Annotated in this window: 53 protein-coding genes, 6 tRNA genes, 1 other RNA gene and 2 pseudogenes (2 of these 62 only partly in view); 39 read left to right on the top strand and 23 right to left on the bottom strand. The window is 48.3% G+C overall.

From position 1 onward, the window contains the following. On the top strand, nt 1–1,963 hold the 3' portion of the coding sequence (locus C2M29_RS16260; RefSeq protein ID WP_105190783.1) for a cation:proton antiporter domain-containing protein. The gene continues 5 nt to the left of window position 1, outside the view; only the last 1,963 of its 1,968 coding nucleotides appear in the window; its start codon lies beyond the left edge, outside the window; the stop codon is at nt 1,961–1,963. 9 nt (nt 1,964–1,972) lie between these two features. On the opposite strand, the gene C2M29_RS16255 is transcribed toward C2M29_RS16260, so the two are convergent. Then, nucleotides 1,973–3,112 carry a patatin-like phospholipase family protein gene (locus C2M29_RS16255; protein ID WP_105190839.1) on the bottom strand — a complete coding sequence of 380 codons (1,140 nt, stop codon included), beginning with the start codon at nt 3,110–3,112 and terminating at the stop codon, nt 1,973–1,975. 147 nt (nt 3,113–3,259) lie between these two features. On the opposite strand from C2M29_RS16255, the gene C2M29_RS16250 reads away from it, so the two are divergent. From C2M29_RS16250 to C2M29_RS16235, 4 genes are all read left to right on the top strand, one after another. Beyond that, nucleotides 3,260–4,105 carry a DUF3014 domain-containing protein gene (locus C2M29_RS16250; protein WP_105190782.1) on the top strand — a complete coding sequence of 282 codons (846 nt, stop codon included), beginning with the start codon at nt 3,260–3,262 and terminating at the stop codon, nt 4,103–4,105. Nucleotides 4,106–4,336: 231 nt separating this feature from the next. Beyond that, nucleotides 4,337–4,433, top strand: an RNA gene (gene ffs, locus C2M29_RS16245) — signal recognition particle sRNA small type. 498 nt (nt 4,434–4,931) lie between these two features. Further along, a complete protein-coding gene (locus C2M29_RS16240) occupies nt 4,932–6,776 on the top strand; it encodes a hypothetical protein (RefSeq protein WP_105190781.1) in 1,845 nt (614 codons plus the stop codon). A gap of 425 nt (nt 6,777–7,201) precedes the next feature. Beyond that, entirely contained in the window at nt 7,202–7,780 is a 579-nt protein-coding gene (locus tag C2M29_RS16235) for a GNAT family N-acetyltransferase (protein ID WP_105190780.1), read from the top strand. A 289-nt stretch (nt 7,781–8,069) separates the two neighbouring features. On the opposite strand, the gene C2M29_RS16230 is transcribed toward C2M29_RS16235, so the two are convergent. From C2M29_RS16230 to C2M29_RS16215, 4 genes are read right to left on the bottom strand one after another with little or no spacing between them, the layout of a single operon-like run. Next, a complete protein-coding gene (locus C2M29_RS16230) occupies nt 8,070–8,627 on the bottom strand; it encodes a carboxymuconolactone decarboxylase family protein (RefSeq protein WP_105190779.1) in 558 nt (185 codons plus the stop codon). A 55-nt stretch (nt 8,628–8,682) separates the two neighbouring features. Then, on the bottom strand, nt 8,683–9,051 hold the full coding sequence (locus C2M29_RS16225; protein WP_105190778.1) for a hypothetical protein: 369 nt from the start codon (nt 9,049–9,051) through the stop codon (nt 8,683–8,685). An 11-nt stretch (nt 9,052–9,062) separates the two neighbouring features. Next, nucleotides 9,063–9,611, bottom strand: coding sequence for a peroxiredoxin family protein (locus C2M29_RS16220; RefSeq protein ID WP_105190777.1), 549 nt, complete (start codon nt 9,609–9,611; stop codon nt 9,063–9,065). A 9-nt stretch (nt 9,612–9,620) separates the two neighbouring features. Next, complete coding sequence (locus C2M29_RS16215; RefSeq protein ID WP_105190776.1) at nt 9,621–10,202, bottom strand: NAD(P)H-dependent oxidoreductase; 582 nt, start codon at nt 10,200–10,202, stop codon at nt 9,621–9,623. Between the two features lie 128 nt (nt 10,203–10,330). On the opposite strand from C2M29_RS16215, the gene C2M29_RS16210 reads away from it, so the two are divergent. The 4 genes from C2M29_RS16210 to C2M29_RS16195 all read left to right on the top strand — a co-directional run bounded on the left by C2M29_RS16210 (nt 10,331) and on the right by C2M29_RS16195 (nt 12,957). Beyond that, nucleotides 10,331–10,693 (top strand): winged helix-turn-helix transcriptional regulator, encoded by a 363-nt coding sequence (locus C2M29_RS16210; RefSeq protein ID WP_105190775.1) that lies wholly within the window; start codon nt 10,331–10,333, stop codon nt 10,691–10,693. Between the two features lie 287 nt (nt 10,694–10,980). After that, on the top strand, nt 10,981–11,664 hold the full coding sequence (locus tag C2M29_RS16205; RefSeq protein ID WP_105190774.1) for an energy transducer TonB: 684 nt from the start codon (nt 10,981–10,983) through the stop codon (nt 11,662–11,664). Nucleotides 11,665–11,722: 58 nt separating this feature from the next. Then, complete coding sequence (locus tag C2M29_RS16200) at nt 11,723–12,343, top strand: RNA polymerase sigma factor (protein WP_105190773.1); 621 nt, start codon at nt 11,723–11,725, stop codon at nt 12,341–12,343. Then, nucleotides 12,343–12,957 (top strand): hypothetical protein, encoded by a 615-nt coding sequence (locus tag C2M29_RS16195; protein ID WP_105190772.1) that lies wholly within the window; start codon nt 12,343–12,345, stop codon nt 12,955–12,957. The genes C2M29_RS16200 and C2M29_RS16195 overlap by 1 nt, the downstream gene beginning before the upstream one ends. 50 nt (nt 12,958–13,007) lie before the next feature. Here the strand turns inward: C2M29_RS16195 and C2M29_RS16190 are convergent, their stop codons facing one another. The 5 genes and pseudogenes from C2M29_RS16190 to cmoA all read right to left on the bottom strand — a co-directional run bounded on the left by C2M29_RS16190 (nt 13,008) and on the right by cmoA (nt 17,535). Then, nucleotides 13,008–13,808 carry a DUF3108 domain-containing protein gene (locus C2M29_RS16190; protein ID WP_105190771.1) on the bottom strand — a complete coding sequence of 267 codons (801 nt, stop codon included), beginning with the start codon at nt 13,806–13,808 and terminating at the stop codon, nt 13,008–13,010. Further along, the gene (purN, locus tag C2M29_RS16185) at nt 13,741–14,412 is read right to left on the bottom strand and encodes a phosphoribosylglycinamide formyltransferase (protein WP_105190770.1); all 672 of its coding nucleotides are present in this window, start codon (nt 14,410–14,412) and stop codon (nt 13,741–13,743) included. The genes C2M29_RS16190 and purN overlap by 68 nt, the downstream gene beginning before the upstream one ends. After that, nucleotides 14,412–15,464: a phosphoribosylformylglycinamidine cyclo-ligase gene (gene purM / locus C2M29_RS16180; protein WP_105190769.1), complete on the bottom strand. Its 1,053-nt coding sequence runs from the start codon at nt 15,462–15,464 to the stop codon at nt 14,412–14,414. The genes purN and purM overlap by 1 nt, the downstream gene beginning before the upstream one ends. A gap of 366 nt (nt 15,465–15,830) precedes the next feature. Next, nucleotides 15,831–16,798 (bottom strand): annotated as a pseudogene (gene cmoB, locus C2M29_RS16175) (tRNA 5-methoxyuridine(34)/uridine 5-oxyacetic acid(34) synthase CmoB). Between the two features lie 11 nt (nt 16,799–16,809). Further along, the gene (cmoA, locus tag C2M29_RS16170) at nt 16,810–17,535 is read right to left on the bottom strand and encodes a carboxy-S-adenosyl-L-methionine synthase CmoA (protein WP_105190768.1); all 726 of its coding nucleotides are present in this window, start codon (nt 17,533–17,535) and stop codon (nt 16,810–16,812) included. A gap of 227 nt (nt 17,536–17,762) precedes the next feature. On the opposite strand from cmoA, the gene C2M29_RS16165 reads away from it, so the two are divergent. Beyond that, a complete protein-coding gene (locus C2M29_RS16165; RefSeq protein WP_105190767.1) occupies nt 17,763–18,446 on the top strand; it encodes a DUF3334 family protein in 684 nt (227 codons plus the stop codon). A gap of 17 nt (nt 18,447–18,463) precedes the next feature. Here the strand turns inward: C2M29_RS16165 and C2M29_RS16160 are convergent, their stop codons facing one another. Beyond that, complete coding sequence (locus C2M29_RS16160) at nt 18,464–19,321, bottom strand: DUF72 domain-containing protein (protein ID WP_105190766.1); 858 nt, start codon at nt 19,319–19,321, stop codon at nt 18,464–18,466. A gap of 193 nt (nt 19,322–19,514) precedes the next feature. Here C2M29_RS16160 and aspS point away from each other — a divergent pair, with 193 nt between their 5' ends. From aspS to C2M29_RS16075, 17 genes are all read left to right on the top strand, one after another. Beyond that, nucleotides 19,515–21,296 carry an aspartate--tRNA ligase gene (aspS, locus tag C2M29_RS16155; protein ID WP_105190765.1) on the top strand — a complete coding sequence of 594 codons (1,782 nt, stop codon included), beginning with the start codon at nt 19,515–19,517 and terminating at the stop codon, nt 21,294–21,296. A 132-nt stretch (nt 21,297–21,428) separates the two neighbouring features. After that, nucleotides 21,429–21,950: a crossover junction endodeoxyribonuclease RuvC gene (gene ruvC / locus C2M29_RS16150; RefSeq protein WP_105190764.1), complete on the top strand. Its 522-nt coding sequence runs from the start codon at nt 21,429–21,431 to the stop codon at nt 21,948–21,950. A gap of 2 nt (nt 21,951–21,952) precedes the next feature. Next, the gene (ruvA, locus tag C2M29_RS16145) at nt 21,953–22,573 is read left to right on the top strand and encodes a Holliday junction branch migration protein RuvA (RefSeq protein ID WP_105190763.1); all 621 of its coding nucleotides are present in this window, start codon (nt 21,953–21,955) and stop codon (nt 22,571–22,573) included. 13 nt (nt 22,574–22,586) lie between these two features. Further along, nucleotides 22,587–23,591 carry a Holliday junction branch migration DNA helicase RuvB gene (gene ruvB, locus C2M29_RS16140; protein WP_105190762.1) on the top strand — a complete coding sequence of 335 codons (1,005 nt, stop codon included), beginning with the start codon at nt 22,587–22,589 and terminating at the stop codon, nt 23,589–23,591. Nucleotides 23,592–24,441: 850 nt separating this feature from the next. Beyond that, nucleotides 24,442–25,143 carry a protein TolQ gene (tolQ, locus tag C2M29_RS16135; protein WP_105190761.1) on the top strand — a complete coding sequence of 234 codons (702 nt, stop codon included), beginning with the start codon at nt 24,442–24,444 and terminating at the stop codon, nt 25,141–25,143. Next, the gene (gene tolR / locus C2M29_RS16130; protein ID WP_105190760.1) at nt 25,130–25,555 is read left to right on the top strand and encodes a protein TolR; all 426 of its coding nucleotides are present in this window, start codon (nt 25,130–25,132) and stop codon (nt 25,553–25,555) included. Before tolQ ends, tolR begins: the two co-directional genes overlap by 14 nt. A gap of 1 nt (nt 25,556) precedes the next feature. Further along, complete coding sequence (tolA, locus tag C2M29_RS16125) at nt 25,557–26,489, top strand: cell envelope integrity protein TolA (protein ID WP_105190759.1); 933 nt, start codon at nt 25,557–25,559, stop codon at nt 26,487–26,489. A 9-nt stretch (nt 26,490–26,498) separates the two neighbouring features. After that, nucleotides 26,499–27,854: a Tol-Pal system beta propeller repeat protein TolB gene (gene tolB, locus C2M29_RS16120; RefSeq protein WP_105190758.1), complete on the top strand. Its 1,356-nt coding sequence runs from the start codon at nt 26,499–26,501 to the stop codon at nt 27,852–27,854. A 123-nt stretch (nt 27,855–27,977) separates the two neighbouring features. Beyond that, nucleotides 27,978–28,511, top strand: a complete 534-nt coding sequence (gene pal, locus C2M29_RS16115; RefSeq protein ID WP_105190757.1) for a peptidoglycan-associated lipoprotein Pal — start codon at nt 27,978–27,980, stop codon at nt 28,509–28,511. A gap of 16 nt (nt 28,512–28,527) precedes the next feature. After that, complete coding sequence (gene ybgF / locus C2M29_RS16110) at nt 28,528–29,295, top strand: tol-pal system protein YbgF (RefSeq protein ID WP_105190756.1); 768 nt, start codon at nt 28,528–28,530, stop codon at nt 29,293–29,295. A 186-nt stretch (nt 29,296–29,481) separates the two neighbouring features. After that, nucleotides 29,482–29,557 (top strand) — tRNA-Lys (locus C2M29_RS16105). A gap of 26 nt (nt 29,558–29,583) precedes the next feature. Then, nucleotides 29,584–29,659 (top strand) — tRNA-Lys (locus C2M29_RS16100). 23 nt (nt 29,660–29,682) lie between these two features. Continuing rightward, nucleotides 29,683–29,758: transfer RNA gene (locus tag C2M29_RS16095), tRNA-Lys, on the top strand. A gap of 67 nt (nt 29,759–29,825) precedes the next feature. Further along, nucleotides 29,826–29,901, top strand: a tRNA-Lys gene (locus C2M29_RS16090). Nucleotides 29,902–29,971: 70 nt separating this feature from the next. Beyond that, a tRNA-Lys gene (locus tag C2M29_RS16085) sits at nt 29,972–30,047 on the top strand. Nucleotides 30,048–30,177: 130 nt separating this feature from the next. After that, nucleotides 30,178–31,221, top strand: coding sequence for a quinolinate synthase NadA (gene nadA, locus C2M29_RS16080; RefSeq protein WP_105190755.1), 1,044 nt, complete (start codon nt 30,178–30,180; stop codon nt 31,219–31,221). A gap of 106 nt (nt 31,222–31,327) precedes the next feature. After that, nucleotides 31,328–31,418: transfer RNA gene (locus C2M29_RS16075), tRNA-Ser, on the top strand. 442 nt (nt 31,419–31,860) lie between these two features. Here C2M29_RS16075 and C2M29_RS16070 read toward each other — a convergent pair. Together C2M29_RS16070 and C2M29_RS16065 are read right to left on the bottom strand one after the other, a co-directional pair. Continuing rightward, nucleotides 31,861–32,787, bottom strand: a complete 927-nt coding sequence (locus tag C2M29_RS16070; RefSeq protein WP_105190754.1) for a DNA-processing protein DprA — start codon at nt 32,785–32,787, stop codon at nt 31,861–31,863. A gap of 2 nt (nt 32,788–32,789) precedes the next feature. Continuing rightward, nucleotides 32,790–33,353 (bottom strand): ComF family protein, encoded by a 564-nt coding sequence (locus C2M29_RS16065; protein ID WP_158684750.1) that lies wholly within the window; start codon nt 33,351–33,353, stop codon nt 32,790–32,792. Between the two features lie 527 nt (nt 33,354–33,880). On the opposite strand from C2M29_RS16065, the gene C2M29_RS16060 reads away from it, so the two are divergent. After that, nucleotides 33,881–34,450 (top strand): recombinase family protein, encoded by a 570-nt coding sequence (locus C2M29_RS16060; protein ID WP_105190752.1) that lies wholly within the window; start codon nt 33,881–33,883, stop codon nt 34,448–34,450. Between the two features lie 118 nt (nt 34,451–34,568). On the opposite strand, the gene C2M29_RS16055 is transcribed toward C2M29_RS16060, so the two are convergent. The 8 genes from C2M29_RS16055 to C2M29_RS16020 form a co-directional block, all read right to left on the bottom strand. Beyond that, on the bottom strand, nt 34,569–35,015 hold the full coding sequence (locus C2M29_RS16055) for a hypothetical protein (RefSeq protein WP_105190751.1): 447 nt from the start codon (nt 35,013–35,015) through the stop codon (nt 34,569–34,571). Nucleotide 35,016: 1 nt separating this feature from the next. Further along, nucleotides 35,017–35,523, bottom strand: a complete 507-nt coding sequence (locus tag C2M29_RS16050) for a hypothetical protein (protein ID WP_105190750.1) — start codon at nt 35,521–35,523, stop codon at nt 35,017–35,019. A 1,249-nt stretch (nt 35,524–36,772) separates the two neighbouring features. After that, on the bottom strand, nt 36,773–38,122 hold the full coding sequence (locus tag C2M29_RS16045; protein WP_105190749.1) for a site-specific integrase: 1,350 nt from the start codon (nt 38,120–38,122) through the stop codon (nt 36,773–36,775). Nucleotides 38,123–38,711: 589 nt separating this feature from the next. Continuing rightward, nucleotides 38,712–39,650, bottom strand: a complete 939-nt coding sequence (locus C2M29_RS16040) for a LysR family transcriptional regulator (RefSeq protein ID WP_105190748.1) — start codon at nt 39,648–39,650, stop codon at nt 38,712–38,714. Between the two features lie 61 nt (nt 39,651–39,711). Beyond that, nucleotides 39,712–41,406: a bifunctional isocitrate dehydrogenase kinase/phosphatase gene (aceK, locus tag C2M29_RS16035; protein WP_105190747.1), complete on the bottom strand. Its 1,695-nt coding sequence runs from the start codon at nt 41,404–41,406 to the stop codon at nt 39,712–39,714. A 67-nt stretch (nt 41,407–41,473) separates the two neighbouring features. Continuing rightward, nucleotides 41,474–41,959: a DUF4124 domain-containing protein gene (locus C2M29_RS16030; protein ID WP_158684749.1), complete on the bottom strand. Its 486-nt coding sequence runs from the start codon at nt 41,957–41,959 to the stop codon at nt 41,474–41,476. 130 nt (nt 41,960–42,089) lie between these two features. Then, nucleotides 42,090–43,580: a DUF3413 domain-containing protein gene (locus C2M29_RS16025; RefSeq protein ID WP_105190745.1), complete on the bottom strand. Its 1,491-nt coding sequence runs from the start codon at nt 43,578–43,580 to the stop codon at nt 42,090–42,092. A gap of 4 nt (nt 43,581–43,584) precedes the next feature. Continuing rightward, the gene (locus C2M29_RS16020) at nt 43,585–43,797 is read right to left on the bottom strand and encodes a DUF1414 domain-containing protein (protein ID WP_105190744.1); all 213 of its coding nucleotides are present in this window, start codon (nt 43,795–43,797) and stop codon (nt 43,585–43,587) included. 64 nt (nt 43,798–43,861) lie between these two features. On the opposite strand from C2M29_RS16020, the gene yejK reads away from it, so the two are divergent. Next, nucleotides 43,862–44,869 carry a nucleoid-associated protein YejK gene (yejK, locus tag C2M29_RS16015; protein ID WP_105190743.1) on the top strand — a complete coding sequence of 336 codons (1,008 nt, stop codon included), beginning with the start codon at nt 43,862–43,864 and terminating at the stop codon, nt 44,867–44,869. A 109-nt stretch (nt 44,870–44,978) separates the two neighbouring features. Here the strand turns inward: yejK and rne are convergent, their stop codons facing one another. After that, nucleotides 44,979–48,242 carry a ribonuclease E gene (gene rne / locus C2M29_RS16010; RefSeq protein WP_105190742.1) on the bottom strand — a complete coding sequence of 1,088 codons (3,264 nt, stop codon included), beginning with the start codon at nt 48,240–48,242 and terminating at the stop codon, nt 44,979–44,981. A 634-nt stretch (nt 48,243–48,876) separates the two neighbouring features. Between rne and rluC the strand changes: the two are divergent. Then, nucleotides 48,877–49,838: pseudogene (gene rluC, locus C2M29_RS16000) on the top strand (23S rRNA pseudouridine(955/2504/2580) synthase RluC). Next, the gene (locus C2M29_RS15995; protein ID WP_325050612.1) at nt 49,822–50,472 is read left to right on the top strand and encodes an HAD-IA family hydrolase; all 651 of its coding nucleotides are present in this window, start codon (nt 49,822–49,824) and stop codon (nt 50,470–50,472) included. Before rluC ends, C2M29_RS15995 begins: the two are co-directional and overlap by 17 nt. Before the next feature lie 15 nt (nt 50,473–50,487). Here the strand turns inward: C2M29_RS15995 and C2M29_RS15990 are convergent, their stop codons facing one another. After that, nucleotides 50,488–51,075, bottom strand: a complete 588-nt coding sequence (locus C2M29_RS15990; protein ID WP_105190740.1) for a Maf family protein — start codon at nt 51,073–51,075, stop codon at nt 50,488–50,490. A gap of 120 nt (nt 51,076–51,195) precedes the next feature. Between C2M29_RS15990 and yceD the strand changes: the two genes are divergently transcribed. The 8 genes from yceD to pabC form a co-directional block, all read left to right on the top strand. Beyond that, a complete protein-coding gene (yceD, locus tag C2M29_RS15985; RefSeq protein ID WP_105190739.1) occupies nt 51,196–51,720 on the top strand; it encodes a 23S rRNA accumulation protein YceD in 525 nt (174 codons plus the stop codon). Between the two features lie 10 nt (nt 51,721–51,730). Then, the gene (rpmF, locus tag C2M29_RS15980) at nt 51,731–51,901 is read left to right on the top strand and encodes a 50S ribosomal protein L32 (protein WP_105190738.1); all 171 of its coding nucleotides are present in this window, start codon (nt 51,731–51,733) and stop codon (nt 51,899–51,901) included. A gap of 11 nt (nt 51,902–51,912) precedes the next feature. Then, nucleotides 51,913–52,959: a phosphate acyltransferase PlsX gene (plsX, locus tag C2M29_RS15975; RefSeq protein WP_105190737.1), complete on the top strand. Its 1,047-nt coding sequence runs from the start codon at nt 51,913–51,915 to the stop codon at nt 52,957–52,959. A gap of 67 nt (nt 52,960–53,026) precedes the next feature. Then, entirely contained in the window at nt 53,027–53,953 is a 927-nt protein-coding gene (fabD, locus tag C2M29_RS15970; RefSeq protein WP_105190736.1) for an ACP S-malonyltransferase, read from the top strand. 12 nt (nt 53,954–53,965) lie between these two features. Then, entirely contained in the window at nt 53,966–54,712 is a 747-nt protein-coding gene (gene fabG / locus C2M29_RS15965; RefSeq protein WP_105190735.1) for a 3-oxoacyl-ACP reductase FabG, read from the top strand. Nucleotides 54,713–54,955: 243 nt separating this feature from the next. Next, nucleotides 54,956–55,192 (top strand): acyl carrier protein, encoded by a 237-nt coding sequence (gene acpP, locus C2M29_RS15960; protein ID WP_010374019.1) that lies wholly within the window; start codon nt 54,956–54,958, stop codon nt 55,190–55,192. Nucleotides 55,193–55,276: 84 nt separating this feature from the next. Then, the gene (gene fabF / locus C2M29_RS15955; RefSeq protein ID WP_105190734.1) at nt 55,277–56,515 is read left to right on the top strand and encodes a beta-ketoacyl-ACP synthase II; all 1,239 of its coding nucleotides are present in this window, start codon (nt 55,277–55,279) and stop codon (nt 56,513–56,515) included. An 82-nt stretch (nt 56,516–56,597) separates the two neighbouring features. Continuing rightward, a protein-coding gene (pabC, locus tag C2M29_RS15950; RefSeq protein ID WP_105190733.1) for an aminodeoxychorismate lyase crosses the window boundary here: on the top strand, nt 56,598–57,001 show its beginning. Its footprint extends 409 nt past the window's final position; 404 of the gene's 813 nt are visible here — the first part of the coding sequence; the start codon lies at nt 56,598–56,600; its stop codon lies off the right edge, out of view.

The raw sequence follows: 57,001 nt of genomic DNA, 5'->3' as shown, positions 1-57,001 counted from the left end.
GCAGCTGTTTATAGAAGTCTTTGGCTTGTTAGTCAGTGCGGTGGCGCTGGTCTGGTTGTTTAAGCGTCTGGGTTTGCCGGTGATACTGGCCTACCTGGTTACCGGAGTCATGGCTGGGCCCCACGGCTTCGACTGGCTCGCCAATGGCTCGCAGATGCATGGCATTGCCGAGCTTGGTATCGTTTTTCTGCTCTTCAGTTTAGGTCTAGAGTTCTCTTTCCCCCGTCTGCTGGCAATGCGCAATATCGTATTTGGTGTTGGCTTACTGCAGGTATTGGTGACTTCGGTCGTCTTCTTCTGTTGTTTGTGGCTATTTTCTTTCGATTCCTTGAGCGCGTTTGCGATAGCAACCTTGGTGGCGCTGTCATCCACTGCCGTGGTGGTTAAATGCCTCAAAGACAGTGGCCAGTTACAAAAGCGCCGCGGGCAACTGGCGGTGGGAGTCTTGTTATTCCAGGACCTGGCCGTGGTGCCCTTGCTGATCGCCATTCCCTTGCTGGCCGGTGATACCGAGCATTCGTTAATCTATAGCCTGGCCTTTGCGCTCGGCAAGGGCGCTTTGGTGTGCGCCTTGTTATGGGCCATAGGCAAGTGGTTGTTACCGCTGATCTTTAACGAAGTTGCGCGGATGCGCAATGAAGAGCTCTTTGTTCTGACTACCTTGCTGGTGACCCTGTTTGCCGGTGGTTTGACCTACTGGTTTGGTTTGTCTATGGCCCTGGGGGCGTTTTTGGCGGGCATGATGCTCGGCGAGAGCCAGTACCGCCACCAACTGGAAAGCGATATTCGCCCGTTTCGCGATATTTTGATGGGTTTATTCTTTGTCACCGTGGGGATGCAACTCAGTCTGGTTTATGTGTTTTCTCATGTCCATATCGTGCTTGCGGTGCTGGTGGCCATGATGCTGATGAAATGGCTGATTTTGGCGTTTATTGCCCAGCTGTTAGGGGAGCGTAAAACCGATGCCTTCAGCGCCGCTATCATGCTCTGCCAAATGGGAGAGTTTGGCTTTGTGCTGGTGGCTTTGGCGAAAACCTATGGTCTGCTTGATACCGAATTGGCCTCTTTGCTTATCGCCGTGGGCGTGTTATCCATGGCGATCACGCCTTATTTGATTGACTGCGCACCGCGATGGGTGCATCGCATGTTTACCGCCACGGCAGAGCCCGATCAGATCAATTGTGTCGATGAGCGCCAGAGCGAACATGTGATCATTTGCGGTTATGGGCGTGTCGGTCAAAATATCAGTCGTTTTCTAAGCACCGAGGCGTTGCCATTTGTGGCCATAGATTTAGACCCCTACCTGGTTCAGCAAGGGCGTTTGGCCAATGCCCCTTTGATGTTTGGTGATGTAACACAAAAGGGGATTTTACAGCGAGCAGGCACCGCCAATGCGCGCCTGGTGGTGATCACCTTCACCGATCTAGCTAAGGTCAAATTAGTGACCGAAGTGATTAAAGAAGTTGCTCCTGAGGTTAAAATTTTAGCGCGCATGCCGGACGATGCTCACCTTGAAGAGCTCAAAGAATGTGGCGTCTCGGAAGTGGTGCCCGAGTCCCTTGAGGCGAGCTTAATGCTCTCGTCTCATGTTCTATTTATGAGTGGTGTGCCGATGAAGCGGATTTTACGTCGCGTTAGTCAGGAGCGGGAGAATCGGTATTCGCTATTGCACAGCTTTTACATCAGCGATGAGGCCCCGCACCGTGAGATCCAGAGCGACCGTCTGGAATACCTGCATGTGATGGCCTTGGCGGATAACGCCTATGCGGTGGGAAAGACCATTGCCGAGCTAAACCTGGGTCAGCGCCGTGTTAGCCTGGCGGCCATGCGCCGCCATGGTCAGGAAATTGACGACCCCTGCGCCGAAACCGTGCTGCAGGGGCAGGATGTGCTGGTACTGAAGGGCAAGCCGCGGCGGGTGGAGCTTGCTGAGCGCTTCCTGCTCAATGGCAGCGATACTTAACCTGGGGCATTAATCTAAACGCAAAAAGTGGCGTAATTCGGGCAGCTTATTAAGTCCGTCCTGATAGCCGAGGTCGATCAAATGTTGGGTATAACGTTTCTCAAACAGCAGGTAGCTGGGTAAGCTCGACTCGCTGTAGCGTTTCACACCAATGCCCCGCAACAGCATACGAATGGCAAGGGGCATATCGTCGTAATACTCGCTGCTTATGGTATTAAAGTTGTGCGAGGGGTTAATAACAAAGGTGTCGATATGTTTGAGCTCTTTGTGATCTTCACGGTCTTTTAGCAGGCTCAGGGTGCGGTTAATGCGTTCAACGCGTTCAAGATCGGCCTGCAGGGTATCGGCGAACACACTGTCGAGCAGGTGACCGGCAATATGCGAAATACCCGGATAGTGTGGGGCATACTTACGGTTTTCATCTTTTGGCGCCTCGACACCGATAACAAAAATGCGATCGGCTCCAAGGTGAATGGCACTCGAAAGCGGCGACATTTGGTGGATGGAACCATCACCATAATATTGCTGTCGAATTCTTACACTGGGGAACACCACGGGGATGGCACTGGAGGCCATCAGGTGTTCCATATGGATACGGGTTTTTAGTCCCTGGCGCCTCACCCGTTGCCAGGGTTCGGCGCTTTGGCTTTGAAAAAAGGTAATGGAATCGCCGTTACTGTAATTCGAGGCGGTGACCGCCAGGGCATCTATGATACCGCGGTGAATATTACGGTCGATGCGCTCCATGGGCAGTACCTCGGCCAACAGGCGCCGCAGTGGTGCGTTATTAAACAGGCTGCCCGGAGCATGGTTGGCATGGCCGGAGCGAAAACTGGTTAGTATGTTGCGAAGAAGATGGCCAAAAACATGGACGAAGTCACTGCGATACACGTGCGAGGTATGAAATTGGCCCCATACCGCATCCAGCTTGCGGCTGGCCAAATGGGCACAGGATGCCCAGCAGCCCAGTGCCACAGAGTTGATCGCCCCGGCAGAGGTGCCGGTGATAATACGAAACGGCAGCGGGGCGGTACGCGGTAGACTATGAGTGAGGGCCTTAAGCACCCCCACTTGGTAGGCCGCACGAGCGCCACCGCCGCTTAAAAAAAGTGCTGTGCCTTTTTGACCGCAATTAGTTTGCTTTCGCATATTATTTGCACTTAAATGGAGACCTAGCTTTAATGTAAAAGATTCTTCAGTAAAAAGAAACGTATAGGCAAGCGTGTTGCCAATGTTGGCACTGCCACTGATGGCCATCGCCCTTGCTGAAACCGTGGTTATGTTAACGGAGCACCTATGAAAGAGCAGCCCCCCGAACAAGACACGAAAACACCGAACAGAAATACCCTGTTATTTGCCGCCATTGTTGTTGTAGTACTGGTGATTGTAGTGGTTATCGCCCTAAGTAATCAGCAGGAGCAACCGACCGAGCCGGCTCCTGTTGCCCAACCTAAAGAGGTGGTTATTGAGCCGCAAGAGCCCGAACCCGAGTTAGAGCCGCAGCCAACCCCTGAGCCTGTTCAGCCCGAGCCCGTTCAGCCCGAGCCTGAGCCGGTGATGGAAGAGCCCTTACCCAGCCTGGATGACAGCGATGCAGAGGTCAGCGAGCGGGTAGAGCAATCTTTGGCCGCCAGCAGTGCCGAGCTATTGGTTAATGATGATCTAATCCGTCGCACCGTGGTATTTGTTAATAATCTCGCCGCCGGTCGCGTTGCCACCAATCACTCGCCGGTGACTAAATTGCAAGAACCATTCAGCGTTGTTGAAGGCGATGTACTGACCATGGACCCGCAAAGTTTTAAACGCTATGACCCTTATGTGGCCATTCTTACGGCCCTGGACAGCGAGCAACTTTTGGCGCTTTATAAACGCTTTGAGCCACTCTTTGTCGAAGCTTATGGTGAAGTGGGTGAGCCGGGTACCAGCTTTGAGCAGCGCCTGGTGCAGGCCATCGACCTGGTACTGGCAACGCCGGAGATGACCACACAAATTCCGCTGTTGCGCGATTCGGTTACCTATAAGTACGCCTATTCAGAATGGGAAAACCTGCCGCCGGCGCAAAAGCAATTGCTGCGCATGGGCCCGGAAAACGTGGCCAAGGTGAAAGGGGTGTTACGCGAGTTACGCGCCCAACTTGATTAAATGCCGGTAATAAGAGAGTCGGTGGCACTGCCTTCGATTCTTGATAGCACAGAGGTGGGCTGGCCATCAGGCTGGCCCAATATCCTAAACTCGCGCCCAAGACACAACCAACTGTTTGTTTACTAGGCAGTTAACTGGGTTTTATCGGACAATTCACGGATTTCCCTTGAATCTCACCCTTAAAGTCGGGATAATCCCTCCTGCGCCCAAAGAGGCCCACTATGGTGGCCTTATTGGTCCTCTCGCAACACTAGCATGTGAACCTGGTCAGGCCCGGAAGGGAGCAGCCACAGCGTGTGATGTGTGTGCCGAGATGTGGCTGGTAAGGCTACCACCCAATTCCCCATACTTTTCAGTAAAAACTAACCTTAAGTGTTAAACCTCTGCGATTTGCTTAGTCAATTTCTTCGCGCTTTTTAGTTAAGACCACTCTAAACCTGATTGTAGATTGCTTGCGTTTCTATATTCCTTGTATGTTAGCGAATACCTGCCTAGCCAATGAAGGATAATGTTACCTGGCTGAATATTAAAAAACTTAAATAGGATGTGGGTGAGCTAAAAATTAAAAAAGTGGGTTGGCTTTTTGAGCAAAAAGCCCTCCTTGTTTTAGGAGCAAGAGCACTAAACGTACACTTTTATAAAAGCCACATTGTTAGCCGAAAGGTTATTTCAATCGAATAAGATAATAGAGTGGATATTAGGGATAAGTCATCAAAGAGCACTAGTTGATGTTTTGAGTATCAATTACTTGTAACAACCTTAGATCGAGGTCTATGTTTAGTATCAGCTTTGCCAAGTAAAAGTGTATAAATAACAAGGATGTTCTATGAGACTCTCTAGCGTTTTATCTTTAGTAAACCAAGTTGAAAAATCAAAGTTCATTAACGCGATTGACCGAATCTGCGGTGATGCTGTTAGGCATGATAAAAAGATTGAAGCTCAGTTAAACAAGCTGGATGGACAAATTAAAAATGCTTCTAGTACCGATATAACCCAATTATTCAAAATTATCCTTCCTTACTTCGAGAAAGCTGTGAGAGAGCAGCTTGCTATGTTAGGAGCTCAAGCAACTCTCTTGACTAATATACTAAGTCGAGATGGAAACAGTATTGCCAGAGCAACATGGGTAGAGTCACTATATTCAAAAGAGTGGGATGTTATTAACCGCCGCGCGAAAGAGTTACAAGCAGAGATTGAGGAAGTTAGTGATGATGAGTCATTTGGTAATAGTAAGCGGTTAGGTATTTACTTCGCGTGCTTTAGTGAAGCGCACTCGAATGACCAAAGAATAAATCGAGAGGCGAAAATTACCGATGATGAGCGCGGTATTTTAAATGTTTTAGCGAAGCAGCTAGACGTAACTGCTGACGATCAAGCTGGAATTGAGCACCTGGTAGACAAAATCCCTAAGAATGGCGTGCAAGACGCCTTAAATGAGCTTAGAGAAATAGGCTTGGTATTTATCAGCAGGAAAAGGCAAACCGTATATGTTCCTGATGAAATTGTTAGCTTATTGCACCGCATACAAGGCAAAGAGCTTGCTGATAAACATCTTTTAAGAATTCTTCGAACGTTCAGCGATGCTGAGTTGTCGAACATCCTCAAGAACCACAGGAAGAAAATTCGCGGTGTGGAGCGAAAAGAAAAAGTCTCGAACATCATGAAACTGGGTGTCCCAGTGACTCAAATTTTACAGCGTGATTTATTCAACGATGAAGTGACAATCAACGAGCGCAAAGATAGGCTAAAAGGGCTTATTCAGGATTTAGAGTTAGACTTGGATAAGCTTGGAAGCACTCTCGAAGAAAGAACCGGAATTATATTAAACTCACTTAATAACTGCGCAGAGAGTGAGTTTAATGTGCTCAGCGCAACAGGGTTTAAGGAGCTTTTTTCAGCACTTCAAAACCATTTTCCGATGCTTTCAAAAGTACTCAAGCACGAGTTTGAGCTAGAAGAACAAGAAGAGTTAGACGTTGAAAAGCTAAGAGCGCTCAGCATCACACCTTATGACATTCTATATATGCTCACGAATGAAGAAGTAAAAAGCGTTGTCGACAGCATGGGAATCAAGAAGCGCGGCAATTTGCGCCTGAATATTTTAAATAGTTTTGCAGATGCTACAGACAAACTCATAGATAACTACGGTGCGCTAGCTCGCAGGGATTTAGCATCCTTAAAGAATAGTAATATTGACATCGCAGAATCAGAAATAGGAGTTAAGTTTGAAGAGGTGACCAAAGCCATCTTTGAGCAATTGGGGCTTGCAGTTGATGAAGATTTAAGAAGAGCCGTAAACACCTCAAAAGATAAAGCGGACGTTCTGATTTCGTTGAGTGAAGACGATGTCATCGTAGGTGAGGCTAAAACGTGTAAAAATGGAGACTTCGCCAAGTACTCAACAACTTCTAGACAAGTAAAGGCGTATGCAAATCGTTGTGAGTCAGCAGGAAAGCGCGTCGCACAGGTATTAATCGTTGCTCCAACATTCTCAGATGACTTTGTAGAAAGCGCAGAAATGGATACGGAAGTAAATATATCCCTTTTAGAGGCTGAGGGCCTGAAACGAATTTTAGATGCTTACAAGTCGAGAAGAAACCCTAAATTTTCAGCAAAACTCTTTACCAAAGGTGGCTTGTTGAAATCAGACTTGATTGCCAAGAACATTTAAATTACTAAGTTTCGTTCTATAAAGCTAAGCCCGCACTGAGCGGGCTTTTTAGTTGTCAGTCTTAAACCACCTCTTATGGAGGTAGTGAGCGTCCGAGTGGACTGTATGTAAACCTCCCCCTAAGAAGGCTCATGCTAGAAACGGGGCGTTTTTGTCTAGTGAGTCACTGACAACTTTAGTAACAGCTCAATGCTGGTCAGTGCTTGCTCAATCTGCTATCAATGATCAAAGAACAAAATGACAAGGGGGGTCACCGGCAAATAGCGGGTGCCAGTCATTAATTGAAAATTTAGAGTGACGGCTTCAGCATGTCTAACAAGCCGCTAACGCAACAAGGACTCGTTTAGGGCTTGCTCGACCTCCTTAGTCGCTTTTATTTAGCAAGCCTAAACTTGCCGTTTAGTACGGCGCTGTGAGTACTGCTTATGAGTATAGATTTCCGACCGCTGTCAAAATATGACCTCAACTATTCGAAGGTTATCGAGTTATATAAGGAGGCTTTCCCAGGAGTTCGACGCGTTCCTTCATGTATTCTTCGATACATAATGAGAAAAGGTAAGGCAGGTTTTTTCGTTCTATACCAGCATGAATCCTGGATTGGCCTTATTTATCTTACCGAATATAGAGACATTGTATTTGTTCATTTCTTTGCCATATCGCAAGCGCGCCGCTCAGGTGGTTATGGCAGTAAGGTTATGGAGTCATTGAAAGCAATGTATTCCCAAAAACGAATTGTACTGAATATTGAAGAACTTAACGAACAAGAAGAAAACTACCAGCAGAGGCTGAAACGAAAGGCCTTTTATGAAAGAAATGGATTTGTTTCCTCGGGGTATATTGTCAAAGAGCCTGGTGAACGACTGGAGATGATGATATTTGGTGGCAGTATTACTAAAGAAGAAGTTAAGGCAATGTACAAAAGTTTGTTTGGACGTATGCTTGGCTCCTTTATTCGACCAGACGTCATCGAAATAGATAAAAAATTGGCTGCAGACCGATGCTAAGTCAGGACCCAGGTTGAATAAGCGTCTTGAATTCACAACGCCCAATGCTATGGCCATCAGTATCAGTTAAAAGAAGAAAGGGAATTACCGTCGGCTTCTGCGTGCAACCTTACTCGGATTAGAACTAAGATTAATTACAAACACCTTTGTAAAAACCAATAAATGATGGGGCGCGAAAAAGGATATGAAGTGTCCAGAGTGTGATTAATTTGCGCCCCTATCGCCAAACTATTTATGTGGCATGGTGATTATTGGATTAAGAAAGGGTCGATAACATGAAGAAGACCTCCTACCGCAAGGACGGGTGTGTCCAGCTAAAGGGTTTCATCGGCTCATCAACCTCTGTGTGGGCCAGGGCGTTGGTAAAGTTGGAAATAAGCTTGGCCGCCAGCCCGGTTAGTACTTCCAGTGCCTGACGCTTGGTATATCCGGCGCTAAGGAACTGGGCCAACCTTTCATCGCCGATATGGCCGTTGCTATCCAAGAGCGCTTTGGTAAAATCGCGAAGGGCCTGTAACCTTGCATCGGGCAGGGGCGTTCCCTCTCTGAGCGCTTCTACCACATCATCAGGCATTTGGGCCGATTTCATCATCCAGGTATGGCCCGGTACGCAATAGTGGCAGTTATTCTCGAAGTTGGCGGTCATAAAGACCACCTGCTGCTCCAGCGGTGACAGGCTGCTTGCTTGCATAAACGATGAAAAAGTCTCGTTATAGGCCCTGTAAGTGATCGGCGCTTCCGCCAGCACCTTATGCAAATTAGGTAGCATACCGAAGCTGGCCAGGGATTCTTGCATCAGGGGCTTAGACTCTTCGGGAGCCGTATCCGGTTCGTAATAGGTAAACATCTTCTCTCCTCAATCAGTTGATATCGTCTTTAAGTAGTTTTTGGTCAGGGGCATATCATTTTCGCTCAACGATAATAGCCATGATGGTAGTCTCACCGAGATTAAATACTTGGTGCTCCCATTGGTCGTGCCACATGGTGTGGCCATCGGGAATCTCAAGCGCAAGCTGCTTGCCGTCCGCAGTTTTTATACGGGCTTTACCGCCGCGCTCGAAATACACCGTCTCGGCGTTGTGCTTGTGCCAAAGGTCGTGCTCACCCGGGCGTAAGGTCATGCGTAAAACCAGTACTTGGTCGTTGTCCAGCAAGACCTCGTACTTATCCGGCGAGGCGATGTGTGCGTGTTCTGCCTCTTTGCCAAGGGCGTACGATGAACACATCAAAGCGCTCACCAAGCCCAGCATAAGTAGTTTTCCTGTGTTCATAATTTTTCCTGTTATCTGTGCATGCCTCGGATTGGGTAGTTATTTTGCGGATCGCGGATCCATTTGAGCCCGCTTACCAGAGCCGATAGCTCGGGCCTGACAAAGGGGTTATTAGAAATATCCACCACCTGAATTTTTCCCTCTGCATTGATGACAAACAGCGCTGGCTCGGCAAACGAATGATCCGTCTCCTGCGGTGAACGGGGATCTGAAATATATACACCGAGTTCTTCCATCTGCTCTAGGGTCAGGCCATAGGCAAGGGGGAAAGAGACATCCAGCTGGACCAGGTGATCCTGTAATTGCGCTTTGCTGTCGCCGGATACGGCGATGATATCGACACCCGTATTGAGTAGCTCATCTTTAAACTGCTCCAGGTTATTCAGGTAGCGAGTACAAAGAGGGCAGTGGCGGCCGCGGTAAACAACCACCAGTTGCCAGTCGGCTTCGTTTGCCGGTTTGCCAAGAGTTACCTGTTTGCCGTCTAAAAGCGTAGCGGACATGGTTGGAAACCCGCTGCCAGGATGTAGTTTATTGGTATAGATAGATTCGCCAGACATAATGACTCCTTAAAAGTGGCTGTTCAGATGGTTTTCAAAGCGCGTGAAATCACTTTCGACATCGGCATTCTTCATTACATCGAAGCAGGCAAAGGTCGGCATCGGCGTCATACCGAAGAACTTGAAGTTCATGTGCATAGGGAAAAGCAGATCATCGATGCTTTTGCCGTCGAAAAACTCGCTAGTGTTATCAAAGGACTCTGCCGGGGCGTTGAAGGTTAACGACATCATGTACTTGGTATCGCTTAAGGTCCCCCCTCTGCCGTAGTTGGCCTTGGGGTTACTTTCGTGACGACCATCACCGTTACATAAGGCGCCGCCCATGCCCGCGGTGTAAATTTCATCCATATACTTTTTGAAAGACCAAGGGACACCCATCCAGTTGATTGGCGTTTGCAGCAAGATGAAATCTGCCCATTGGTGATGTTCCAGCTCTTTCTCTACGTCGAATTCTTGTTCCATGGTGACGACATGTGTTTGATAGCCTTTACCCTCAAGCTGAGTAATGGCCTTATCCACCAGGGCCGCGTTTAGCTTGCCTTCAGAAAAGGGGTAGTATTGGTGCGCGTTAATGATTAAGACATTTTTCATAGGTATCACTCCAGGAGTTGATTTGGACTAAGGTGTTCATATCAATGTGCGTGGTTTATAATAGTTACCTGTGAACTAGATTCAATTAGTATACTTTTGGTAACCACCTTGTAAGCAGAGGAATTATTTTGGAAAGTGTCGTAAAAACAGATAGTAAAGGACGAAAAAAAGTTTTAAATGCCTGTATGGAACCTTGCTCCATTGAAAAAGGGATGCGGCTGATCGGGGGCAAGTGGACGGGCTCGATTATTTATCATCTGAAGGATGAACCTGTACGATTCAATGATTTAACCCGGATGCTGGGCGGTGCCAGTAAGAAAATAATCGATCAGCGGCTCAAGGAGCTCGAAGTCCAGGGCATGGTATTACGCAAGGTTATCAGTACGCGTCCGATAGCGGTGACCTACGAGTTGACCGAGTTCGGCCGTTCAGCATTGCACATATTAGACGAGCTGCGCATCTGGTCAGAATCCAACGATATATCGGCTTAAATAGATTACGAGCAATTCTCTGAAAGGGAAAAAGTCATACGAGCGATGACACTTTTGACCACGGCTTAAAGCATATGAACTGTTTATCACTTTAAGCAGTTTTTGCTCTTCTTTGGCTAGCATCTTCTTCTGCTTGCAACTAGCTATACAAGAATGAAGTCTAGGGTGAGTTACCAGCATCTCTCCTAAAACATTCTTAAAAATATTTTCACCCCTTTTCATACCCCCATGCGTTTTCTTACTAAGCACCTTACTTGTCAGGGTGTCAGTTTTTAAGGGGAAAGAGCATGGAAAATACATTGAATATTACTCATGGCGCTCACCAGAGTGGCACATACGAACCGGGTTTTGAGCCCAGCCATAATCTGATTGCACCAGGTTTTAAGGCGGTTGCCTTTGCGTTAGCCGCTGCGGCGATCACCTTGGCGACCTTTAGCTTTATGGTGTCGCTATTGACCGCAGAGCAACGTGCGCCCGTTGAGGTGTTTGACGATGTCATTGTGGAAATCATGGAGCCGCCTAAGCACACCGAGGTGATCACAAAAACCAAGCCGGTGCCACCTAAGGTTGAGCCAAGACCGCAGGCAAGACCAAGCCTGGCTGCGGAACCTGGTGATGAGGTGCTGACGTTAGCGCCGACATTGCCGGATGTGGGCACCGAGATGTCGGACTTGGGGGAATTTTCATCCATGTCTCGCGATACCGCCATGCCCTTGGTGCGGGTACCGCCGCAATATCCAGCGACCGCCGCCCGTGAGGGGATCGAAGGTTATGTCATACTTAGCTATGATATTTCCCCAACCGGTCAGGTTATCAATGCTAAGGTAATTAGCGCCGAGCCCAAGCGGATTTTTGATCGTGAGGCCCTTAAGGCGCTGAGTAAATGGAAGTTTAGCCCTAAGGTTGTGGAGGGTGTGGCTAGGAGCCAGCCCAATCAACAGGTAAGATTAGACTTTAACTTGCAAAATTAGTCGCCTAGGTCGCCACCCTGGATTTGAGCCTAGGGTGTCGCCGATTTAAGGAGTGAAGATGCTAAAAGCGGTTGCCACACGGATATTTGCGCCCTTGTCGCCAAACTATAGCCACTATAGTGACGAGCAATTGGCGCAACTGGCCGCCGACAGCGCCAAGGCAAGGGATGTCTTGGTGCTCAGGCTAAGCGACGATGTACTGTATTTTTTGCAGGCCCAGTTAGTGTCCTTAAGTGAGGATAGTCACACGCGGCGGCAATTGGCGCTCGATTTATTGCATGAGGTGTGGTTGCGCTGGTTGGCCCAGCCACAACGCTTTAGTCCGCAACAGCAGGGCAGTTTTAAGGCCTGGTTATTTAGTCTGGCCCGCAATCAGGTGATTGATTATGCCCGCAGGCAAAAGCGTCATCTACCGGTAGAAGAATGTCTGCAAGAGCCTAATTTGCACCTCGACGCCCAGCATATAGAGGGATTGATCATGGCCGCCACCGAGCAGCAATTAACAGCGGCGATAGCAGACTTGCCGCACTTACAACGCGAGGCCTTAACCTTGCAACTCGAGGGTTTTAGTTTGCAGGAAATTGCCCAGATCACCGCCAGCGCCCAAGAGAGTGTAAAAACCCGATTGCGCTATGCACGCGCAAAAATCGCCGCCACCATGGTCAAAGGAGCACAGTAATGGCAAACCGCGGATCAGACAAACTGGCCCAATGGCAGCAACAGCAAAAACAACAAAGCGCCCTGCAGGCACAGGAGAAAAAAGCCTTGTTGTCGGCCCTCGATTCGAGCCCCCGTAATCGCCGTAGCTGGTGGCATCAGGGTCAGTGGCTGATGGCCTGTGTGGCCTTATTAACCCTGGTGTCGGTAACCTGGCAGGCGGCAAAGCAAGAGCATGCCCCCCTGTATAGCGTTGAGAGTTATACGCGCATGGAAATTTTTGACCTGGCCGGTGGTGAGCAGCGCATGCGCGTCAGCAACACAGTGCCGGCGCAACTGCGCAGCATAGATCAAGCAGAGCTGCAGCTGGCAAATCAGCTGCGGGTGCAGCATCAGGCCTATGCGCTTGGCCAAGAGCCTGAGCCGATACGCTTAGTGCGTTTAGTGCAAAGCGAAGGGGATTGGTTGTTGGCCGATTGCCGGCAACAGGTGTTGATCGCCTTGAGCTCGGAATTATTGAAACGGGTAGAGCACCCTGGAGTGAAATTGCAATCCGGCACCTTGTTGGCCTTGTCTTTTGACAGTAACGGGCAGCTGGTGGCAATACAGGGAGCGGGCAAGCATCAGCAGTGCTGAGGTAAGAGAGGTCAGGCGCCAGGAATAGCGCCTGGTTTTGTGTTCTCAGATCAGTGGGTAGCGGTACCCGGCGTGTACTTGGCCAATTCCACCTGGAATTGCTCTACGCCGTCTTTGCCCTTGTACATGCGCACCATCATATGGTCCATGCTCGGTGCAAACCAGGCAATGGCTTGGCGCTTATCGTTGTCGTACACCCGTTTCACCTTAATGGTTTCCACATTGCCTATGGGCAAGGTAATGGTTTCGTTGCCAACCACCTCGAATTGATACTCTCGGTCATTGCCTTTTTTATCCACTATGGGATAGCTGAACTTGGTTTCGCCTTTGCTCAGAGCCTGGCGCAGTGAGATCTGGTAGGAGAGTACATCTTGGAAGTTTTGGTTCCAGGTGCATTCGAGCGGGTATTTGGACTGGTTGCTAAATACCTGCTGCTGCTGGTGATCAAAGCTGATTTTATAGGTTTTATCCGGGCCGGTGCCGGTGCGCTCAAGCACATAGTCAATCGGTAATACGGTGCCGTCGACAAACTTAAAGCGGCTGCTTTCCTGACGCTCGTCTGAGAAAATCATCCACTCTATTTCGCTGTGATAGCTCAATTGATACAGGTTATCGTCGACTCGGGTGAGGCTTCGCTGCGCGGCACCATGGCGTTCACCCTGACGGGTCACTATGTACTCGGCGCTGTATTCGTTGAGGGTGGTTTGTGACGCGGGGTTAGCGTCTTGCGGCTCGGCATGAGCAAGATTGATACCGCAGCCAAGGACTGCGGCAATCAATAATTTAGCTGTCCAAGTACGCGCTGAGGTCGGCGCCTTGGCTTGGAAGGGTGTTGTTATCGAGCACTGCATAGTTATCTTCCATTTTCAGTCGTTGTTCGCTGAACCACTTAACCACCAACGGATAGATAATATGTTCTTGTGCATGAACCTTCTGCGCCAGGCTTTGTGCCGTGTCATCGCTTTCGATAGCGACCTGTGCCTGAACTATCACAGGTCCGCCGTCGAGCTCTTCGGTCACGAAGTGAACGCTAACGCCATGCACTTTATCGTTTGCATCTAATGCACGCTGGTGGGTATTCAGCCCTTGGTACTTAGGCAACAGGGAAGGGTGAATGTTCAACATTTTCCCTTTAAATTTTTGCACTAAGCCAGCTGTTAGAATACGCATAAATCCAGCTAATACAACACAGTCGGGTGAAAAACTATCAATCAGTTCACCCAGGGCCACGTCATATTCTTCGCGTGAGGCAAACGCTTTGTGGTCTAACACTTTTGCTTCGATACCAGCCTTTTTAGCTCGCTCTAGGCCGAACGCGTCGGCCTTATTGCTGATCACCGCGCAGATTTCAGCGGGAACTGTACCCGCTGCAACCGCATCAATGATGGCCTGTAGGTTAGAGCCACTGCCCGAAATAAGTACAACGAGTCGGGCGAGGTCCTGGCCTGGTGTCATTATTGCGCACCGCCAAGGATTTCAACTTGCTCTTCGCCAGCTGCTGCATCTTGGATTTCACCAATGTGCCAAGCGTTTTCGCCCGCATCTTTAAGAATGCTCAGGCTTTGCTCTAGCTTGTCGGCAGGAACCACAAGTACCATGCCTACACCACAGTTAAAGGTTCGGTACATTTCGTGCGTTTCAATGTTGCCGTTTTCTTGTAGCCAGTTGAATACCGCTGGCCACTGCCAGCTGTCGCCCTTGATCACGGCTTTAGCCGACTCAGGCAATACGCGTGGGATGTTTTCCCAGAAGCCGCCGCCTGTGATGTGTGAAAGCGCGTGTACGTCTACTTGCTTAAGTAGCTCAAGTACCGGCTTAACATAGATGCGTGTCGGTTCAAGCAGGTGCTCGCCTAGGGTCTTGCCTTCAAATTCGCTGTTAGTGTCGGCGCCAGATACTTCAAGAACCTTACGGATCAATGAGTAACCGTTTGAGTGAGGGCCGCTAGAGGCAAGGGCGATAAGCTGATCACCGGCAGCAACCTTAGTGCCGTCGATAATGCCTTCTTTTTCTACCACACCCACACAGAAACCAGCCATGTCGTAGTCGTCGCCTTCGTACATGCCAGGCATTTCAGCGGTTTCACCACCGATAAGGGCACAACCAGAAAGCTCACAACCTGCGCCGATACCGGTTACTACGTCGGCAGCCGTGTCTACGTCTAGTTTGCCGGTGGCATAGTAATCAAGGAAAAATAGTGGCTCGGCACCTTGAACGATAAGGTCGTTAACACACATGGCAACCAGGTCGATGCCTACGGTGTCGTGTTTTTTAAGGTCGATAGCAAGGCGCAATTTAGTGCCCACACCATCGGTACCGGCAACTAAAACAGGCTCTTTATAGCCAGTCGGTAGCTGACATAGCGCACCAAAGCCGCCGATGCCGCCCATCACTTCAGGACGTTTGGTCTTTTTCACAACGCCTTTAATGCGTTCTACTAGGGCGTTACCCGCATCGATATCAACGCCGGCATCTTTGTAGCTAAGAGACTGTTTTTGTTCGCTCACAGGGTTTCCTCAAAATTTAATTTAGGGGTGATCAGGGTCTGTTGACCTTTGTTGTTTGTTTCTGCAGCAGTTTGTAGCGCATTTGTACAAGGCGGCACATGTGTGGTGTAGTTATTCTACATGAACATGTAACGACACAGTAGAAATGCGCTACAAACGCTGCCCTGTGGGTTCATCTAAACGCCTCCTGCTCTGTGTTGCTTGCTATGTACATAGAATGACTATGCAGTATAACGAGCGTCGTGATCAGAATGCGTTTAGATTGAACATAAAGTAAACCACAAAGATAAACAGGCCCTCTAAACGCCGGGCATTTTACAGCAAATGCCGCGGCTTAGCTAGGAAAAGGAGGACCTTTGTCCTTGTTTATGCGGTGGCCACAATAACCGCTCTTAATGGTGCCGGATAGCCCTCAATGGTCTTGTTTGGATCATTAGGGTCCAGGAAATCCGCCAGGGATTCATTTTCCATCCACTCGGTGCGACGCTGCTCGTCGAGCGAGGTTTGGTCGGTGTCGACGACGCGAATATCCTTAAAGCCAACGCGACGCATCCACAGCATCAGGGCCTCGGTGCTGGGGATATACCAGACATTACGCATTTTTGCGTATCTGTCTTCGGGCACCAGCACGGTATTGATATCGCCCTCAATCACCAGGGTTTCCAGCACCAACTCACCGCCTTTACGCAACTGGGCTCGTAACTGAGCCAAGAAGTCGATAGGCGAACGACGGTGATACAATACGCCCATGGAAAAGACCGTATCAAAGGCTTTCAACTCGGGCAGTTGCTCTACGCCTAAAGGCAGCAGGTGCACCGCCGGGTCTTGGTTGTAATGCTTAATGGTCTGGAATTGGCACAGGAAGAGATCGCTTGGGTCGATGCCCACTACCAGCTCAGCTCCTTCGCCGCGCATACGCCACAGGTGATAGCGGAGCCACAGCCGATATCCAGCACCTTGCGGCCATGCAACGGGCTGATATGGGGCAGTACACGATCCCATTTCCAGTCACTGCGCCATTCGGTGTCGATGTCAATCCCAAACAGTGAAAAGGGGCCTTTGCGCCACGGCATAAAACGCTGCAATAAATGGATGAGCTGTTTGCGCTGGCCGTCGCTGATATCGTCATTGGTGCCTACTTGCACCTTGGTTTGGATATTAATTTCAGACGCTTTTAGCTCTGGCAGGTTATTCAGTACTTTTTGCCATTTCGGCATGTCGCCGTGACGGGCTTCGTCTTGCCAATGTTGCAGTTGCGCCGGCAGGGTATTAAGCCAATGGCTGAGCTCGGTGCAGGCAATATGGCGATAGAATTCGTTAAACCACTGATTCATAGTTGTTCCGTTTATTTAATTGCGACCATGGAGCAAAAGTTAAAGCACTGATACCACACCTGAGTTTGGTTAAAGCCAACCTCGTTAAGGCGCGTCAGGTGCGTGCTTAGGGTGTCGGTGCGCATGACATTTTCAATGGCGGTGCGCTTTTGACTGATCTCCAGCTCGGAATAGCCGTTGGCTCGCTTAAAGTCATGGTGCAGATCTATCAACAGGTCGTCGACAATTTGGTTTTCGCCGCGCAGCTTTTCGCTTAGCAGCAGGACGCCACCTGGTTTCAGGGCATTGTAGATACGGCTTAGTAGCGTCTGGCGCTTGTCGGGGTCGATAAACTGCATGGTAAAGTTCATCGCTACCACGGAGGCGTTCTCAAGTTTTGCATCGAGAATATCGCCCAGTTCCACGCTTACCGGCACGGTGGAGCGAAAGCCCTCAAGGTGCAAACGGCAGCGCTCAACCATGGCCTCGGAATTGTCGATGGCAATGATTTCACATCCCGCTTGGTTGAGATTACGGCGCATGCTCAGGGTGACGGCACCTAGTGAGCAGCCCAGGTCGTAGAGGTTGCTGTTATCTTGCGCGTACTTACCGGCAAGCTTGCCCAGGGTGCTGACTATGGTGGCGTATCCGGGCACCGAGCGCTCGATCATGTCGGGGAATACTTCCACCACTTTGGCGTCAAAGGTGAAGTCTTTTACTTGTTGTTCTGAGGCGTAAATACTGTCTTTGGCTGACACTTTGCTAAGCTCTAGCTAGAAACGATGGCGTTATTTTATCATTTTTGTGCTGCTTGTGGGGAGCTTTAGTCGGTGAATATGAGCAGGCGACTAAGTCCAGCCTTAAGCGGTCGAGGAGGAGCCTGCTCCCGGTGATAAAAAAGCACGAGTAAATCACGTCTATTTGTCGTATATTCAGTGCCTTAGACGCGTTAGCGCGCCATCAACAGCAGCAAGTGAGAGTGTGCATGAGTAAAAGTAAAGTAATTAGCACCGATGATATCCTCGCCACCTTATGCCATTCGGTCACCGAGGTGTTGTCGTCGGCCAGTGGCAATAACATCAGTTATTCCGCCATGGTACAGAAAATATCGCGTACCTGTATGCGCCCGGACATAGGCTGTTTTGTACTTTTTGACGGCGGCTTTACCGGGTTAGTTGTCACCAACTTCAGTGCGCAGGCGGCGATGGAAATTTACGGCGATTACCTCCGTAATATGGGCATGCCGGAGAACGAGCTGGCTAAGAGCCATTTGTCGGATGATGTGGCCAATGTGCTTGGCGAGTTGATGAATCAGATCGTCGGCGACTTCACCAAAAAAGTGCGCGAACAATTGCATACCTCTATCAGCCAAAATCAACCGAAAATGATGGCCATTAACAAGCAGGTGCAGATCTCCGTCGATACCGCCTTAGACAGGCCACAGGCGCGACGGGTCACCTTTACCACCCAAAGTCAGAATATCTTTTATCTGGAATTGGCCATGGATAAGACCGAGTTTATTAAAATGCATGATTTCGATATCAGCGAAGCGGTAGACCCGGATGAGATCATCGCCAATACCCGTGCCGAGCAACAGACCAAGGTGAAACAACAGCAAGAAGTCGATCAGGATATCGACGACGACTTTATGGAAAACCTCGGTTTATAGCGGTGAGCCTCGGGGGACTAAAAGAAGCTGCTTTGTTGGTTGTACTCGCCGGCAAAGGGCTCTGTAGCCCTGTGATGGTACCCGCAATACGCTTTTAGGTCGCTGGCAAACTGCCGTGCCAATAAAGGCGCACCATGATTGTCTGCGGTGTGTAAAAACACATAGGGCTGGCGGCCTTCATCCAGCCACTGCTTTATTTTCCTTAACCAGGGTTGATAGTAGCTTTGATATTCATCCCCCATGGCGGCGATAACAAACCTCACTATGGGGCGTTGGCCTAGGGCAATGGCATGCACGGGTAAATGGGGCTTTTTTTGTTGCGCATCAATAATGGCATCATTGTATGGTTTGGCGGCAAACAGCGCCCGGGTATCCATGCACACGCGGTCAATCCCCTGCTCGAAACAATAACGATTAAGCTGTTTCTCGCCTTCCCCCTTAGTGAAAAATTCCGGATGCCTGACCTCTATGCTGCGGCCAATATCGGCGGGGATTTGCGCCATAAAGTGCTGTAAGCGACTCAGGTGCTGAGGCGCAAAGCTGGCCGGGAGTTGTAACATCAAGGAGCCGGTTTTCTCCAGCAGGGGTGACATTAACATCAGCCAGTCGCGCACGCCTTGTTTATCGCATTGCAGTGCCAGGTCGTGGCTAAACCGCTTGGGAAACTTAAAGGTAAAGCGAAAATCTTTGCCGGTGGCATCATGCCAGCGCTGCACCGTGTCGGCCTTGGGGTCGGCATAAAAGGTGGTGTTTCCTTCTACCGAGTTAAACACCTGGGCGTATTGCGCCAGCATTTGCGCATTTTGACAGTCGGAGGTAAAGAGACTGCCTTTCCAGGCGTTATTGGCCCATTGTGGGCAACCCAAATACAACATCTGTGCTTTTGCTCTTGTCTTTATTTGCTCTGATACGCAAATGCTATCACAGCTTGGGTCGTCGCAGTGGTGAATAAATAGCCAACCCGTAGTTTGCTTCGTGACATTGACCGCCGTTTTTATATAATTGACGCAATTTATTTGGCCACTGCGTGCATTTAGCTCACGCGCTTACAATTAAAACAGGAATATTATGCGCTCTATATATTGCGGACACTTGAACAAAAGCCATGTCGACCAAGAGGTTACTCTTTGTGGTTGGATCAACAAACGCCGTGATTTAGGTGGTTTGATCTTCGTCGACGTGCGTGACCGCGAAGGCCTGGTGCAGGTGGTGTTCGACCCTGAAGTCGAAGGCTTGATGGACATTGCCAATAAACTTCGTCAAGAATTCTGTGTCCAGATCAAAGGTGTGGTGCGTGCGCGCCCAGAAAGCCAAGTAAATAAAGATATGGCCACCGGTGAAGTTGAAATTCTTGGCACTGGTCTTGAGATCATCAACCGTGCCGAAGCCTTACCACTGGACTTTAACCAGCAGAACTCGGAAGAGCGCCGCCTTAAATATCGTTATCTTGACCTGCGTCGCCTGGAGATGAGCGATCGTATTAAACTGCGTGCCAAGGCATCAAGCTTTGTGCGCCGTTTCTTGGACAGCAACGACTTCCTTGATATCGAAACGCCGGTATTGACTAAAGCGACACCAGAGGGTGCTCGTGACTACTTGGTACCTAGCCGTGTACACCATGGTAGCTTCTATGCCTTGCCACAGTCACCGCAGCTATTTAAACAGTTACTGATGATGTCAGGTTTCGATCGCTATTATCAAATCGTGAAATGTTTCCGTGACGAAGACCTACGTGCCGACCGTCAGCCTGAATTCACCCAGATCGATATCGAAACCTCGTTTATGACGTCGGATCAGGTTCGTGCCATCACCGAAAAACTGATTCGTGATATGTGGCAAGAGCTACTGAACGTTGACCTTGGCGAATTCCCTGTGATGGGTCACGAAGAAGCCATGCGTCGCTTCGGCTCGGATAAGCCGGACCTACGTAACCCAATGGAACTTATCGACGTTGCCGACTTGGTAAAAGACGTTGAGTTTAAGGTATTCTCGGGCCCGGCCAACGACGAAAAAGGCCGTGTAGCGGTACTGACTGTACCAGGTGGTGCATCGCTTTCACGTAAGCAAATCGATGAATACACCAAGTTTATCGGCATCTATGGCGCCAAAGGCTTGGCTTGGATGAAGGTTAACGACCGTGACGCCGGTGTTGAAGGTGTCCAATCGCCCATCGCTAAGTTCTTAAACGAAGACGTGATCACCGCCTTGCTTGAGCGCACCAATGCACAAACCGGCGACATCATTCTATTTGGCGCCGACAGCCGCAACGTGGTTAACGAAGCCATGGGCGCACTGCGCTTGAAAATAGGTTTAGACCTTGAGCTAACAGACTTAAGCAAGTGGGCGCCGCTTTGGGTTGTTGACTTCCCTATGTTTGAAGAAGATGACGAGGGTAACCTGCACGCGGTACACCACCCATTCACGGCACCAAAAGGCGTAAGCCCAGCGGAGTTGGAAGCCAACCCGGCAGGCACGCTATCCGATGCCTACGACATGGTTCTAAACGGTTACGAAGTCGGTGGTGGTTCTGTGCGTATCCACAGCAATGAGATGCAGCAAGCGGCTTTCCGTATTCTGGGTATCGAAGAGCAGGAGCAGCAAGAAAAGTTTGGCTTCCTACTGGATGCCTTGAAGTATGGCACACCTCCGCATGCGGGCCTGGCGTTCGGTCTCGACCGCTTGGTAATGCTATTGTGTGGTACCGACAACATTCGTGACGTGATTGCCTTCCCGAAAACCACTCAGGCGTCGTGCTTGATGACGGATGCACCAAGTTATGCCAACCCGGACGCACTAAAAGAACTGGCTATTGCGATTGCAGCAAAAGCAAACGCGGAGCAGGGTGAATAACTCCCTCTGAGCAGACAAACTAGTTCAATCTTAAAAAGCGGCTTAGGCCGCTTTTTTCTTATGCCTTTCCTTTACACTGGTCATCCATACAGTTACCATTGTTTGGTGCAAGAACAATAAGAAGGTTTCTGGGTGAGTATTATTTTGGGGATAGACCCCGGCTCGCGATTCACCGGCTACGGCGTGGTGCGCCAACAAGGACAGCGGTTTGCCTATTTGGGCAGCGGTTGCATTAAGCTTGGCGACAATGACTTTCCAACGCGCTTAAAAATGATCTACCAAGGCGTTACTCAGCTGATCGCTCAGTTTAATCCCGATGCCTTTGCCATCGAGCAGGTATTTATGGCCCATAACCCGGACTCGGCACTCAAGCTGGGGCAGGCCCGAGGAGCCGCCATCGTTGCCGCCACCATGGCGGAATTGGGCGTACACGAGTATTCGGCCCGCCAGGTCAAACAGGCCGTGGTGGGCAAGGGCTCTGCAGAAAAAGCGCAAGTTCAACACATGGTTAAGCATATTTTAAAACTGCCGGCGACGCCCCAGGCGGACGCTGCCGACGCCCTGGCCATTGCCATGTGTCACGGCCACTCACAACAAAACCTGATTAAATTAGCCGGCCAAGCGCACAAAACTGTGCGCGGTCGTTTGAGGTAAAGATGATAGGAAGAATTCGCGGACAATTAGTCGAAAAGCAGCCCCCGGAAGTGCTGGTGGATGTGGCCGGTGTGGGCTACGAAATCAGCTTGCCCATGAGCTGTTTTTACGCCCTCCCCGAGTGTGGGGAAGACGTCACTCTGTTTACTCATTTTGTCGTGCGGGAAGATGCACAACTTTTATTCGGCTTTAATACCAAAAGCGAGCGTGCCCTGTTTCGTGAGCTGTTAAAAGCCAATGGTGTGGGCCCCAAACTCGGTTTAGGTATTCTGTCGGGCATGTCTGCGGAGCAGTTTATTCAGTGTGTCCATCATGGCGACGCCAGCACCTTGGTGAAATTGCCCGGGGTAGGCAAGAAAACCGCCGAACGTTTAGTGTTAGAAATGAAAGACAGGCTTAAAGACTGGGGACCGGATCTATTCACCCCATACACGGATGCAGCGCCTGCGAGTAATGGCTGTGGAAATACCCTGGTTGCAGCCAATGCCACAGACGATGCTATTGCCGCTCTGGAAGCCTTGGGTTATAAGAATAGTCAAGCAACAAAAGCGGTGAGAGCGATTGCCCAAGAGGCGATGACCTCAGAGCAAATGATCAAGCAAGCGCTAAAGGCGATGCTGTAACAGAGATAAGTAAATGATAGAAGCGGATAGACTAATAGAGCCCCAGCAGCAGGGCAACGAAGACGTGGTCGATAGGGCCATACGACCTAAGCTGCTGGCCGACTATCATGGTCAGCCTCATGTAAAGCAGCAAATGGATATCTTTATTGAGGCGGCGCGCTCTCGCAGTGAAGCATTGGATCACCTGCTTATTTTCGGTCCGCCAGGCCTGGGTAAAACGACCTTGGCCAATATTGTCGCCAATGAGCTGGAAGTGAGCATTAAAACCACTTCAGGCCCGGTGTTAGAGAAGGCCGGCGATCTGGCAGCGCTGCTGACCAATTTAGAAGCCCACGATGTGCTCTTTATCGATGAAATCCACCGCATGAGTCCACATGTGGAGGAAATTCTCTATCCGGCGATGGAGGATTACCAACTCGACATCATGATAGGAGAGGGCCCGGCGGCTCGCTCAATCAAGCTGGATTTACCGCCTTTTACCCTGATTGGCGCCACCACCCGGGCCGGCTCGTTAACCTCGCCGTTGCGCGATCGTTTCGGTATCGTCCAACGTCTCGAGTTTTACAATGTTGACGATCTGGCCGCCATCGTTAAGCGCTCTGCCACTCATTTAGGGCTAAGCATCGACGAGCAGGGCGCCTACGAGGTGGCTAAGCGCTCGCGGGGCACGCCGCGTATTGCCAACCGCCTGCTGCGTCGGGTACGAGACTTTGCCGAGGTGAAGGGCGATGGCAGTGTGTGCGCCGATATTGCCGCTCAGGCCCTGGATATGGTGGATGTGGATAAAAGCGGCTTTGACTATATGGATCGCAAGTATTTACTGGCGATCATTGAGAAGTTTACGGGTGGTCCGGTAGGCCTGGAAAACCTGGCCGCCGCCATAGGCGAAGAAAAGGAAACCATTGAGGACGTGATAGAGCCCTATTTGATCCAACAGGGCTTTATTCAGCGCACGCCGCGGGGGCGGATTGTCTCCGACCGTGCTTATGCCCATTTTGGTCTGCATAAGGCAACCTAAACCTGGGTGTGAAAATGACGTCTCATCAGCCGAGCCTAGCGCTCGGCTTTTTCATGCCTGTTGCGGGACTAATTAGATAGCTGCTTGTTTTATAGTGCTATTTGTTTTTACGTCAGGGCGCTAATTGGTTGTCATACGGCTGCTGATTCACAGCGGATTAAGGCGGGACAGATTAGGGTCTGTGCCTGAGCTTGATTTAGGCAAAAAAAAGCCCGCTATAGAGCGGGCTAAACAACAAGTTGAAGGAAGTAAATCCGAGGAACACACCAGCTGCTCATTAGTAGGATGAAACAGCCGATGGTGTGAGGTGGGGAATCAGAAACCACCTCATGAACTGTGCAATAGAGCCATAGTTGGTTGCGCTAGCTCAGTACAGGGAGAATAATAAAGCGGTAGCAGGTTTTCTTCAAACTAGAAAAATTATTTTTTTCGGATAAAAAAAACTAATACCGAATAAAATCTTCACGATGATATTTTGCACAATGCATACTAAGTTATTAGCTCTATCTATTGAATTATAAGGCTATTATTATTTTTGTGCTTTTTTTGTCCTATTAGAATTACTATTTTTTAACTTGTTGTACATAAGCAAAATGACAGCTTATGCGATTATTTTGCATAAAATCTAGTTTTTTGGAACTTTTTCGCATTTAAATGGGCCCAACAAAGTAATGGTGTACCTGCCTGTTACCCACAGCTAGCGGCGATTTATCCGCACTTTGTGGCAATTCATGGCAAGGTCATTGTCAGCGCAATTATGTCTGGGTACACTAGGGTTCATTGTGTGTCGTACGCTGTATCGAGCGCGGATACAGTTAATAGCAATATACTGCGCCTCAGGAGAAAAGACGTGGATTCAGGATTAAACTTTATTGATCTAATTTTAAAAGCCAGCTTTTTAGTTCAGCTGGTGATGCTTACCCTTGTCGCCCTTTCGGTGATTTCTTGGGCCATTATCATTCAGCGCCGTAAAATCCTCAGCAGTGCGTTAACGAATGCGAAAAAGTTTGAATCCCGTTTTTGGTCTGGTGTTGACCTCTCCAAGCTGTATAACGAAATCTCCGCTCGCGGCACGCAAAGTGAAGGCATCGAGGCCATTTTTACCTCGGGTTTTAAAGAATTTGCCCGCGCTAAGAAAAACAACCTGTCCGCCGCCGCGTTAGGTATTGATGGCCCACATCGCGCCATGCGTGTAGCGCTTTCTCGAGAGATTGAAAAACTTGAAAACAGCCTGTCTTTCCTAGCCACTATCGGTTCTATCAGCCCTTATATCGGCTTATTCGGTACCGTGTGGGGGATAATGAACGCTTTTATCGCCTTGGGTGAAGTAAAACAAGCCACATTACAAATGGTTGCTCCGGGGATCGCCGAGGCACTTATCGCCACCGCCATGGGCCTGTTTGCCGCTATTCCTGCGGTTATCGCCTATAACCGTTTCGCTAACAAGATGGAAAAAATCGAATCCTATTACGGCAACTTTATGGAAGAGTTTGCCAACATTTTACATCGCCAGACTCTGAATCAAGAGGTTAAAAGCCATGTATCAGCGTAAGAAGCGTCGTCCGGTCTCGGAAATCAACGTCGTTCCTTACATCGACGTGATGTTGGTGCTGTTAATTATCTTTATGGCCACCGCTCCGTTGATCACCCATGGCGTCAAGGTCGAGCTGCCGAAAATGGAGCAGTCAGAATTGGTGGACACCAAGGGCGAGCCGCCGATCATTGCCTCTATCGATGCCGACGGCAAATACTATGTGAGTGTTGGCACCGATCCCGAAGCCCCCATGGAAGCCATAGATGTGGCCGCGGTCATTAAGTTGAAGCTGGATCAAAACCCAAAAACTCCGGTGATGATCAAGGGTTCGGGTCAGGTCAGTTATCAGGAAGTACTGCGACTGATGGATTTTCTCAAACGCGCAGGTGTTCCCGAGGTCGGTTTGATGACGGAGTCATTCGAGGAATAATATGCAGCAGTTTAAAACGCCTCTTCTGATCTCTGCCGGTTTACATGTGCTGATGATAGCCATTTTAGTCGGGGTCACTTATTTACGCCCGTCAACGCCCGAGGTGATGACGGTGACGCTAAACACTCCGAGCAATGAAGACACGCCGCAAAAAGCCGTGGATGCGGTGGCCGTGGATCAAAAGCAGGTGGAAAAGCGTATCGACGAGCTGCGAAAGCAGGAAGAAGATAAAAAGCGCGCCGAGCAGCAACGCATTCGCGAACTGGAAAAGCGCGCCGAGCAGGCAAAGCGCAAGCGCCAGGAAGAAGCCAATCGCATCAAAAAGCTAGAGCAGGAGCGCAAAGCCAAGGAAGAAGAGCGTAAAAAAGCGGAAGCCGAAGCAAAAAGAGCCCGCGAGATTGAGCGCAAAGAACGTGATAAGGCGAAGAAAGCTCAGCTAGAAAAGGAAAAGGCTGAAAAAGCCGCCAAGGCTGCCGCAGAAAAACGCCGTAAGGAAGAAGAAGCGGCGCGTAAAGCCGAAGAAGAGCGTAAACGCAAAGAGGCGGAAGCCAAGCGCAAGGCCGAAGAGGCCCGTCAAAAAGCCCTGGCTGAGCAGTTGTTGCAAGAACAGCTGGCCGCCGAGCAAGCGGTGCGTGCAAAAGCGCGTCGTCAGCAGGTACTATCTGAAGTGGATAAATACCGCGCCTTGATCGGCCAGCGTATTCAACAGAACCTGCTGTTGGACGAAAGCTTCCGCGGTAAAGAATGTCGCCTCAATATTAAGCTTGCGTTTAATGGCTTGGTTACCAGTGTGAATTCGCTAGGCGGTGATAGACAGGTGTGCGAGGCTGCAGTGCGTGCCGTACGTCGTGCCGATACGCTGCCGGTATCTAAAGACCGCGACGTGTTTGAAGAATTGAAAAATATTAACTTAACGGTTAAACCAGAGTTTTAGGGGAAAGTTATGGTTAAATTATGCCGCATTGTGGCAGTGTCTGTGCTGGCGACTATGAGCATGTGGGCTCAGGCCGCGCTGGAGATTGTGATTACCGAAGGGGTCGATAGTGCGCGACCTATCGCCGTGGTGCCCTTCACCTACAAGGGCACGGGTGAAATGCCGATGCGTATCAGCGAAGTGGTTGCCGCGGATTTGCGCCGCAGTGGTAAATTTAAGCCGATCGCCAATATCGATATGCCACAGCGACCTAGCTCGGATGCCGGTGTTGATTATGGCGCCTGGGCGCAACGTGGTGTAGAAGCCATTGTTGTAGGCAGCGTTGAACAGCAATCGGCCGGCCGTTACTTGGTCAGCTTCGAACTCATCGATGTCTTACGCGGTCAGATCACCGGCGGGCAAACTCGCGTATTGAACAATGGTCAATTGGTAAACAGCGAAGACCATGTACTTGATGCTCGCGAAACCGTGATCTCGGCATCAAGCTTCCGTCGTTATGGTCACCGTATCAGCGATGTGGTGTATGAAGCCTTGACCGGCGAGCGCGGCGCTTTCTTAACTAAAATCGCTTACATCATAGTGCGTGAGCAAGACGAGAAGCCATATCAGCTTGTTGTTGCCGATTATGACGGCTTTAACGAACAGGTGTTATTGCGTTCGAAAGAGCCGCTAATGTCACCGTCTTGGTCGCCCGATGGCAACAAATTGGCTTACGTGACGTTCGAGAACCGTCAGAGTCAGATCTTTATTCAGGACATCTACACCGGCCAGCGTCAGTTGGTCACTAGTCACCCTGGAATCAATGGTGCACCGCAGTTTTCTCCCGATGGCACTAAGCTGGCCTTGGTGCTGTCAAAAGACCGTACCGGCGCCACAGAATTATACTTATACGACTTAATTACTAAGCAGGAACGTCGCTTAACACGCCACCGTAGCATAGACACGGAGCCAACTTGGCATCCGAACGGTAAAGAGCTGATGTTTACCTCTGAAAGAGGTGGTAATGCCCAGATTTATAAGTTAAATTTAGACTCGGGTCGAGTACAGCGTATGACTTTCGACGGCGATATGAACTTGAACGGGTCAGTGACTCCAGATGGTAAGCATCTGATCATGGTTAACCGTACCCTGGGTCAGTATCACATTGCCAAGAAAGATCTTGAAAACGGAAACTTCCATGTGTTGACTCGAACTCGCTTGGATGAATCACCAAGCGTTGCGCCCAATGGCTCGATGATTATATACAGCACCATGCATAACAATAAAAATGTATTGGCTTTGGTGTCGATGGATGGTCGTTTTAAAGCGCGTTTACCTGTGCTCGACGGTCAGGTTAAGTCGCCGGCATGGTCGCCATTTTTGTAATTCGCTAAGGGTGTAGTCAGCTTTAATCGTATAAACTTGATGTTTGTGCGATTGGCGCACTATAGTAAGAAAAATTGAAAATCAGGTGATGGTTTCACTAAATCAATAATAGGAATGTACTCAATGCAACTTAATAAACTGTTAAAAAGCCTGCTTGTTGCAGTGCCAGTAATGACACTAGCGGCCTGTAGCTCTTCTTCTAACCTGGATGAAGGTCAAGCCAACGAAACTAACCAAGTTGAAACCCAAACAACTGATACCGTAGAAGTAGAAACTGTTGAGCGCGTAGAAACTGCGGAAGAAAAACTACGTAAAAAGTACGAAGAGCTTCGCCAACAGCAGATCATCCACTTCGACTTTGACCGTGCAACTATCCAAAGCAAGTACGCAGAGCTACTTCAAGCGCACGCTCAATTCCTAATCGAAAACCCATCGGTTAAAGTACTTATCGAAGGTCACGCGGATGAGCGTGGTACTCCTGAGTACAACATCGCCCTGGGTGAGAGCCGTGGTCAGTCGGTTGAAAAATACCTTCTAAGCCTTGGCGTTAACGCAAACCAAATGTCAGTTGTGAGCTACGGCGAAGAAAAGCCGATGATCAAAGCACGCAACGAAGAAGCGTTTGCTCAAAACCGCCGTGCGGTATTAGTATACTAAAATCAGTAGAGTAATGATGAAGCCGAAACTTATTTTGGCAGCCTTACTCATGAGCGGGAGCACCCATGTCTGGGCTGCTCCCGCTCCTGTTTCTGAGGCCACTGCCAGCGAATCAAGCATTGAGCAGCGCTTAAGTCGACTTGAGCAAATGATGCAATCTCGCAACATTATGCAAGCCAACCTGCAGCAGCAGCTCGATATGTTACAGGATGAAGTGAGCCAATTGCGTGGTATCACCGAAGAGCATAGCTACAAGCTCGAGAAAGTGTTGCAACGTCAGCGTGAGCTTTATCAAGAGATTGAAAACCGTGTCAGCGCCGCTTATACGCAGCAGCCAAGCTACGACATGCCGCAAACGCCAACACAGCAGCCTGACAGTGGCTTAAACACCACAGTGGTCAGCACCGACCTGTCGGAAAACGAAGCGTACGACAAAGCGGTGAAGCTGATTATGCAGGATAAGCGCTATGATGCGGCGATTCCTGAGTTCAAGTCGTTTTTGCAAAACTATCCTAACTCTGTTTATGCGGCCAATGCCCATTACTGGCTAGGACAATTGTTGACCATTAAGGGTGACACCGCCGGTGCTAAATCTCATTTTGAGACCGTAGTGAATCAATACAGCGATTCTAGCAAGCGCCCCGATGCACTTCTTAAGCTCGGTACCCTGGAACAGCAGCAAGGTCAATTGGCCAGAGCTAAGCAATTGTTTAATGAGGTTATCACGCAATACCCTAACACCACGGCCGCAAAATTAGCCGCCGAACGTGTTAGCAAGTTGTAGCCGAATTTGCTAGTTGTTAGGTTTTAGACTGCTTTGTAGCTAAAGCGGTCTAAAATTAGGCAACTAAAAGGAAAAACTAAAAAAAACCGAGTATTTGTATTGCACTTGGATTTTAAATAAGTATTATAAGCGCCCGCAGCAGGGGATAACCACTCAGGAAATTTTCTGCGGCAAATTACATAAAGTGGGTCATTAGCTCAGCTGGTAGAGCAGTGGACTTTTAATCCATTGGTCGATGGTTCGAATCCATCATGACCCACCACTTTATGTAATGATTAGCACAGCGTTGGGTCATTAGCTCAGTTGGTAGAGCAGTGGACTTTTAATCCATTGGTCGATGGTTCGAATCCATCATGACCCACCAATTGCTAAATCGATTCTAATGTTGGGTCATTAGCTCAGCTGGTAGAGCAGTGGACTTTTAATCCATTGGTCGATGGTTCGAATCCATCATGACCCACCACGTTAGAATAAAAAATGTTAAAGTGCTCGCGCCAAACTAGGTGTGCAAAGCAATTAACAACCCGGGCGGGTCATTAGCTCAGCTGGTAGAGCAGTGGACTTTTAATCCATTGGTCGATGGTTCGAATCCATCATGACCCACCACTTAATCTCCCCCTGCTATTCTTAATAGCGCTTAATGTGCCGACATCTTATTGGCTCATTACACCAGAGCGGGTCATTAGCTCAGCTGGTAGAGCAGTGGACTTTTAATCCATTGGTCGATGGTTCGAATCCATCATGACCCACCACTTTCTTTATTCCCTTTTAAACTAACTAGTTACTAACAATCTTCGCGATCCCAAGCGCACAGCTTCTTTTTATCGTCATAGTTTCGTATAATTGCCCTAGTATTTCGTAACCTAGAATAGTTTTATCAGTATGGGTATTAGCCAACAGATCATGCCAGAGGACTATATTTTTCCTCCTAAGCCAGCTCCTCTTTCCGATGCCGAAAAGCTCGCCTATAAAGAGCGTATTAAGCAATTGCTGAAAGAGAAGAATGCCGTATTAGTCGCGCACTACTATACCGACCCTGAAATTCAGGCGCTCGCGGAAGAAACCGGTGGCTGTGTTGCCGACTCTTTAGAGATGGCTCGTTTTGGCGCACGTCAAGAGCAAGCAGATATGATCATCGTTGCCGGCGTTCGCTTTATGGGTGAAACGGCTAAGATCCTGACTCCGAATAAAACCGTGGTAATGCCGACCTTGGAAGCCACTTGTTCGCTGGATGTAGGTTGTCCCATCGACGCCTTTAGCGCGTTTTGTGATCAGCACCCGGATCGTAAAGTGGTGGTGTATGCCAACACCTCGACTGCGGTTAAGGCGCGTGCGGATTGGATCGTCACCTCCTCATGCGCGCTGGAGATCGTTGAGCACCTCGATAGCGAGGGCGAGAAAATCATCTGGGGTCCGGATAAGCACTTGGGTAGCTATATTCAAAAGCAAACCGGTGCCGATATGATCATGTGGAACGGTGCTTGTATCGTTCATGACGAGTTTAAAACCAAGGCATTGAAAGACATGAAGGCCCTGCACCCAGATGCGGCGGTATTGGTGCACCCTGAGTCTCCGGCAGAGATTGTTGAACTGGCCGATGCGGTTGGTTCAACGAGTCAGCTTATTAAAGCGGCGCAGGAAATGGATAACCAGAAGTTTATCGTAGCCACTGACCGCGGCATTTTTTACAAGATGCAGCAGCTGTGCCCAGAGAAGGAATTCTTCGAAGCACCGACGGCCGGCGAGGGCGCGACCTGTAAAAGCTGTGCCCATTGCCCTTGGATGGCTATGAACGGCTTAAAAGCAATCGAGGAAGCACTGATAGACCCAAGCGGTAAAGAAGTGTTTGTGGACATGGAGCTGCGCGAGGGCGCCTTACGTTCACTTAATCGTATGCTTGATTTCACCGCTGCCATGGCACGCTAATGGCGGATTACTAAGCAATTGATTTGGTTTTGTAAAAAACACCTTGCAACAAACAAAGCCTTTGCTTAGTATAAGCGGCGCTGCTACGGCAGCCCAGTTAAAGTGCGGAGAGGTGGCTGAGTGGCCGAAGGCGCACGACTGGAACTCGTGTATACGTTAATAGCGTATCGAGGGTTCGAATCCCTCCCTCTCCGCCATTTTCTTTTTGTAAATCAAATACTTACCTTTCGGCTTCCTGCCAAAAATAGTCAATTTCTAGTCAAAAAAAAGTTACTTTTCCAGTCACCTCTTTTGCTTCTGTTGGAGTTTGATTTGAATCTTCCAAGTGTTGGTGGCAAAGGGCAGTGCTATACTTTGCATGGCTTTGGGTGTACGCATTACTAAAGTGCAGAGGTGTGGTGTATCAACTTCATTATTTCAGTCTGTTGTAGGGCGTGAGAAAAGCGAGCTAGGTACCTCCAAGCGTTATACCTATGATTTTGCGGTTAAGAAACTATTCCCAGTGGTTGATGTCATTGCAGATTGGTAGGGTTAAGGCTCCAGCATTGAATTGGTCTGAGTAACAATTGAGGTATTGGTGCTTAGCTGGAGCAGTTGGGGGAAGAGGTGGCTCTTAAGATTTTTGAAATCCGAATAGGTTTATAAGGATGTCATTAATTCTTTTTGTCGCATGAATCTATCGGACATCTCGGAATAGTCCTCTTTTCCTTTCAGGGGGAAGGCGCCCATTTCTTCCACTAAAAGTTTAGTGCCTGAACATAGTAAGTTTAATGGATTTGATTCATGGTGAGGCACGACGGCATATAGTGGCCTTCTTTGTTTCACGCAAAACCTAGCTTGCGTTATTGAGCCACTTTTCTCCTCTGCTTCAACAATGACAGAACCAACTGAGAGTCCAAGTTGTATCCTGTTTCGAGGGACAAAAAAGTTCCTGTGAGCTGGAGTGCCGACTGGGTGCTCAGATACCCACAGGCCACCATTTTCTAATATCCTTTGCGCTAGCCCTGCATTCTTAGCTGGCTTGGCAATATCAAGTCCATGTGCAAGCACTGCAATTGTACATGATGGTTTGCCTGACTCTAAAGCGCCCTCATGAGCTGCAGCATCAACACCAAGAGCTAAGCCGCTAACAACAATCCAGTCGTTATCAGCAAGGTACTTAGAGATGCGTCGAGTGATAATCTCGCCATTAGAAGTGATGGCTCTTGCTCCCACTACCGCGACACCTGGTAGTTTATTTAATGCCTCAGTATTCCCCCTTAAATGGAGCACGTTAGGGGCATCATCGATAGCTCGTAGATATTTAGGGTAGTTGTTAGATACTATTGAATAACAAGATATGCCTAAGGAAAAGCTTTTTTCACCTATTTGAACAGCTGCATTCCAATCCTTTTCATTTGGAAAGTAATTCATCATCCCGCAACTAACTAGATATTGTTTTAAACCTCCAATATCAGAGAGTCTCGGGTACGGTATGGACTCAAGAAGTTCCTTGATTTCTTTTGCTTTAAGCCCCTGCGACTGCAAAGCCAGCGCATGCAAAGTTGGCAAATCCAAGTTGTTCATTGTTATACCGTTTTCCCTAAAACAAGCTTATATAGTTTTTTGACCCCTGCATTTCTTAATAGCTGTTCACAAGCCGCCATTGAAGAGCCTGTAGTGTAAACATCATCTAGCAAAATCATTGGCAAATCACCATTGATGCGTGCTTTAACCTCAATAGAGTCAAGGTGTATTTGCGCACTTCTAGCCCCCCCATTATGAGCAGACGGTATGCTCTTTGTTCTAACTAAGAAGTCAGGATTATAAATTAGTCGCGGCCCTAGGTTAAGGTTTAAATGGCTAATGATTGATGTCAGTGCTACTGAAGAGTTCCCAGCTGTAGAGGAAGGAATGATTGCTATATTGACCACGGGGAAGTTAATGAACTCCGGGAAAGACCTGAAGAATGCCAAAAGTACACCTTGAAAATAAGCAAGGTTTCTCTGGAAGTTATGGGAGGTAGGGTCTTTCATGTCCATGATTCTGTATGTGTCCTGATTTTTATTGGGGTTTGGAGTTCCACATACACGGAACGGGTGATAATCACAGACGTAATTAAGTTCTTGCAGAGACCATTTTGTTGTTTTCACTTCAATCCTTGATTTTTAAATCTGGCTACAACTTAAAGTACCTCACCTGAATTGCTTTTTCTAGATGTAATTTATTGATAGTGAGTATGCGAATGAAAGGTCAATTGAAGTTGCAGTAATAAGGGGTGTGAGGGTTAGCGACGCGAGCTGCGAAATCAAATTTCTTTTGTATAGCAAAAATGTATTCACCCCCACCCTCAGTGAACAGCCTTCTTCTCAACACGTTTTTTGCGTTGGTTTATTTTTTTCTTCAGGTCAAGCGCCAAAGGAATAGAGAGGGTTAACTTTAAAATCCCTAGAACATGTTAAGAAGTGCTTAGCTCCACCGGACTACCCCCTTGAATATTTCATAGCAATTTTAAAATCCCTGAAAGGGTTAATCACTCAGTCTTTTTGTTTGGTTCAATAACGGGCGTTAAATGAGCCTAGGTGAAGGTTCTTATCTTCTGGTTCAAAATATAGGGTTGCAACTTTTGAGCTAGTCACCTATTATGAACCCACTTTATTGAACCAAGAGAATTGCAGTTATGCCATCAAGAACCTTTATCTACGCCCGTGTATCCACAAGTGAACTTACGGTTGAAAACCAATTAGAGGCCATCCAAAGGGCTGGGTATAGCGTTCCCGCTAACAGAGTTATCACTGAGGTTGTTAGTGGTGGGGTTAACGCTATGGAGCGTGAAGCGTTTAAGGCTATGGTTACCCATAAATTGGAAAAGGGTGATACTGTTGTGGTTCAGCGCTTGGACAGGTTGGGCAGAGATAACATTGATGTTCAGCAGGTGGTGGAGTTATTTGTGAGTAAGGGAATCAGGCTGGTTTCACTGGACTTGCCTGTAAGGGATTTATCATCTAGTGAAGGTAAATTGATGCTGCAGCTATTCTCGGCATTTGCAGAGTTTGAAAAGAATAGAATTAAAGAGCGTACTATAGATGGTTTGAAAAGAGCCAAGTCCGAAGGTAAGAAATTAGGTAGGCCTAGTAACGAGTCTTTAAGAGGTGAGGTGGTTCAAATGAGAAAGTCTATGAGCATCGCAGGAGTCGCTAAGGAGCTAGGTATATCTGTCAGTACGGTTAAGCGCCTACAGAAACCCTGAGAGCTTCTCAGATAGCTTATTTCAGACATAAAAAAACCCCTAACCATCAACCTTGGAAGGGGGCTTTTTAAAATGGCTAAAATGGTTTTGGAGTATCATTTCTAGCGTCTCTTGGTTGTTAGAATGGGAGTTTACTTATTAGCTCAGCTCGTTTTATTTCCAGTTGTTCCAGTAGCTTGGTTTCGTTCTTACAATAATTCACAGTCTCACGGTAAAGCCTAGTCGCTTTGATGGCTTCCATATCTTCCATTAGTAGTGCTGCTGGAAAGTATGCTTCCATCTTATTTCCACCTTTAGAAGTAAAGTGAAAAGTGAGAGTTTCATCTTTGAAGTAAAGCTTCTTCTTAAGCAGTAAAGTGTCAGCGTCACTCATGGTTGGGTTGACTGGCTTGTGATGGGTTGAGATGCGCTTTACAAGGTCTTTGTGCTTATCCTGCGAGGTCATCTCAGAAGCTCTCTTTGATAGAATCTCAGTAACCTTGTTAGATGAATCACCATGATGGTGTGAAGTGTTGGCCTTGAGCTGGCTTCCAACCCTAGCGACTAAAGATTTTTTATCCAACATATTACAAACCCTCTGCTAATTCTTGAATCTGATTGAGTAGCTCAATTTCCTTATCTTTCTCAGCTTGAATAGCTTCAGCGTGTAAGGCTAGGGCTTTTATGGCTTCTTCACGAGATTGGTTATGGGTATCAATCTCCACTCGTAACTCTGCTTCGGCCTTATCTCGTAGGGTTTTTAAATCTTCTTCTTGAAGTCCATTTGGTTTGGTCATCCAAAACTCTACAGCGTTAGTAGCCGGGTCAACCTTAAACTGATAAAAGCTCTGCGGAGAGCCGTATTCTTTCCAGCCTTCCTTAAATAATCTTTCAAGAGTCTGGAGAACTTCATATTTGTTGTTGTAGAAGATGAAGTGTTTCACAGCGCCGAGTACGCCATGTGATTCAATATTCTTCTGGTACAACACTTTTGAACGCTCAAACTGAGCTTGTACAGTTTCTTTGGTAAAGCGTCTTTTGGGGCTTTGGGCGGTAGTTAGTAATTTTTTGAAATCTGATTCTGATAGTTTCATGATATAATCCTCTTGTTTGGATGTAAGGAGACGCAACAGCCCCTTAGCACAAGAGGGAGCTAAGAAGGCTGGAGGGTCTATGGATAAAGCAGTGGTCTATACGAGCCTGTCATTGGGTGCTCGACCACATACGGCAAGGGGAGAACGTCCCTTATGAAATTCTTTTGAAGTTGGCGATAGGTGGAATCACCGATGATTTATCTATGGTAGTATTGAACTGGATAGATTGTTTAAGGTATTACTCAATATCTAGCCAGTGTAATTTGTAAGAACTTTGAAGTATCTTGGCTAATCTCTTGAGTAAATCTGTAAGAGATTCTAATCACCATACCTCTATTCACTTGTGGTAAGAGGGTTTGTTTACTAGAGATATTTAATAAGGATTTTATAAAATTTCTTGTAAGTGCTTTATAAAATCAAACCTTCCTGACAACCTACCTTAAAATAGATGTAATTCCCATTTGTAAAAATGGTTATGAACCCTTCGAAGTGCACACTAAGAAATGCTTTACAAAAGGTGTTATAAGTTTTTCTTTTACTAAAGATGATTTACTAAAGGTTATCCCTAATAACCTGTAACAATCTCCTCAATAAACTGTTACAGTAACTCCAACCAACCTTTTAAGTAAACTTTATAATACTATTATAATACCACACTTTTCCTAAAAAGTCAAACTTTATTTTCTCAGGTTTTACTAAGTGGTTGTTCCATAAAGGAATTTAGTTTGAAAATAATTCTTACAGCTATGGACATTAGTATAGTTATGTGCTATGGAGTGGCATTCTAATCTCCCCGTTAGCTGCTCATGTATACTAGGCTCACCCGTTGTACATCTCGATACCACACTATTAATTTGCCTTGTTCCTCATTGTTTTACATTCTCCCTCAGTTTTCCAAGATAACCTAGTAAACCCGCACCCTCTACGCCATTAGTTTGTCTGTTTGCTTGTAGTATTTGAAATAACATTCACAATTGGTTGAAAAACACCACGAGCTTAAACCCATCAACCACACTAGCAGACACAAATAAGCCCAGAAGCCCTGTAACGCCCTGTAAGAGGTTCTAACTTGTTATTGGTGGGTTGGTGTGGGCATTGGTATTAAAGCTACTTAGAATCGCTTACAGGAAGTGTTGGTGGTGTCTGGGAGCTTCTGTAAGGTTTTTTTGCTGGTGGTTTATCACGTTGTTACCCATACAAGCCCCTAGGAAGCTCTGTAACGCACCGTAAGCGATTCTAGGGGTTGGGGCTAAAGACTTGGGAAGCACTTAACATAAGGGGTTAGTTTTTCTCCCACTTTATCTATATATTTTGCAGATAAAGATGGTTCTAGGCCAGTAGAGTATAAGCCATATGCTAGACCTTGTGCGATTCTTGAATGTCCCATGAGGTAAGCTGTCGCTCTTTCCTCGATACCGGCATTTTCACAAGCAGTAGCAAACATCGCTCTCAGGCTATAAAGAGCCACATCACTATCTTCAGTTATATGTTTTCTCTTTAAGCGACTAAACCACTGACCTGTCGAGTTTAATGGGCTTTCCAAGTCTTTAACCTCATTAAAAAGAAACTTACTTTCGTTGCTTTTATCATTTTTCAGTTTGAGAAATATATTCAAGACTGAGCTGTGAATCGGGATTTTTCTATAAGAGTTTTTTGTCTTGAGTCTTCGTTCTTTAGTTTCGTGAACTGATATAAACCATAAGCCTTCCTCTTCAAAAATATCATCCTTATACAACCCAGCTAGCTCCGATGGACGCATTCCTGTCATAAGCATCATTGGTACAAACCATTTCCTAGCTTCACTTATCTTTCTTGAGTTATTGATGATGCTCATTAACTTTGTGAATTGTTCAAGTGTAAAGGGTCTGTACCCTTTAGTGTCATCACCTACTGATTTGATGATGCTATGGTCTTGAAAGGGTGATTCGTTTTCTACGTACCCATAGTCTCTGGCGTATTTATAGATTTTGTTTAGACATGACAACATGTTACTGATTGACTTCGAGCCAACTTTAACATCAATTCTAAGAAAATCTATGAATCGAGTGACGCTAGGTCTATCAATAGACTTTAAAAGAATATTTCTGCTTTTTCGGAATTGTTCGAAGTATTTTAAAGCGCGTTTGGTGGTGCTAATTGTTTGCTGTGACCTTTGGTCTTTCACTTTGTTAATATATTCTGCACAAACTTCACCTAAGGTATATTCAACACTAACCCCTGATAGTGAACTAGAATCATTTCCTTTATTTGCAATTAGAATTGCATCAGCTAAAAGCGGGTCAGTCTTGGATACCCTCTCTGCATCATAAATATCATCAAGCGCCCAATAGTGTTCCTCTTCTGACGCCTTGGAGTATTTTTCACGTATTTCAGATATGAGAGTTCTTAAGCGTACACCCTCAGGGTTTACACCATGAGACTCTGACAAGCCTTCGTACTCTCTTAATAAATTATCTCGAAGCACTCTTGCTGTTTTAAGTGAGTCAGTACCTAAGGACTTGGTGATATTCTTCTTTTTCAATATCGGTTGGAGATGTTTGGGAACGGCATAATTAAAATACCAAGTATCACCTCTCAGTCGTAAGTGTCTTTTAGTCATAAATTTCTGCAAGAAATAGTCATCATTCTAGTCATTGTAGAGCTGCAAGTGTTTGTTATCAATGGCTTTGGGCGATGTAGGCGGGTGATATAGAGGGTTCGAATCCCTCCCTCTCCGCCATGCATTATGATAAAAAACCAGCTTCGGCTGGTTTTTTGCTTTTCGGCGTACGGTCGCAAGCTTCGGCCCTGCGGCGTTGCCTTGGGCTGTTTGTTCACTCGCGGTGAACTCACTCCTCTGCGTCATGCATTAAAACAGAAAAGCCCAGCTAGTTAGCTGGGCTTTTCTGTTTTAACAGCACCAGCTGAGCTGGGTGGCCTTGATGAGAACCCTGGTTCGACAAAATGTCGGGAGCATTTTGAGCCGCGCAGGCGCCCGAAGGGTTGCCTACAGGATGTAGGCAAGCTTATCCCTCCCGGTCGCAAGCTTCGGCCCTGCGGCGTTGCCTTGGGCTGTTCGTTCACTCGCGGTGAACTCACTCCTCTGCGCCATGCATTAAAACAAAAAGCCCAGCTAAATAGCTGGGCTTTTTTAACAGCAATTTTGGGCACTCGTAGGTCGAGATCGCCACCTAAAGTAGCGCCGGCATTTACGCCAACTCCTGCGCTACTTCTGCCACTTTCTGCCGCAACCAGATATGGCTCACATCCCTATGTAGCAGTGGCGACCAAATCATGTCGAGCTCGAACGGCGGAATGGGGAAGGGCGGCTCTAAAATGGTGAGCCCAGGGTCGTCTTGGTATATTTTCGCCGCCTTAGAGGGCAAGGTGGCCACCAGGTTCAGCTCTTTGGCCAGGTGAATGGCTACGTGGTAATTACGCGTGAAAGTAGCAATATCCCTGTGTTTACCAAAGTGTGCCAGGGCTTCGTCAACCCAGCCGAGTTTCTGCACATCTTTTGGATCCATACCCACGCCGACGCCAAAACCGGTTTTACTGACCCAGATATGTCTGGCCTGTAAATAACTTTCTAAATTAAAGCGCTCCAAAATGGGGTTGTCGGATTTGACCAGGCAGCAGAAGCTGTCTTTCCAAATGCGTTTGTGGTGGAAGGATTGAGGCAGCTTCTCAAAACGGTTTAGGGCCATATCCACCTTGCCGTTTTCAACGTCGTGGAAGTTAACATCACTGGGCGTAAGAATATCCAAGGTGGTATCCGGCGCCTCGGCATGCAATTTACTTAACAAGCGTGGGGCCAGGGTGCTGGCGGCATAGTCGCTGGCCATAATACGAAATACGCGCTTACTGCTGGCGGGTTCAAAGTCGCGGTTAGGTGCCAAGGTTTCCTCAAGGGTCATCAGCACCCCGCGGATCACCGGCTGCAGCTCTAGTGCGCGTTCGGTCGGCACCATGCCCTCACTGGTTCGCACCAATAAGGGGTCGTTCAACAGGTTGCGCAGGCGCTTGAGGCCATTACTCATGGCTGGCTGAGTAATGCTGAGCTGGTTGGCAGCCTTGGTTACATTACACTCGCGCAACAAGGTATCGAGATAAACGAGAAGATTTAAATCAATTTTGTTTATGTTCATTCCGCTATGCCATTTATTTTATTTATAGTCAGTCTAGCTTATTCTTGGGCAGCAGAATAGGCTACCAAAGGTGTATAAAACGTTGTTCGTTGGGGTAAGGATACACCTGTTTATATTCGCCGCGGGCAATTTTTTGTTGTGCTTGCTGCCAGTAGTCTGCGCCGGTTAGCTCGCCATGATGACGCATAAATATTTCCTTATGTGTCGGGTTGGGCAGCACAAAGGTGGTTAACTGGGCCGGAAACACGTCATTGGGAGCGACCGAGAGACTGTGTTCGTCCTGATGGTCGAATTCGCGAAATTGCATGTCGGTGAGGTATTGCACCTCGTCATAGTCGTAAAACACCACACGCTTGTGTTTGGTGACGCCAAAGTTCTTCAGCAGCATGTCGCCGGGGAATATATTGGCGGCAATCATTTCTTTAAGCGCCTGACCGTATTCGGTTATCGCTTGCTCCGCCTTGTCCTTGTCCACCTCTTGTAAATAGAGGTTAAGGGGCGTCATGCGGCGCTCTATATACAGGTGCTTAATGATCAACATGTCCCCTTCGATACGCATTGAATTAGCGATGCTGCTTTCTAACTGCTGTAACAACTCATTGCTAAAGCAGCTTAGGGGCAGGGCCACGTCGGAATACTCCCAGGTATCGGCCATACGGCCAACCCGGTCGTGACGCTTAACCAACTGATAGCGCTCGAGTACGGTTTTTCTGCCAAACGGTTTGCTCGAACCAAAGCGATCGCGGATTATTTTAAAAACATAGGGGAAGGACGGCAGGTTTATCACCATCATTACCATGCCCGGGGTGCCGGCGGCCAGTTCAAAGCGCTCCTGTGCATGTTGCATATGAGCCAGTAGCTCGCGATAAAATTCGGTTTTGCCCTGTTTATGAAAGCCGATGGCGTTATACAGTTCGGCCTTGGTTTTGCCTGGCATCAGTTGATTGAGAAAGTGTACTAAGGCCGAGGGAGCATGGGTTTGTACCATAAAGTAGGCGCGGGCAAAGCCGAAGATCACCCGCATTTGTGATGAGCGGGTCAGCAGGGCATCTATGTACAGGCCTCGGTCTTCATCATGTAATACCGCGATTATAAACGGCTGTGAGCCACTTGATGACACGATTCGGCCGACGATGTAGGCGGCTTGGCCGCGATAAAAGGGCGCCTGCAGTATATCAAAGCGCATTTGGTGGCTTTTAACATGGGTCTCAGGGGCCTGCTTAATAAAGGCTTTTAATAGCAAGCGAATATCACGCTCAAGGTTGGCAAAGGCGCAGCCGAATTCAAATTGGGTGATAATTTGGCGAATAGTGGGTTTTAGACCCTCAACCACGGGGAAATAGCTGCGATATTCGGCTTCCACCGGCAGTGCTGGGGCATCGGCCAGGGTCGCTTGGACGAAAATAAAGTCGTTATTGTAATACTTACGTTCAAACAGGCGGCAAAACACCGAGTTATAAAAGGTTTCTGCGAGTTCGGCCTGGGGGTGAAAGGCTAAAAACTGCAGATAACAGTCCTTGGTATCGATCCAAAGCTGCGGATCGTCCGCCGGATCACTCACCACTGGGGCGAGGGTGTCAACGGTTTCATTGACTCGGGTATCGTAATAGCTAATGCGCAGGCTGGCGATATGGTGCATGGTCGCCCAATCACGAGCCGCAAAGGCCTCCGGTGCCTGCGCCGTGATCGATTGAAACAACTTGTAGTGATGGAAAAATCCATTAAGAATCTGTTGTGCTATTGCCTGTGCATACACAATTTAAAGCCTTTTAGAGCATAAACTCTAAGCTACCTTAAGCCATGGTCCTAAGTCTTTGCAAGTCTTATTGAAATCTTGCTAGGAACTTTTCTAGCCTTGCCAGCTTTTGCTCGGTTTCTTTGATGCGCTGACTATAGCGGCGCTCTATGTCCTTAATGTTAACTTGCACCTCTTTTTTCAGTGCCTTGCGCTCATCGTCCGACATGAGTCGTTCTAAACGTTGTTCTTCGGCGAGGGTTTTCGCACTGCGTTCACGCTTTAACATCACCACCTTGTGCTTGGTGCTGCGGATCTGCATATTGATGCTATTGCGCTTGTTTTCTTTCTCTAGCTCGGTAAGTTGTTTGCCGTAATCTTCTTTGGGGCCCTGATGGCGGGGATTGGAGTGTGTTACTTTTTGCTCCGTCGCATTTTCATTACAAGGGAATTGGCTGAATACCGTGCCTGCTTCGGTTTGGCACTTAAAATAATCGGTATTGGCATGGCCTAAGATAGGCAGCGCCGCGCTAAGTATTAACACACTTCCGGGGAGTGCTAATCTGCTAGTCACTGTTTCACCTCGCTTAATTATTATTCTCATTCCTAGTCCAATATAGATGAACTAAAATTGAATGTCACGAAAGTAAGACAAAGGTATGAAAGCAAGATGGTTTTTTATGATTAGGGTCAAAAACCCCCGCTTATTGGGCGTTAAAGCGTTTCAGCTGCTTAAGACCCTGAATCAAATACGGCACATTAAGCTCTTGATCAACACTAAAACCTTCGCTGGCGGAAATATGCTTATAGCTGCCATCGCTACTTAACAGGGTAATACGGTCTTTGCGTAGGGCGATAAAGACCCCTTGCGAGTAATTGATATTGGGCTTGGCGCCATTGCTGAGCATGTTATTGGCAATTAGTGCGCTGGCTCCGAGCTCCGGACATTGCCAATGCTCGGCAAGCACGGTGGCAAGAATGTCCTGGGGCTGGACGATATGGTCTAAGCCATGCAGACGCGCGTCGTTACTCCACAGCTGGTTAATGGTAGTGACGCGCTCTTTGCCTTCGCTAGCAAGGGTAAAGGCAAAGACGATATGCGTGTCTTTTACCGCTTCGTGTTCATCGAGCGTGACGTTTACCAAGGCGTCGGTATCGTCGTGGATAAAGTCAAACTGCGACAAACTTGTTTGCAATGTCACAGGCGGGCGGCGCCACAGTGGATCGATATGATCCTTACGCATGCTTTGGCGATAATAGCTGGGTAGCCCGTACAGGGCATTGAAAATCGTGTCGTCATTGTCGGTCGGGTGTAAAATGGGGGCGACCCGCTTCAGAGCCGGATTTGCGTCAATAAAACGGGTTAATTCATCCTTGGTGCTAAATAAGCGAATGTCGACCGCAGCAGCGTCTGAGGGCAGGGTACAGCTAGGCAGTTGCGCCGGCATCACAAAGCTGACATTCGGCGCGTTAACATTGACCGAACGTTCTTGCTCGTAACGTTTAAGATCGAGTAAATCATTTTTGGCCAGCAAGGATTTTGCCGTAGTCGGGTAAGACAGCGGCAGCATATTATCTTGCTTGGTGATATCAAACTCTAGCTCGGCATCGGCCCAAATATGGATACTGTGGCTTAGGGCAAAACACACCACCAAGGTACTGGTAATGGTGCGACCAATACGCAAGCGTTTCAGATCGCCCAGGTGATGCCAGGCATAATTACTGACGATAAGTTGATAGGCTAAAATGAGCATCACCAAGGCGCTGACCAATAGCGTTGATAGTGCCGGGGTGTTACTCACATTGCGCCAAAAAAGCGATAAAATCTCGCCCAGGGCACTGTAATTGAGGTGATAACCCAGGTTGTAGTAAACAAACGCATCCACCGCCAACAACGTCATACCCACAGTGGCCAGCACCGAGGCCATGCCGCGAATATGCCGGGGGTAGGGGAAGACCAGGGACAGAGGAAAAATGGTCAGCACAAAGGCTAAAAAGGTAATAAAGGCAGTGTGACTTAACCAAGTCACCACCATATAGAAGGTGCCGATAGCTGTATTAGGTGGCGCATCGGCAAATAAATAGGCAAGGCTGAGCAACAACGCAAGACCAATATTAGCCAGGGTAAACCAGTGGCCCCATGCGAGTAACTGACTGACTCGAGAAGAAAATTGATTTTGCGTTGTCAGGTTCATTGGGTTACTTCAACGAATCCGTCAGGGCATTGGCAAAGTTTTGCGCTACGGCGGCTCTTTTTGCCTCGGGCACATGCTCTTTAATAATATGCGTGATAGTATTGCCCAGACACATCAGGCTTAAATCAACCGGTGCCTTTTTTTCGGCAAGCACAGCGACAAGCTGGTCGACAAGTTGTTCTACTTCTTCATTGGTATATTTGGATAACGCTGGCATCGGTGGTTCATTACTGATTTATATATGTCCTTGTATTTTAACACCGTAGGAGTGAAAAACAAAGATGACCACTGAGGTTAAGAAGCTGGTTGTACATTACGTCGATAAAGATGGCGATAATACCCAAATTCACTTGCGCAATGACGAAATGCCCATCAATGAGCGTGTTAATGTGTTTATTGAGCAGTTACATCACGCCTATAACGGCAAGCCCGGCAAAGGTTTTTGTGCCTTCAGTGCGGACAAAAGCAGCGTCGTAGCGAGTGCCATGCAAAGCTACCGAAATCATGAACTTGGCTTTTGGCAAGTTACCGAGCAGGCCGCCACGGTATTAAAAGAAGAGCTTGATAAATATGCCTTTAATGAAACCGGCTACCTGGTGTTTTGCCACTATCAGTATGTCGCGGTTGATTATATTTTAATTGCCCTAATCAATATTAAAGAGCATTACAGCATTACCTCTGAGCTTGATCTGGCGTCGTCTCGTCACCTGGATATTACCCGCATGCAACTTGCGGCGCGCATCGACTTGGCGGCGTGGGACACCCAAGCGGACGATAACCGTTATATCTCTTTTATTAAGGGGCGAGCCGGGCGCAAGGTTGCCGATTTCTTCTTAGACTTTTTGGGTTGCGAAGAGGGCATAGACCCGAAACAACAAAGCCGCTCCATGCTGAACGCCGTTGAAGACTACTTAAGCGAGCAAGGTTTAGACAAGGCTGAAAAAGACGAGCGTCGTCGCGAGGTCTTTGATTATTGTAACGACCGTCTAAGCAGTGGTGAAGATGCGCAAATCGATGAAATCGGTAAGGCCATTAGCAAGGATGACGAAAACAGCTTCAACGATTTCTATCAACAGCAAAATTATGATTTGGCCGAGTCCTTCCCCGTCGATAAGAAAACAGTGACGGGCATGGTAAAGCTTTCAGGCATGGGCGGGGGCGTGAGTGTCGGGTTTGAGCGCAAGCACCTGGGTGAGAGGGTTATTTACGATCCGGTTAATGACACACTGACTATTAAGGGCGTTCCGCCGAATCTAAAAGATCAACTTGAACAGTTGGGTAAAGAGTAGAGAAGAATCCTGCGCCTTGACCTAGAGCTGTCGCTTAACAGTGCGGCGCCCTGTTGTAGAAGACATAAAAAAGCCGCTGATATCAGCGGCTTTTTTATCTTACCTTAGTTTACTCGGCACTTGCCTGAGCCACTTCTGGTACTGGCTCCGCTGGCATTTTTGGTGCTTTTGGTGTCGCTGCACCACAGTGAGCATGGCTTACCGGCGCAACAGATCCTGGCTTCAAGCCACTGTTAACAACCGCGGCACGCTGCTCGGCAGGCATAGGCTGTGGCAATTCGCTTAGAGGTTGCAGAGCCTTGGTTTCTGGCTGCGTCATAGGAGCACTGGCATGACCAATGGCGATGACGGCCTTCACAGCGGTCTCGGCTTTTGGCGTAGCGGCTTCGGCTTCAACTTCAACAGCCGGTTCATCGACAGGTTCATCGGCAGGTTCACCAGTTGGCTCGACATTTTCTACAACAGGTGTTTCCACAACCGTTTCAGAAACTGTGTCATCCTTTGGTTCAGCGGTCGTTTCAACGACTGGTTCGGCTTCAACTTCAGTGTCGGCACTAGCTTCTTGTTCTACATCGTTTTGCTCGGCAGCGGCTTGTTCCAACGGCTCTTCGCTTGCGGCAACAGGTGTTTCTGCAACCACTTCGGTCTCGCTTACGGCGTCAGAGGCTTGTGGCTCAACGGTTTCTGTAACCTTTTCGGCGTTATCTGCCTCTGGCTCCTGGGCTTCTTGCTTCGGCTCCTGGCTTGATACCGGTGCAACTTCGACAGCGGCTTGCTCCGCCGACGGTTGTTCAGTTGACTCGGCTGAACGCTCTACAGGCGTTACATCTGGTTTGGCTTCTTCCGCCATGGCCTGATCGGCGACCGGAACAAAGGCAGCCTTATCACTTTCGCCTTCTTGCTTTTCACGGCGACGGCGTTGACCGGCGGCGCGCAGATGACGCGGTGAACGACGGGTGCGAGTGCGACCTTCTTTTTCGCTCTCGGCTTGCTCTTCACCTTCTTGCTTCTCGGCGTGTACTTTATCTGCCTGAGCAGTGGCTTTTGGCTCAGCCTTCGGCGATGCCTTTTCGACTTGAGATTCAGCTACTGGAGCAGTATCTGCTAACGGTTCTTGCGCTGGCGATGCTTGTGGTGCTTCAACAACCGGCGTGGCGTGCTGCTCTTTTGCATCCATAGCAGGCTCAACCACATTGGCCGCAGCTTCGGTCGCTAGTGCTTGCTCTGCCTGTGCTTTATTTGGCACGCGTACCTTCTTGCGTAGGTTACGGCGCTGACGGCGCTGCTTAGGTTGCTGCTCCTGCTCTTGTTGTTGCTCTTCTTTGGCTTCAACATTGGTGTCTTTAAGCGTTTCAGCGTCCTCGTTACGGTTGTCGCGACGACGATTTTGCGAACGACGGCGTTTATTGCGGTTGTCCGTATTGCGATTGTCACCACGCTCACCGCTGCGTTCGCCACCGCGTTGACCGCCGCGCTCTTCGCTGCGATTTTGCTCAGTGCCTTCGCTCTTTGGCGCTTCTGGCTTATCGCTGGCTTTTTGCTGTCCTTTGCCACGGTTACGCGACTGATTGCCGCGACGACGTTGGTTATTGCGACGACGCTCACCAGAACGACGCTCTTTTTGCTCTTCTTTGCCCGACTTCTTATCTTGTTCGGCTTGCTCTTCGCCGCCGAATAGATCTTTGAGCCATTTGCCGATGCGCGCAAGCAGACCTTGTTGCGCAGAAACCTGGGCCTTAGTGGCGGCTGCCTTAGGCTGAGCCACTGGGGCTGGTTCTTGTGGCATTAGCACACCCTTAAGCACCGGCTCTTCACGTTGTGGTGAAGTAGGCGCACGAGAGTATTCGATTGCTTCCGGCTCTGGCTCAATGATTTGCTCGTAGCTTGCCGTTTCAAGAGTTTCGTCTTTACGCAGACGTACCACTTCGTAATGCGGTGTTTCCATATGTTGATTTGGAATGATCACCACATCGCAATTATGACGTTTTTCGATGCGCTGGACGCTACGGCGTTTTTCGTTCAGCAGGTAGGCGCCAACGGCAACCGGAACCTGAGCGTTAACCTGAGCGGTATTGTCTTTGATTGCTTCTTCTTCGATTAAGCGAAGGATAGACAGGGCAATTGATTCATTTGAACGAATGGTGCCCTGGCCACTACAACGTGGACAGCTGCCTTGGCTCGCTTCACCTAATGAAGGGCGCAAACGTTGACGTGACATTTCCAATAGGCCAAAGCGAGAAATCTTACCGATTTGTACACGGGCACGGTCTTGGCGCGCGGCATCTTTCAGGCGGTTTTCTACTTCACGCTGATGGCGCGGCGGTGTCATATCGATAAAGTCGATAACAATCAGACCACCTAGGTCACGTAAGCGTAACTGGCGGGCGATTTCGTCGGCCGCTTCTAAATTGGTGTTAAGTGCCGTTTCCTCGATATCGCTACCCTTGGTCGCTTTTGACGAGTTGATATCGATAGAGGTAAGGGCTTCCGTCGGGTCAATCACGATTGAACCGCCAGAAGGCAGGCGCACTTCGCGCTGGAAGGCAGACTCGATTTGGCTTTCAATCTGATAGTGCGTAAATAGCGGTACATCGTTTTGATACAGCTTTACGCGATTCATAAAGTCCGGACGGAAACGCTCTATATGCGCTTTCGCTTCTTCGAAAACGCGTGGTTTATCGATCAGGATTTCACCGATATCCCGACGTAGATAGTCGCGGATAGCACGGAAAATAACGTTACTTTCCTGATGAATTAAGAAAGGCGCCTTGCCGCTGTCGGCCGCGTCTTTAATCGCTTGCCAATGAACAAGCAGGGCTTTTAGATCGTACTCAAGCTCTTCGTATGATTTACCCACACCGGCGGTACGGACGATCAGGCCCATGCCCTTAGGCAGGTCCAGGCGACTAAGTGCTTCTTTCAGTTCGGCACGCTCATCCCCTTCGATACGGCGTGAAATACCACCGGCACGAGGGTTATTTGGCATTAATACCAGGTAGCTACCGGCAACGCTGATAAAGGTGGTCAGTGCCGCGCCTTTTTGGCCGCGTTCTTCTTTATCAACCTGGACAATGACTTCCTGACCTTCACGGATCACATCCTTGATATTAGGACGACCGCTGAAGGTATAACCGCTAGGGAAGTAAGTACGGGCAATTTCTTTTAGTGGTAAGAAACCGTGGCGTTCGGCGCCGTAGTCAACAAAGGCGGCTTCAAGAGAAGGTTCGATACGGGTAATTTTACCCTTGTAGATGTTTGCTTTTTTTTGTTCGTGTCCAGGGCTTTCGATATCTAGATCGTACAGGCGCTGGCCATCAACCAGTGCTACGCGCATTTCTTCTTGCTGCGTCGCATTGATTAGCATGCGTTTCATATTGTTACTCTTAAATTCTGTACATAGTGCCCGACCTAACTTGGGTCATTCGGCGCTCTTCTTGTGTCTTAGGTGCAGTCTCACGACTGGGCTTTTAACGAAAAAGCTTAACGTTTTTAATTTACCTTGGCGGTGGTTTGGCAGTAATCAGGGCCACTACACCACATCTTTGTTTAATGCCGTCAGCAATTCGCTGACAGGCGGCGCAACAAGGTAATAGTCGTTTACCGATACACCAAATGGTGGTCGATAGCATTATGATTTTGTTTAATTACAGGACCTTCGCTTGCGTTCATTTTATCTCTGAAACCGCGCGCAAAAGACCTAATGTTCTATTATTCGTTTCCTGTTATGCCCAATTGGGCCAATCACCACTTGCGGTCGCAGCCAAGCAAACAATCTATTACGCGCATTGTTTGTCACTGCAGTCACGTGGTTTCTGGGTGATAAAGCTGTGGAAATACGAGCTCGAATCTGTATGATCGCCATTCCCAGAATGTGTTGCACGCAAGTTTTGGTCAAAACCAAAGGTGATGTAAAATCTTGTGTTATGCACAGGTTTTACAAGGGTGATTATCCCACTAAAACCGCTGCAGAAGCAACTAATATTATGACTCAAATCAGTGATTAGGTAATGAAAGAGACAATTGGCACCCAGGTTTGCTTTGTAACCGTTGATGAAGACTACAGCGGACAACGCATTGATAACTTTCTGATAACCAAACTCAAAGGGGTGCCAAAAAGTGCGGTATACCGTATTTTGCGCAAGGGCGAGGTGCGGGTGAACAAAAAACGCGTTAAGCCTGTGTATAAATTGCAAAGCGGCGACATGATACGTATCCCACCCATTAAAATCGCCGAACGCACCGAACAGCCGATACCCACCAACCTGGATAAGGTAAGCAAGTTAGAGATGCCATCTTATTTGAAGATAAGTACCTGATCGTTATCAACAAGCCCGCTGGTATGGCGGTGCATGGCGGCAGCGGCCTGAGTTTTGGTCTTATTGAGGCATTGCGGGCACTGCGGCCCAATGACAAAACCCTGGAGTTGGTGCATCGTCTTGACCGTGATACCTCCGGCTGTCTATTGATCTCGAAAAAGCGCTCGGTCTTGAAGTCCTTGCATGAGCAACTGCGCGAAAAAACCATGGAAAAGAATTATTGGGCCTTGGTAGCCGGGCAGTGGGATGCCAAGGTACGTAACGTAAACGAACCCTTGAATAAAAACACATTGCAATCTGGGGAGCGCGTGGTGCGCGTTGATCATGAGCGCGGTAAAGCGTCACACACCCGTTTTCGCGTTCTAGAGCGTTTTGAGAACTGTTCATTGGTACAGGCTTCGCCAGTGACCGGACGTACGCACCAAATCCGCGTGCATACCCAATGTAAGGGTCACCCAATCGCCTGCGATGATAAATATGGTGATCAGGCCTTTGATGCGCAAATGCGTGCCCAGGGATTAAACCGTTTATTCTTGCATGCCCGCGAACTGCGTTTTTTCCACCCTAAAAACGAAACCACAATGGCATTGGAAGCGCCTTTAGATGCGGCGTTGGAACATTGTTTAGGACGCTTACGTGAGCAAAATACCTAATAAAGAACTGCTAATTTTCGATTGGGACGGCACCATTATGAATTCGGTGCCGAAAATAGTGGCGACACTGCAAAGCGCGGCCCGTTCGCTCAGTGTGCCCGAGCCCGATCCCATTAGCGCCAAAAATATTATCGGCCTGAGCCTGGATACCGCGGTGGCCACCCTGTTTCCCGAGCACAGTGAGTTCCATCAGGCGCTTGAGGAGCAGTATAAGCACCATTATATCGCCGTCGACACTACGCCGACACCACTGTTTAATGATGTTGAAAGCACGCTTAGCGCGCTCAAACAAAAGGGGTACTCACTGGCGGTGGCGACCGGCAAAAGCCGTAAGGGTTTAGATAGATTACTGGGGGAAACCGGTTTGGGGCACTTTTTTGATATAACCCGAACCGCCTGTGAGGCTAAATCCAAACCTCACCCGCAGATGCTTGAGCAGATCCTTGATTTTTATCAACTGTCGTCTCATCAGGCGGTGATGATAGGGGATACGCAAATCGATATGCAGTTGGCAGCCAATGCCGCGGTCGATAGCATAGGTGTAACCTTTGGTGTGCACAGCAAGGATGAATTGGCATTATTCAACCCCAGAGCAACGGTAAACAGTTACACCGAGTTACTGGCGTTATTTTAGCTATTCATTGGCGCTCTAAAGCGCCAATGGGTCTATGCCCCACTTTAACAGCATCTGATTAAGGCGCAACAGTGGCAGACCGACCAGGGCGTTAGGATCGTCGCCTTTCAGTGCTTCAAAAAGACAAATCCCCAATCCCTCGCTTTTAAAACTACCGGCGCAATTTAGCGGTTGTTCTTTGGCCACATAGAGGGCGATTTGCTCGGTGCTTAGGTCGCGAAAATGGACCTCAAAGGGTTCGACTATCACCTCATTTTTGCCGGTTTCTATATCTAACAGCGCTAAAGAGGTTAAAAAAGTCACTTTCTCGCCGCTAAAACGAGCCAGCTGTGCTTCGGCCTTGGCCGCGGTATGAGGTTTACCCAAGATGTCGCCGCCATGCAATGCCACTTGATCTGAGCCAATAACAAGCCCGTTATCATAAAGGTTGCGGGCGGTTTGCGCTTTTTCCAGTGCCAGGCGGCGCACCAGTTGCTCCGGTTGTTCGCCGGCTTTAGCCGACTCGTCAATCTCGGGTGCAAAATGGTCAAACTCAGGGATAATTTTTTTTAATAATTGCTGCCTAAAAGGTGAACTTGAGGCTAAGATAAAAGCTGTTTTCATTGCCCGATCATCGAATTGCTGAATATCGGCTCTAGAATACGGCGCAATCGGGCGAAAAACAAAAGGAAAGTCGAATTTTATTTTGACTCTAATGATAACTATCTATATGATGCAGCCCCTATGCAAAAGGTGAAGATTCCCGTCACCCTTGATCCGGGCAGGGCAGCACAACGTCAGCTAAGTTATGATGGCGTGGTGATGTTTGAAGAACTTTCTCGATTCGAGCAAGTTGTGCTGGATAAAAGTGGTGAAGTAGCGGTACAAATTCATTGCAAGCAGGATGAACAAGGTTTAACTGTGCTAAGTGGTTCTTTAAAGGCCCGAGCAACCCTTATTTGTCAGCGTTGTAATGAAGAGTTTGGGTTGGATTTGGAACAAGACTTTGCGTATACGCCGGTTGGCATGGGTGCAGAGTCAGATCATCTCCCTGATTACTACGATGTTGTGGAGCTAGATGAGAACGGAGAAGTCAACCTTCGACAGTTAGTTGAAGATGAGTTGATTTTGGCCATTCCTATCGTGCCTATGCATGACGAAGCATCTTGTCGTTACTCAGAGCAACAAAAAAGCTTTGGTAAAATCGACGAAGAAGATGAAAAACCAAATCCATTTGAAATTTTGAAACAACTTAAGAAAGATTCTTAGGAGAAGGCTAATGGCGGTACAAAAAAGCAAGAAGTCTCGTGCAAGACGTGGTATGCGTCGTTCACACGATGCGATCAGTGGTCCAGCTCTAACAGTTGATAAAGTGACTGGTGAAACTCACCGTCGTCACCACATCACTGCAGACGGCTACTACAAAGGCGTTAAAGTAATTTCTAAGTAAGAGATTGCTTTATGCAACGCAGTCTAACCATTGCGTTAGATATGATGGGGGGCGATTACGGCCCCCGTTCATCTATCCCAGCCGCAGTCGAAGCGGTCCACCTTCATCCGGCACTTACCCTGATCCTCTGTGGTAATGAAACGCTAATTCAAGAGCAGCTTTCCCGTTTAGACGCGCTGCAACACCCACGCTTGAAAATCAAACATTGTACGCAAATCGTCACCAATGCCGATGAACCCGCGTACGCGTTGCGTAATAAAAAAGATGCCTCTATGCGTGTGGCCCTTGATTTGGTTAAATCCGGGGAAGCCCAGGCCTGTGTGAGCTCGGGTAATACCGGGGCGTTATTCGCCATTGCCCATTATGTACTGAAAATGCTGCCAGGCATCAAACGCCCGGCGTTGATCTCCTCGGTGCCTACCGAAACCAAGCGACCCGTTTACTTATTGGATCTTGGCGCCAATGTTCATTGCGATGCCCATACCCTGTATCAATTTGGGATCATGGGTGCTGTGGTGGCGCGCGAGGTGCAAGACATTGAACACCCTAAGGTCAGCTTGCTCAATATCGGCTCCGAAGACATTAAGGGTCATGAGGGTATCAAAGAGGCAGCTCAGTTGATGACGCGCTGTAATACCATTAATTACACCGGTTACAGTGAGGGCAGTGATATTTTCAGTGGTAAGGCCGACGTGATTGTCTGCGAAGGCTTTGTCGGTAATGTGGCACTGAAAACCTGTGAAGGAATTGCAAAACTGATCATGCATAAGATGACTAAGGCCTTGAAAAAGCATTTGCTTTATCGCGGTTTGGCGCTATTACTTATGCCTGTCATAAAAAAGATCTATAAAAAGGTGAACCCCGACCAGTATAACGGCGCATCTTTGGTAGGATTGCGCGGTATAGTGGTTAAAAGTCATGGAAATGCATCGGCAAGTGCATTTCTAGCGGCAATTAATGAGGCTGTTAAGGAAGTACAACGGCAGTTGCCCGAGAAAATTCAAGCGGCCTTCGCTGAGAACGAGCCAACGCCCAATACGAGCTCTGAAAACTCGTAAACTCCCTCCTCATTAATGCCTGCCAAAATTCGCGAACATCGCTAAAACAATACGAAAAGAGCAGCATATGTCTGAAAAAATCGCAATATTATTCCCTGGTCAAGGCTCACAAAGCGTTGGCATGTTATCTGAGCTACTGAGCGAGTCTGAAGTAGTTAAAGCCACCTTTGCTGAAGCATCTGAGGCCCTTGGCTATGACTTAGCAGCACTTGTGCTAAATGGTCCCGAGGAAGAGCTAAATCAAACACACCGTACGCAGCCTGCATTACTGTGTTCATCTGTGGCTATTTTCCGTCATTGGCAACAAACTGCGCCAGAGCAAGAAGTGGTACTGGCCGGTCATAGCCTAGGTGAGTACTCGGCGCTGGTATGTGCCGGTGTAATGAGCTTGGCCGATGGTGTTAAGCTAGTTGAAAAACGTGGTCAATATATGCAGCAAGCCGTGCCAGCGGGTGTTGGTTCAATGGCGGCCATCATTGGTCTAGACGACGATGTTATCGCTAAAGCCTGTGCCGACAGCGCGCAGGGCCAGGTAGTGGCTCCGGTGAACTACAACTCACCGGGTCAAGTGGTGATTGCGGGTAATAAAGAAGCCGTCGATCGCGCTAGCGAAGCCTGTAAAGAAGCCGGTGCTAAGCGTGCATTGCCTCTTGCGGTAAGCGTACCTTCTCACTGCGAGCTAATGAAGCCAGCGGCTGAGCAGCTCAAGGGTGACCTTGATGCATTGGCATTAAACGCGCCTCAATACACGGTGATCAACAACGTTGATGTGGCCGCCGAGCAGGACGTTGAAGCCATCAAAGATGCCTTGGTTCGTCAGCTTTATAGCCCAGTTCGCTGGACTGAAACAGTACAAGCTATTGCTAAAATGGGTGTGACTCAGGCCTTTGAATTTGGTCCGGGTAAGGTTCTAACGGGCCTGGTAAAACGAATTGATAAATCTGTTGCTTGCAGCGCTGTTAATGACAGTGCCAGCGTAGACGCAGCTAAATAAAAGAGAACAAAAATGGCAAATTTATTTTCCCTAGAGGGCAAGGTAGTCCTAGTAACAGGTGCAAGCCGTGGTATTGGTAAAGCGGTTGCCGAGCAATTAGTAGCGCAGGGCGCAAAGGTTGCCGGCACGGCGACCAGCGACGGTGGTGCTGAGAAGATCTCTGCCTACCTTGGTGACAACGGTAAAGGTTACAAGTTGAATGTAACCGATGCCGAATCAATCGAAGCGACTCTGGCGGCGATTAAAGCAGACTTGGGCGACATTGATGTATTGGTAAATAATGCCGGTATCACCCGCGATAATCTGCTAATGCGCATGAAAGATGACGAATGGCAGGATATTATCGACACTAACCTAACGTCCATCTTCCGTCTGTCAAAAGCGGTCTTACGTCCTATGATGAAGAAAAAATCGGGCCGTATCATCAACATAGGTTCGGTTGTGGGCACCATGGGTAACGCCGGTCAAGCCAACTATGCCGCCGCTAAAGCGGGTGTAATTGGTTTTTCTAAGTCGTTGGCCCGTGAAGTGGCGTCACGTGGTATCACAGTAAACGTGGTGGCGCCTGGCTTTATCCAAACCGATATGACCGACGAGCTTACCGAAGAGCAAAAGGCGGCAACACTTGCCAATGTGCCTGCCGGTCGCCTTGGTCAGCCAAATGAAATTGCAGCGGCTGTGTGCTATTTGGCATCTGACGCGGCAGCGTACGTTTCCGGCGAAACTCTGCACGTTAACGGCGCAATGTACATGGTTTAAGGCTCAAGCTGAGCCAAGAAAGGTCGCAAAAACTCGACTAAAAAGATTGAAGTTTTTGTGATCTTGCTTTAAACATACTTGAAATCGCCGTGAAAATGGGCGATAAAAGTGCAACTTTATATTCATAGAGGTTTGACCAGACAAAAAACTCTGGGCAAATCCTTGAATCAGACAAATATGCTGCGTAAACTACGCCGCAATCTGAAAAAATAACGCAGTAGCGTTTAAATAAAGGAAAGAAGAATGAGCGACATCCAAGAACGCGTAAAGAAAATCATCGTTGAGCAACTAGGTGTTAAAGAAGAAGAAGTAAAGTCTGAAGCGTCTTTCGTTGATGATCTAGGTGCGGACTCTCTTGATACTGTTGAGCTAGTAATGGCGCTAGAAGAAGAATTTGACACTGAGATCCCAGACGAAGAAGCTGAGAAGATCACTACAGTTCAAGCTGCTATCGATTACGTTACAGCTCACGCTGAGTAATCCACGCATTTCTTTTAAGGGCAGCATCCGCTGCCCTTAGTCTATCTGAGACCCCCATCTTTTATTCCCTTTTTGGAGGACACCGTGGCTAAACGTCGAGTCGTAGTTACTGGCTTAGGTATGCTTACGCCGCTGGGTAATGATGTAGCGTCAACCTGGCAGGGCTTATTGAATGGACAAAGTGGCATTGGTGCTATTACCCATTTCGATACAACAGATTTCGGGACCAAATTTGCTGGTTTAATCAAAGATTTTGATGCCGAAGCATACATGGCGAAGAAAGATGCCAAGAAAATGGATTTATTTATCCAGTACGGTATCGCTGCAGGTTTACAAGCGCTGGACGATTCTGGCTTGGAAGTCACTGACGCCAACGCCGAACGTATTGGTGTTGCTGTGGGCTCAGGGATCGGTGGCTTGACACTGATCGAAGAAAACCATGAAAAACTTTTAAATGTTGGGCCGCGCAAGTTGTCGCCATTTTATGTGCCGTCAACCATCATCAATATGATCTCAGGCCACCTTTCTATAATGAAGGGCCTGCGTGGACCGAACATTTCTATCGTTACCGCCTGTACAACCGGCCTGCACAACATCGGCCATGCGGCACGCATGATCGCCTACGGTGACGCGGATGCCATGGTTGCCGGTGGTGCAGAGAAGGCTTCTACGCCTATGGGCATGGGTGGCTTTAGCGCGGCACGTGCCTTGTCAACGCGTAACGATGATCCGCAAGCGGCGTCACGCCCTTGGGATAAAGACCGTGACGGTTTTGTACTGTCAGACGGTGCCGGTGTCGTAGTACTTGAAGAGTATGAGCATGCCAAGGCCCGTGGTGCGAAAATTTACGCCGAACTTGTTGGTTTTGGTATGAGTGGTGATGCCTATCACATGACCTCGCCGCCTGAAGACGGCGCCGGTGCAGCACTTGCTATGGCCAATGCCATTAAAGATGCGGGTATCAATGCCGAGCAAGTGGGTTACATTAATGCTCACGGTACCTCAACGCCAGCGGGCGATAAGGCAGAAACCAGTGCGGTTAAGAGCATCTTCGGTGCCGCTGCCGACAAAGTGATGGTGGGCTCGTCTAAGTCTATGATGGGTCACTTACTGGGTGCTGCCGGTTCGGTAGAATCAATCATCACCGTATTGTCACTGCAAGACCAAAAAGTATCGCCAACCATCAACCTGGATAACCCGGACGAAGGCTGTGATCTTGATTACATTGCCCACACCGCGCGTGATGTAAAGCTAGACTATGCGCTTTGTAACTCGTTTGGTTTCGGTGGTACCAACGGCTCGCTGTTATTTAAAAAGATCTAACAGTGAAATCAACTGCCTACCAGCGTAGACCAAGTTGGGACTAAGCTGGTAACATAAGCTCGGTTATGACCGAGCTTTTTTTATGACTAAAACTATTATAAATGGCCAGCCGGGGCATCTGATCGATATTAATGACCGCGGTTTAAACTACGGCGATGGCTTCTTTACCACGGCCAAAGTGGCAGACGCCAAGGTACAATTGTGGCCGCTGCATCGTGCTCGTTTAAGTGAATGTGCCCGGCGCTTGGGTTTTGGGGAATTGGATTTTGATGCCCTTGAGCAGGATGTGGCGCAATTGCTCGGCTTCCATCAAGCTACCTCAGAAGGGCCGGCGGTACTTAAGGTGCTTTATACCCGAGGCAGTGGCGGGCGAGGATATGCACCACCCAGCGATGGACAGCCCACACGCGTGCTCAGCCTGTTGCCGTATCCAGAGGCATATCAGGGATTAGCGCAAAAAGGGCTTAGCCTATCGGTCGCCAAAAC

Origin of the sequence: Pseudoalteromonas sp. T1lg48, from assembly GCF_002964785.1 — a bacterium.
In the GTDB taxonomy this organism is placed as follows: domain Bacteria; phylum Pseudomonadota; class Gammaproteobacteria; order Enterobacterales; family Alteromonadaceae; genus Pseudoalteromonas.
Note: the sequence above shows the minus strand (reverse complement) of the source record. Positions and strands in the feature narration are given on the sequence as shown.

Excerpts from the sequence above, each read along its gene's own strand:
- C2M29_RS16255 (WP_105190839.1), bottom strand. The coding sequence starts at position 3,112 with ATGCGAAAGCAAACTAATTGCGGTCAAAAAGGCACAGCACTTTTTTTA.
- C2M29_RS16250 (WP_105190782.1), top strand. The coding sequence starts at position 3,260 with ATGAAAGAGCAGCCCCCCGAACAAGACACGAAAACACCGAACAGAAAT.
- C2M29_RS16240 (WP_105190781.1), top strand. The coding sequence starts at position 4,932 with ATGAGACTCTCTAGCGTTTTATCTTTAGTAAACCAAGTTGAAAAATCA.
- C2M29_RS16235 (WP_105190780.1), top strand. The coding sequence starts at position 7,202 with ATGAGTATAGATTTCCGACCGCTGTCAAAATATGACCTCAACTATTCG.
- C2M29_RS16230 (WP_105190779.1), bottom strand. The coding sequence starts at position 8,627 with ATGTTTACCTATTACGAACCGGATACGGCTCCCGAAGAGTCTAAGCCC.
- C2M29_RS16225 (WP_105190778.1), bottom strand. The coding sequence starts at position 9,051 with ATGAACACAGGAAAACTACTTATGCTGGGCTTGGTGAGCGCTTTGATG.
- C2M29_RS16220 (WP_105190777.1), bottom strand. The coding sequence starts at position 9,611 with ATGTCTGGCGAATCTATCTATACCAATAAACTACATCCTGGCAGCGGG.
- C2M29_RS16215 (WP_105190776.1), bottom strand. The coding sequence starts at position 10,202 with ATGAAAAATGTCTTAATCATTAACGCGCACCAATACTACCCCTTTTCT.
- C2M29_RS16205 (WP_105190774.1), top strand. The coding sequence starts at position 10,981 with ATGGAAAATACATTGAATATTACTCATGGCGCTCACCAGAGTGGCACA.
- C2M29_RS16200 (WP_105190773.1), top strand. The coding sequence starts at position 11,723 with ATGCTAAAAGCGGTTGCCACACGGATATTTGCGCCCTTGTCGCCAAAC.
- C2M29_RS16195 (WP_105190772.1), top strand. The coding sequence starts at position 12,343 with ATGGCAAACCGCGGATCAGACAAACTGGCCCAATGGCAGCAACAGCAA.
- C2M29_RS16190 (WP_105190771.1), bottom strand. The coding sequence starts at position 13,808 with ATGCAGTGCTCGATAACAACACCCTTCCAAGCCAAGGCGCCGACCTCA.
- purN (WP_105190770.1), bottom strand. The coding sequence starts at position 14,412 with ATGACACCAGGCCAGGACCTCGCCCGACTCGTTGTACTTATTTCGGGC.
- C2M29_RS16165 (WP_105190767.1), top strand. The coding sequence starts at position 17,763 with ATGAGTAAAAGTAAAGTAATTAGCACCGATGATATCCTCGCCACCTTA.
- C2M29_RS16160 (WP_105190766.1), bottom strand. The coding sequence starts at position 19,321 with ATGTTGTATTTGGGTTGCCCACAATGGGCCAATAACGCCTGGAAAGGC.
- aspS (WP_105190765.1), top strand. The coding sequence starts at position 19,515 with ATGCGCTCTATATATTGCGGACACTTGAACAAAAGCCATGTCGACCAA.
- ruvA (WP_105190763.1), top strand. The coding sequence starts at position 21,953 with ATGATAGGAAGAATTCGCGGACAATTAGTCGAAAAGCAGCCCCCGGAA.
- ruvB (WP_105190762.1), top strand. The coding sequence starts at position 22,587 with ATGATAGAAGCGGATAGACTAATAGAGCCCCAGCAGCAGGGCAACGAA.
- tolR (WP_105190760.1), top strand. The coding sequence starts at position 25,130 with ATGTATCAGCGTAAGAAGCGTCGTCCGGTCTCGGAAATCAACGTCGTT.
- tolA (WP_105190759.1), top strand. The coding sequence starts at position 25,557 with ATGCAGCAGTTTAAAACGCCTCTTCTGATCTCTGCCGGTTTACATGTG.
- tolB (WP_105190758.1), top strand. The coding sequence starts at position 26,499 with ATGGTTAAATTATGCCGCATTGTGGCAGTGTCTGTGCTGGCGACTATG.
- pal (WP_105190757.1), top strand. The coding sequence starts at position 27,978 with ATGCAACTTAATAAACTGTTAAAAAGCCTGCTTGTTGCAGTGCCAGTA.
- ybgF (WP_105190756.1), top strand. The coding sequence starts at position 28,528 with ATGAAGCCGAAACTTATTTTGGCAGCCTTACTCATGAGCGGGAGCACC.
- nadA (WP_105190755.1), top strand. The coding sequence starts at position 30,178 with ATGGGTATTAGCCAACAGATCATGCCAGAGGACTATATTTTTCCTCCT.
- C2M29_RS16070 (WP_105190754.1), bottom strand. The coding sequence starts at position 32,787 with ATGAACAACTTGGATTTGCCAACTTTGCATGCGCTGGCTTTGCAGTCG.
- C2M29_RS16060 (WP_105190752.1), top strand. The coding sequence starts at position 33,881 with ATGCCATCAAGAACCTTTATCTACGCCCGTGTATCCACAAGTGAACTT.
- C2M29_RS16055 (WP_105190751.1), bottom strand. The coding sequence starts at position 35,015 with ATGTTGGATAAAAAATCTTTAGTCGCTAGGGTTGGAAGCCAGCTCAAG.
- C2M29_RS16050 (WP_105190750.1), bottom strand. The coding sequence starts at position 35,523 with ATGAAACTATCAGAATCAGATTTCAAAAAATTACTAACTACCGCCCAA.
- C2M29_RS16045 (WP_105190749.1), bottom strand. The coding sequence starts at position 38,122 with ATGACTAAAAGACACTTACGACTGAGAGGTGATACTTGGTATTTTAAT.
- C2M29_RS16040 (WP_105190748.1), bottom strand. The coding sequence starts at position 39,650 with ATGAACATAAACAAAATTGATTTAAATCTTCTCGTTTATCTCGATACC.
- C2M29_RS16025 (WP_105190745.1), bottom strand. The coding sequence starts at position 43,580 with ATGAACCTGACAACGCAAAATCAATTTTCTTCTCGAGTCAGTCAGTTA.
- C2M29_RS16020 (WP_105190744.1), bottom strand. The coding sequence starts at position 43,797 with ATGCCAGCGTTATCCAAATATACCAATGAAGAAGTAGAACAACTTGTC.
- yejK (WP_105190743.1), top strand. The coding sequence starts at position 43,862 with ATGACCACTGAGGTTAAGAAGCTGGTTGTACATTACGTCGATAAAGAT.
- rne (WP_105190742.1), bottom strand. The coding sequence starts at position 48,242 with ATGAAACGCATGCTAATCAATGCGACGCAGCAAGAAGAAATGCGCGTA.
- C2M29_RS15990 (WP_105190740.1), bottom strand. The coding sequence starts at position 51,075 with ATGAAAACAGCTTTTATCTTAGCCTCAAGTTCACCTTTTAGGCAGCAA.
- yceD (WP_105190739.1), top strand. The coding sequence starts at position 51,196 with ATGCAAAAGGTGAAGATTCCCGTCACCCTTGATCCGGGCAGGGCAGCA.
- rpmF (WP_105190738.1), top strand. The coding sequence starts at position 51,731 with ATGGCGGTACAAAAAAGCAAGAAGTCTCGTGCAAGACGTGGTATGCGT.
- plsX (WP_105190737.1), top strand. The coding sequence starts at position 51,913 with ATGCAACGCAGTCTAACCATTGCGTTAGATATGATGGGGGGCGATTAC.
- fabD (WP_105190736.1), top strand. The coding sequence starts at position 53,027 with ATGTCTGAAAAAATCGCAATATTATTCCCTGGTCAAGGCTCACAAAGC.
- fabG (WP_105190735.1), top strand. The coding sequence starts at position 53,966 with ATGGCAAATTTATTTTCCCTAGAGGGCAAGGTAGTCCTAGTAACAGGT.
- acpP (WP_010374019.1), top strand. The coding sequence starts at position 54,956 with ATGAGCGACATCCAAGAACGCGTAAAGAAAATCATCGTTGAGCAACTA.